Below are 56,471 nucleotides of genomic sequence, written 5' to 3'. Positions count from 1 at the left end.
GCCGGAGGTGTCCAGCACGACGGGCACGCCGTGCCGGGCGCCGAGATCGGCCACGGCGGTGAAGAAGTCGTCGTCCAGCCCGGCCGGCAGGCTGCCCGCGGCGACCACGGCGGTCGCGCCCGCGAGCTCGGACTCCACCGCCGCGAGCAGGGCGGCGACCTCGTCCGGGGCGAGCGCGGCGCCGGGGGCGTTGATCTTGGTGGTCGCCCCGCTCGACTCGGTCAGGGTGATGTTGGACCGGGTGTCCCCCGCCACGGGCACCGGCCGGGCGTCGACGCCCTGGGCCGCGAGCAGCGCCACGACCTGCGCGCCGTCGGCGCCGCCGGACGGCATGACCGCGCGGGACGCGACGCCGTGCGCCGCGAGCGCCCGGGACACGTTGATGCCCTTGCCGCCGGGGTGCAGGTGGGTGGCCGCGGCGCGGTTCACCTCGCCGACCGCCAGGCGCTCCAGGTGCAGGGCGCGGTCCAGGCTGGGGTTCGGGGTCAGGGTCACGACCCGGGGGGCGGTCACGCGCGCACCACCCGCGGGCCGGCGGCCTCGACCTCGTCCGCGAGCTCGGGCAGCACGCCCGAGTCGGTGACCAGCGTGTCCACCTGCTCGAGCGGGGCCACGTGGGCGAAGTCCGCGCGGCCGAGCTTGGTGTGGTCCGCGAGCACCACCGTGCGCCGGGCCGCCGTCACCAGCGCCCGCTTCACCGCGGCCTCCGCGAGGTCCGGGGTCGTGAGGCCGTGCTCGACGCTCAGGCCGTTGGTGCCCAGGAACGCCGTGTCGACGTGGATGTCCGCGAGCTCGCGCAGCGCCCAGGTGCCGACCGCGGCGAGCGTCCGGCCCCGGACCGTCCCGCCGACCAGGTGCAGCGTGATGCCGGGCCGGGTGGCGAGCACCGTGGCGACCGGGAGCGCGTGCGTGACCACGGTCAGCTCGCGGTCGGTGGGCAGCAGCTCCGCGAGCCGCACCGTCGTGGTGCCCGCGTCCAGGATGATCGCGCCGCCGGCCGGCAGCTCCTCCAGCGCGGCCTTGGCGATGCGGTCCTTCTCCCCCGACAGCAGGCCCTCGCGCTGCGCGAGCCCGGGCTCGAAGCCGAGCTGCTCGACCGGGATCGCGCCGCCGTGCACCCGGCGGACCAGGCCGTGCCGCTCCAGGACCGTGAGGTCGCGGCGCACCGTCTCCGGCGTGACGTCCAGGGTGGTCGCGAGCGAGGCGACGTCCACGCGCCCGTCCCGTCGCGCGGCGGCCAGGATCTGCTGCTGGCGCTCCGTTGCGTACACGTCGCCTCCGTCGGTTCCGGTCCTCGTCCCGCAGGGGGCCCGGGTGCCGGGAGGGCCCGGCGCTGGGCTTGCTGCGCGACCCAGCATGCCCCACTCGGACACCGAAACGCAAGCAATCAAACCGACTCGGACTCAAACACGAACCAAACGGGCATCCGGACCTGTCCGGGCCCCGGGACGCCAAGACAGGAGACGAGTGGAGCCCGGAGACGGCCGAGGGCCGCGACCCCCTCGGGGTCGCGGCCCTCGGCGCGCGCGGGTGCCGGCGTCAGCGCGGCTGGTACGGGGAGACCACGATCTCCACGCGCTGGAACTCCTTGAGGTCCGAGTACCCGGTGGTCGCCATCGCGCGGCGCAGGGCGCCGATGAGGTTGAGCGAGCCGTCGGCGGTGTGGCCCGGGCCGAACAGCACCTGGTCGAGCGTCCCGGCCTGGCCGACCTGCACCCGCTCGCCGCGCGGCAGGTGCGGGTGGTGCGCCTCCGGGCCCCAGTGCCAGCCCCGGCCGGGGGCGTCCGTGGCGCGGGCCAGCGCGGCGCCCAGCATGACGGCGTCCGCGCCGCAGGCGATCGCCTTGACCAGGTCCCCGGACCGGCCCACGCCGCCGTCGGCGATGACGTGCACGTACCGGCCGCCGGACTCGTCGAGGTAGTCCCGGCGCGCGGCCGCGACGTCCGCCACCGCGGTGGCCATCGGGGCGTGGATGCCGAGCGACACCCGGGTGGTGTGCGCCGCGCCGCCGCCGAAGCCGACCAGCACGCCCGCCGCGCCCGTGCGCATGAGGTGCAGCGCCGCGGTGTAGGTGGACGCGCCGCCGACGATCACCGGCACGTCGAGCTCGTAGATGAACCGCTTGAGGTTGAGCGGCTCCGCGCGGCCGGACACGTGCTCGGCCGACACGGTGGTGCCCCGGATGACGAACAGGTCGACGCCCGCGTCGACGACGTCCTTCCAGAACTCCTGGGTCCGCTGCGGCGACAGCGCGCCGGCGACCGTGACGCCCGCGTCGCGCACCTCGCCGACCCGGCGACGGATCAGCTCCGGCTGGATCGGGGCGGAGTAGATCTCCTGCATCCGGGCGGTGGCCTCGCCGGCCGGCAGCTGGGCGATCTGCGCCAGCAGGGGCTCCGGGTCCTCGTACCGGGTCCACAGGCCCTCGAGGTCGAGGACGCCGAGCCCGCCCGCGCGACCCAGCGCGACCGCGGTCGCGGGGCTCATCACGGAGTCCATCGGCGCCGCCAGCACCGGCAGGTCGAAGTGGTACGCGTCGATCTGCCAGCCGACGGACACCTCCTCGGGGTCCCGGGTGCGCCGGGAGGGCACCACGGCGACGTCGTCGAAGGAGAATGCGCGCCGTCCCCGCTTGCCGCGGCCGATCTCGATCTCGTTGCTCACCGGGACAGGCTACCGGCGCGGGCGCACGACGCGGGCCCCGCCGCGACGTGCGACGGGGCCCGCGTGGGTGGCGGCGCCGGGGCGCCGCGACGAGGAGGACCGGGCTCAGCCCGCGACCGCGTCGACCACCGCGGCGCTGAACGCCGGCAGGTCGTCGGGGTTCCGCGACGTGATGAGCGTGGACCCGCCCACCTGGGACACGACGACCTCCTGGTCCACCCAGGTGGCGCCCGCGTTGCGCAGGTCGGTGGCCAGGCTCGGGTAGGACGTGAGCGTGACGCCGTCCACCACGCCGGCCTCGATGAGCGTCCACGGCCCGTGGCAGATGGCCGCGACGGGCTTCCCCGCGCCGAGCACGGCCTTCACCAGCGCCTGCGCGTCCTCCTGGGTGCGGAGCGTGTCGGCGTTCACGGTGCCGCCCGGGATGACGAGCGCGTCGATCTCGTCCGCGGACACCTGGTCCAGCGTGCGGTCGACCGGGTACTCGCCGCCCGGGTCGAGGTCGTTGTTGACGGCGCGGACGGTGCCCGCCTCGGCGGACACGAGGACGGGGGTGCCGCCCTCGTCGGCGACGGCCTGCCAGGGCGTCGTGAGCTCGGGCTCCTCGATGCCCTTGTCACTGGTGAGGAACGCGACGGTACGGCCGGTCAGGCGAGCCATGACGACTCCTTCCGTGAGGGGTCCCCGCGGTCCGCGGGGTCTGCCTCCACCCTCACCCGGACGGCCGCCGCCCGCATCCGGGCCCCGCCACACGCCGCGCGGGGTCCCCGGGAGCGTCGGTGGCCGGTGCGATGCTGGCGGCGCAGGAAGGAGAGCGACGCGATGACCTGGACCGACGGGCCGCTGCTGGGGTTCGACACCGAGACCACCGGCGTGGACACCGACCACGACCGCATCGTGACGGCCGCGCTGGTCCGCCGGGACCGGGACGGGACGCACGTGCGCACCTGGCTGGTCGACCCCGGCGTCGAGATCCCCGAGGGCGCCAGCGCGATCCACGGCATCAGCACCGAGCACGCCCGCGCGCACGGCGTCGAGCCGCGCGGCGCCCTGGACGAGATCGCGGGCACCATCGCCGACGCGGTGCGCGAGGGGATCCCGGTCGTGGCCTACAACGCGTCCTTCGACCTGTGCCTGCTGGAGGCCGAGCTGCGCCGGCACGACCTGCCGACCGTGGAGGACCGCCTCGGCGGCGAGCTGCGCCCGGTCATCGACCCGCTCGTGCTGGACCGCGCCGAGGACCGGTACCGGTCCGGCAAGCGCAAGCTCGTCGACCTGTGCGGCGTCTACCAGGTGGTGGACACCGGCAGCCTGCACACCGCCGACGTGGACGTGGTCGCGACCCTCGACGTGCTCGAGCGGATCGTCGGGCGGTTCCCGCACCTGGGCGACCTCGACCTGGTCTCGCTGCACGACTACCAGGTGACCGCGCACCGGGCGTGGGCCGAGGCGTTCAACGCCTGGCGCACGGAGCGCGGGCACACCGGGCCGGGTGCCGAGTCGACCTGGCCGAGCCGGGCGGCGTCGCGGGCGGCAGCCGCCGCGGGGGCACCGGGGACCGGCACGCCGCTGGAGCCCCTGCCGGCGCCGCAGCCCGCCGCCGCGGCCGCGCCCGTCGCCGCCGCGCCCGCGCCGAACCTCGCCGCCCGGGTCACCGGACGGATCGCCACGCAGCCCGCGCTCCCCGTCCGCGTGACCCCGGAGCCCGTCGCGATCCGGCACGACCCGGCCCGCGACCGCCGGTTCGCCGGCCGGCCGATCCAGGACACCCTGATCGCCTGACCTGCGCCATCGGCGCGATCCGCAACACCGGTCATGAGGTCGGGATCAGCCGCACGGACAGCCGCGCACACGATCTCCCCATCCGGAGGGGTGCCGATATCTCATCCATGAGTTAGCGTCGTCGTCGTGACCATGACCAACCCGACGACCGGAGCCGTCCCGACGGTGACCTCGTCCCTCCCCGTCGTCACCCCGACCCTCCCCGAGCAGCTGGCCCACGTGGGCTCGCTCGTCCGGTCCGCGCGCCGCCACCGCGGCCTGACGCAGACCCAGCTCGCCGAGCTCCTCGGCACCAGCCAGTCCGCCGTGCACCGCATCGAGCAGGGCGCGCAGAACCTCAGCCTCGACATGCTGACCCGGATCGGCGCCGCGCTCGACTCCCCGATCGTCACCCTCGGCGGCCCGCAGCACACGCACCTGCGGGTGCGGGGCGGCGCCCAGCTGTCCGGGCGGCTCGACGTGAACACGTCCAAGAACGGCGCGGTCGCCCTGCTCTGCGCCTCGCTGCTCAACCGCGGCACCACGCGGCTCAAGAACGTCGCGCGGATCGTGGAGGTCGACCGGATCGTCGACGTGCTGCGGTCCGTCGGCGTGCGCGCCACCTGGTCCGCCGACGGCCGCGACCTCGAGATCGTCGTCCCGAAGGACCTCGACCTCGAGGCCATCGACGTCGACGCCGCCCGCCGCACCCGGTCGATCATCATGTTCTTCGGCCCGCTGCTCGGCCAGCACGACGAGTTCCGGCTGCCGTACGCCGGCGGCTGCGACCTCGGCTCCCGCACCGTCGAGCCGCACATGATCGCGCTGCGCCCGTTCGGCCTGTCCGTCACCGCCAGCGGCGGCCGCTACCTGGCCCGCGTGTCCGACCCCGGCACCGAGAACCTGTCGATCGTGCTCACCGAGCGCGGCGACACCGTGACCGAGAACGCGCTCATGGCCGCGGCCCGCCGCCCGGGCGTCACCACCATCCGCAACGCCAGCCCGAACTACATGGTCCAGGACCTGTGCTTCTACCTCGAGCTGCTGGGCGTCCGCGTCGAGGGCATCGGCACCACCACCCTGCGCGTGCACGGCAAGTCCGACATCGACGCCGACGTGGAGTACGCGGTGTCCGAGGACCCGGTCGAGGCGATGAGCCTGCTGACCGCCGGCATCGTCACCGGGTCGGAGATCACGGTCGGCCGGGTGCCGATCGAGTTCATGGAGATCGAGCTCGCGACCCTGTCGGAGATGGGCCAGCGCTACACGCTGTCCGAGGAGTACACCGCGCACAACGGCCGCACGCGGCTCGTCGACATCACGGTGCACCCGAGCGAGCTGCGCGCGCCGCTGGACAAGATCCACCCGATGCCGTTCCCCGGCCTCAACATCGACAACCTGCCGTTCTTCGCGGTGATCGCCGCGTGCGCGACCGGGTCGACGCTGGTGCACGACTGGGTCTACGAGGGCCGGGCGATCCACCTGACCGACCTCACCCGGCTCGGCGCCGACGTGCGGCTGCTCGACGCGCACCGGCTGCAGGTGTCCGGCCCGACCCGCTGGTCCGGCGCCGAGGTGTCCTGCCCGCCGGCCCTGCGCCCCGCGGTCGTCATCCTGCTCGCCATGCTGGCGGCGAAGGGCGAGAGCGTGCTGCGCAACGTCGACATCATCGCCCGCGGCTACGAGGGCCTGCAGGAGCGGCTCGTCGAGCTCGGCGCGCAGATCGAGACGTTCCGGGACTGACACCCGGACGCGGAAGGGGCCGGGTGCGATCCGCACCCGGCCCCTCCTGCGTGTCTCAGCGCACCGTGCGTCAGCGCACCGTGTAGTTCGGCGACTCCGAGATCATCTGCACGTCGTGCGGGTGCGACTCCTTGAGCCCCGCCGGCGTGATCCGGACGAACTTCCCCCGCTGCTGCAGCTGCGGGATCGTGCGCGCGCCGACGTAGAACATCGACTGGTGCAGGCCGCCGACCAGCTGGTGCGCCACCGCCGCGAGCGGGCCGCGGTACGGGACCTGGCCCTCGATGCCCTCGGTGATGATCTCGTCGTCGGTCAGGTCGCCCTGGAAGTACCGGTCCTTCGAGTACGACCGGCGGTCGCCGCGGCTCTGCATCGCGCCGAGCGACGCCATGCCGCGGTAGCGCTTGAACTGCTTGCCGTTGACGAACACCAGGTCGCCCGGCGACTCGTCGCAGCCGGCGATGAGCCCGCCGACCATGACGCTGTCCGCACCGGCCACGAGGGCCTTGGCGATGTCGCCCGAGTACTGCAGGCCGCCGTCGGCGATCACCGGGACGCCCGCGGGCTTCGCGGCCAGCGAGGCCTCGTAGACCGCGGTGACCTGCGGCACGCCGACGCCGGCGACGACGCGGGTGGTGCAGATCGAGCCCGGGCCCACGCCGACCTTGACCGCGTCCACGCCCGCGTCGACCAGCGCCTGCGCGCCCTCGCGGGTCGCGATGTTGCCGCCGATGACCTGGACGTGCCGCGTGCCCGGGTCGGACTTGATGCGGCGGACCATGTCGAGCATGAGCCGGGCGTGGCCGTTCGCGGTGTCGACGACGAGCGCGTCCACGCCGGCCTCGACGAGCGCGGACACGCGGTCCCAGGCGTCCCCGAAGAAGCCGACGGCCGCGGCGACGACCAGGCGGCCGCTCGCGTCCTTCGTGGCCATCGGGTACTGCTCGGACTTCACGAAGTCCTTGACGGTGATGAGGCCCTGCAGGCGGCCGTCCGCGTCGACCAGCGGCAGCTTCTCGACCTTGTGCTTGCCGAGCAGCGCCGCGGCGTCGTCGTTCGAGATGCCGACCGGGCCGGTGACCAGCGGCATCGACGTCATCGTGTCGCGCACCCGGCGGGTGGTGAACTCCGCCGGCGGCACGAACCGCAGGTCGCGGTTGGTGATGATGCCCAGCAGGCGGCGGTCGTCGTCCACGACCGGCAGGCCGGACACGCGGTACTTGGCGCAGAGCGCGTCGAGCTCGGCCAGCGTCGCGTCGGGGCCCACGGTCACCGGGTCGGAGACCATGCCGGACTCGGAGCGCTTCACCAGGTCGACCTGGTGGGCCTGCGCCTCGATCGACAGGTTGCGGTGCAGGACGCCGATGCCGCCCTGGCGCGCGAGGGCGATGGCCATGCGCGACTCGGTGACGGTGTCCATCGCGGCGGACACCAGCGGGATCGACAGGGAGATCTCACGCGTGAGCCGGGTCGTGGTGTCGACCTCGCTCGGGATGACGTCGGTCTCGCCCGGGAGGAGCAGGACGTCGTCGTAGGTGAGACCGATGAAGCCGAACGGGTCGGCAGGCGCGGCGGATCCAGGGGTACCCAGGTCGGTCATCCACCCATGATACGGCCGCCCCGCGCGCCTCCAGGCGCCCGCCGGGGTGACCTGCGCGACGCACCCGCGGGGGTGGCGCCGCGCCCGCAGTCAGCGGATGAGGCCCCGGCGCAGCCCGATCGCCACGGCCTGCGCGCGGTCGGCGGCGCCGAGCTTGCGGAACAGCCGGCGGGCGTGGGTCTTGATGGTGTCCTCGGACAGGAACAGCTCCTGGCCGATCTGCGCGTTCGACCGGCCGTTGCTCATGCCGACCAGCACCTCGACCTCGCGCTTGGTCAGCGAGACCTCGTCGCGGGCGGTGGCCTGCGCGGGCAGCTCGACCCGGGTGACGACCGGCGTCGGCGCGCTCGCCACGGCACCGTGGCCGTGCGCCGTGAGGCCGTCGTGCGGCACCGCGCCGGGCGCACCGGGGATGCCCGGGCTCGCGAGGATGTGCGCCGCCACCGCGGCGAGCTCCGCGCGGCCCACGTCGGGCGCCAGGTAGCCGCGGGCGCCGAGCGCGATGGCCCGGTCGAGCGCGATCTCGTCGCCGGGCACCGCCAGCATCACGACCGTGGACTGGGAGGGGACCGCGCGCAGCCGGCGGATCGCCTCCACGGGGCCCGGGGTGGGCAGGTGCGCGTCGAGCAGCACGATGGTCGGCGGGACGCGCCGGGCCAGCGTGATCAGCTCGTCCACGGACGCGGCCGCGCGCACCGGGGCCAGTGCGGGCACCCCGAGTGCCGTCAGGACGATGCGCTCCCGCACCGCCGTCGATCCGTGGCACACCACGACGCCCGCCATCGACCTCCGCCTTCCGCCTGTGCCAGGACCCTGGCGGATCCGGCTTCCTTCCTGTATCGGCCGGATCCGGCCCGACGTTAGCGTCCAGGAAGACCCAGGTGTCAGGCGCAGACGGCCAGCACCTCGTGCACCAGGCCCGGCACCGTGCGCACCCGGTGCACCTGGCGACCGAGCGGGACCTCCCCCGCGGCCTCGTCGGGGACCATCACGAACACCGGCAGCTCCGCGTGCGCCTCGGCCACCGCGTCGACGAGCCCCAGGTCGGGGGCCGTCTGCTCGCTCAGGAGCACCACCGCCGACGGCGACGTCATGGCCGCGATCTCGAGCAGCCGGTGCCGGCCCGTGGGGCCCGCGACCACGCGTGCGTCGACGCCGGCGTCGGCCAGCGCGCCCGCGAGGACGTGCAGCGACAGCGGCCGGGGTTCACCCGGTGCGGCGAGCAGCAGGACGATCCGGCGGCGCGACGGGTGCCGCGGGACGCGGCCGGAGCGGTCCCGGAGCACCGCGAGCGCCGCGGCGGCGACGAGCGCGTCGGGCTCGTCCCCGGGGCGGGCGAGCACCGTGCGGGACGCGATGCCGGCGCGGGCGGGCGCGACCAGGTCGGACCACCAGCGGACCAGGTCCCCGCCCACCGGGATCGCCAGCAGGCGGGCGACCTCGGCGGCGTCGGCGCGCAGCGCGGCGTCGATGACCGAGGTCGGGGTGGCGGGCCGGGGCGGGCGCGCCCCCCGGCCGCCCGGGGCGGCGGGCGCTGCGGCCCCCGGGGACGGGGCCCGGCGCGGGTCGGCGGCCGCCGCGTCCTCGCGGGCGCGCGCGTCGGGAACGGCGGCGAGGTGGCGGACCGCGCCGGCGGATGCGCGCGGGTCGTCCGTCGCGGCGGCGGTGCCGGTGGGCCCGGTGCCGTCCGCAGCGGCACCGGCATCGGGCGCGGCGCCCCCCGTGGCGTCGGCACCGGCACCGGCACCGGCACCGGCTCCGCCGACCCGGTCCGCCGATCCGCCGGTCGCGGCGTGGCCGGCACGCGAGCCGTCGTGCCCGTGCGGCACGTCCGGCTCGAGCAGCGGGACCGGGGCGCCCTCGCGTGCCAACCGGGCGGCGTCGGCGGGCGGCACGCCGTCCAGCGTCAGCGAGCGCATCGTCATCAGCCGCGCCAGGTCCGCCGTGCTGTACCGGCGGTGCGCGCCCGCCGTGTGCTCGGACGGGCCGAGTCCGTAGCGGCGGTCCCAGGTGCGCAGCGTGGCGGGGGCGACCCCGAGGCGCGCGGCGACGGCGGCGACGGTGAGGATCGGCCCGTCGAGCTCGACCGGCTCGGTGGCGCGGTCGCCGGGGCCCCGCCCGGCGTCGCCGGTCGGCTCCTCGTCCTCGCTGTGCTGCATCTCGTCCGTCTCGTCCTCGCCGTCGGTCCCGCGGCTCGCCCTCGATTGTGCCGGGGATCTGGCGCGGTTTCCAGCGCGCACCGGGCGGACCGCGCCAGCACCGCGGACCCGACGACGCCAACCGCGCCACGAACCGCGCCAGCGCTGGTGGGCGCCCTGAAGCGTTTGACGACGAACCGATTCGCGACACGGTCTTGAACAACTACTGGCGCGGTTGTACTGTCCTCATCAGTGCAGTTCAGCCGACGCACCAGGGACCTCGGTCCCAGAACGCTCGTCGGTCGGACCGCCCCCCGCACGTCATCAGAACGGCGCCACCGCGCCGAGTGGATGGAGGACCCCCATGGCCGAGATCTCCCGCCTCCCGGGACCCGTGATGGAGCTCTGGGAGTGGCAGTACGAGGGTGCCTGCCGCGACGCCGACCAGGACCTGTTCTTCCACCCCGAGGGCGAGCGGGGCGCAGCGCGTCGGCGCCGCGCCGAGGCGGCCAAGGCCATCTGCGCCACCTGCCCCGTCATCAACGAGTGCCGCGAGCAGTCGCTCGCGGTCCGGGAGCCGTACGGCGTCTGGGGCGGCCTGTCCGAGGACGAGCGCACCGCCGTCCTCGCCGAGCGCGCCGGCCGGACGACCCACCAGGCGATCTGAGCCACGAGGCGGCCGAGCCGCCCGGCGGCCTGGGCGCCGCCACCTGAAGCGTGGCGACCGAGCGCGGTGCGACACCGCGCGGTCGCCGTCCACGAGCGACGGGGCCCCTCCGCATGCGGAGGGGCCCCGTCGTGCTGTCCGGCCCGCCCGGCCCGCCCGGCCCCCGGCCGACCGGCCGCCCGCGGGTCGGCGCGGTCGACCGTCGCGGGGGGTACCCGACACGTCGAGCGGGTACCCGCCGACCACCCCCTCGGCGCGTCGACCACCCCCTCGGCGGAGCCCCTGCAGCACGGGCGGCGCCTCGGCGCCGGCTACCGCGTCGCGATCGGACCGCCCCCGCCGGGGACGACGAAGGCCCCCTCCGTCCGCGGAGGGGGCCTTCGTCGTCACGACCGCCGGCCCCACGGGCCGGCGGGGGGCGTCACTTGGTGACGACCGCCAGGATGTCGCGCGCGGAGAGGATGAGGTACTCCTCGCCGTCGTACTTGACCTCGGTGCCGCCGTACTTGCTGTAGATGACCTTGTCACCGACCGCCACGTCGAGCGGGACGCGGTTGCCGTTGTCGTCGATGCGACCCGGACCCACGGCCAGGACCTCGCCCTCCTGGGGCTTCTCCTTGGCGCTGTCCGGGATGACCAGACCGGAGGCGGTCGTCTGCTCCGCCTCGAGCGTCTTGACGACGATCCGGTCCTCGAGCGGCTTGATGGAGACCGACACAGCGGACCTCCCCTTCGCGTGTGAGTGCTGCCTGATGTCCGTTGTCGCCCCGTCGGTCCTGCCGTCGTCGCGGGTGCCGGCCGACCTGCGGTGCGCTGGCACTCCCACGAGGAGAGTGCCGATCAGCACTCTAGGAACCCGTTAGCACTCGGTCAAGGCGAGTGCCAACGTCCGGGGGGTCCGCGTCACATCCGTCCGCCCTCGTCGCGCTGGCGGACGCCGGGCCGTGGCGCCGTGCGAGGATCGCGGGATGGACGCGTCCGGCCTCGCCAAGCTGCTCAGCCCCGAGGGCTGGGCCCTGCTGTCCGCCCTCCCCCCGTACGACGAGCGGCACGCGATGGCCCTGTCCGAGCGGCTGCGCAAGGACGGCTTCGACGCCGACCTGGTCGCCGCCGCCCTGACCCAGTCGCGGCTGCGCGCGAAGGCGCACGACAAGCTCGGCGAGTTCGCCGACGGCATGCTGTTCACCCCCGCGGGCCTGGAGCAGGCGACCCGGCTGGTCGTCGCCGCCCGGCACGCCCGCCGGTACGCGGCCGCCGGCGTCACCCGGGTCGCCGACCTGACCTCCGGCCTCGGTGCCGACGCGATGGCGTTCGCGGGGGTCGGTCTGCGGGTGCTCGCGGTCGACGCCGACGAGACCACCGCCGCCCTGGCGACGATCAACCTGCGCGCGTTCCCCGAGGCCGAGGTCCGGCACGGCGACGGCCTGGCGGTCGACCTCGCCGCCGAGGGCGTGGACGGCGTGTACGCCGACCCCGCGCGCCGGACGTCGGGCGGCAGCCGGGTGTTCGACCCCGCGGCGTACGCCCCGCCGCTGGACGACGTCCTCGCCCTGCGCGAGCGCGTGCCCGCCCTGGGCCTCAAGCTCGGCCCGGGCGTGCCGCACAGCGCCCTGCCGGACGACGCCGAAGCGCAGTGGGTGTCGGTGGACGGCGACGTCGTGGAGCTCGGCCTGTGGTTCGGTCCGCTCGCCCCCGAGGGCCCGGGCCGGTCCGCCCTGCTGCTGGGTGCCGGCGGTGGGTCCGCCGTGCTGCGCGCCGCCGCCGAGCGCACCCGGGCCGAGGTCGGGCCCGTCGGCGCCTACCTCTACGAGCCCGACGGCGCCGTGATCCGCGCCGGGCTCGTCGCCGAGGTCGCCGCCGAGGTGCAGGGACGGCTCGTGGACAGCACGATCGCCTACGTGACCTCCGACGCGCTGCACGCGACCCCGTTCGCCACGGCCTACCGCGTGCTCGACACCCTGCCGTTCGGCCTCAAGCGGCTCCGGGCCTACCTGCGCGAGCGCGGGGTCGGGTCGCTGACGATCAAGAAGCGCGGCACCGCCGTCGTCCCCGAGCAGCTGCGCCGCCAGCTCGACCTCCGGGGCACCGCTGCCGCCACGATCGTGCTCACCCGCGTCGCCGGCCAGCAGCAGGTGCTGCTCGTCGAGCCCGTCGGCGCCGCCGCGTGACCACCCCGGCCCGGCTGCCGTTCGCGCGGTCCGAGCGGTCGACCGTCGGCATCGAGTGGGAGCTCGCGCTCGTCGACGCCGACTCCGGGGACCTGCGCCAGGTCGCCAGCACCGTCCTCGACGCCGTCCGCCCCGCGGGCGCGGCCGAGCACCCGGCGATCAAGCAGGAGCTGCTGCTCAACACCGTCGAGGTCGTGTCCGGCGTCTGCCGCACGGTCGGCGAGGCGGGGGCGGACCTGCAGCGGGCGATCGACGAGGTGCGGACCGTCACCGACCCGCTGCGCGTCGAGCTGATGAGCGCGGGCACGCACCCGTTCGCCCGCTGGGCCCAGCAGAAGGTCACGGACAAGCAGCGGTACGCCACCCTGATCGACCGGACGCAGTGGTGGGGCCGGCAGATGCTGATCTACGGCGTGCACGTGCACGTCGGCGTCGAGGACCGGGACAAGGTGCTGCCGATCTCCCGCGCCCTGCTGACCACGTTCGCGCACCTGCAGTCGCTCTCCGCGTCCAGCCCGTTCTGGGGCGGCAAGGACACCGGGTACGCGTCGAACCGCGCGCTCATGTTCCAGCAGCTGCCGACCGCCGGGCTGCCCTTCCCGTTCGAGCGCTGGGACCAGCTCGAGGTCTACGTCGGCGACATGCTGCACACCGGGGTCATCGACGCGTTCGACGAGGTGCGCTGGGACGTCCGCCCGTCGCCGCGGTTCGGCACCATCGAGGCCCGGATCTGCGACGGCTCCCCCAGCCTGCTCGAGGTGACGGCGCTCGCCGCCCTGACGCACTGCCTCGTCGAGCACTTCTCGACCCTGCTCGACCGCGGCCAGGAGCTGCCCACCATCCCGCCGTGGTTCGCGCAGGAGAACAAGTGGCGCTCCGCGCGCTACGGCATGGACGCCATCATCATCACGAACGCGGCCGGCGACGAGGAGCTCGTGACCGACGCCGTCGCGCGGCTGCTGGTCGACCTGGAGCCGGTCGCCGAGCGGCTGGGCTGCGCGGCCGAGCTCGACGCCGTCCGGGTCATCCTGCGCAAGGGCGCGTCCTACCAGCGGCAGCGCGCCGTGGCCCGGCGGAACGCGGGCGAGCTCGACGCCGTGGTCGCGTCGCTGGTCGCGGAGATGCGGGCGGGCCGGCCGCTCTGACGCCGTCGGGCGCGCGACTCAGACCGTGACGGTCTCCAGCGGCATCGTGGAGTCGACGCCGATCGCGAAGTCCGACGCCGGCAGCCCGCGACGCACGACCGCGGCGCCCAGCGCGGCGATCATCGCGCCGTTGTCCGTGCAGTACTTGATCGGCGGGATGCGCAGGTCGATCCCCGCCGCGGCGCACCGCTCGGCGGCCATGTCCCGCAGCTGGGAGTTCGCGGAGAACCCGCCGCCGACCACCAGGGTGTCGACGCCGTGCTCCCGGCAGGCCGCGATCGTCTTGGCCGTGAGCACGTCGGCCACCGACGCCGCGAACGACGCGGACACGTCCTCGAGCGGGATGGGCTCGCCGGCGTCCTCGCGCGCCTCGACCCAGCGGGCCACGGCGGTCTTCAGGCCGGAGAACGAGAAGTCGTACGCGTGCTCCGCCTGGTCCTTCGCCGCGGTGAGGCCGCGCGGGAACCGGATGGCCGTCGGGTCGCCCTCGCGCGCCAGCCGGTCGATGTGCGGGCCACCGGGGTAGGGCAGCCCGAGCAGCCGGCCGACCTTGTCGAACGCCTCCCCCGCCGCGTCGTCGAGCGTGGAGCCGAGCTCGCGCACCCCGGTCACGACGTCGTCGATCAGCAGCAGGCTGGAGTGCCCGCCGGACACGACGAGCGCCATGACCCGGTCGGGGAACAGGCCGTGCACCAGCTCGTCGACGGCGGCGTGGCCGATGACGTGGTTCACGCCGTACAGCGGCTTGCCGAGGCCGTACGCGAGCGCCTTCGCGGCGGCCGTGCCGACGGTGAGCGAGCCGACGAGGCCGGGCCCGGCGGTGACCGCGACCGCGTCGACGTCCGCGAGGGTGACCCCCGCCGTGCCGAGCGCGCGCTCGATCGTCGGGATCATCGCCTCGAGGTGGGCGCGGGAGGCGATCTCGGGGATGATCCCGCCGAACCGAGCGTGCTCGTCCATGGAGGACGCGACGGCGTCGACCAGGAGCTCGCTGCGGTCGGCGTGGGCGCGGACCAGGGCGACCCCGGTCTCGTCGCAGGACGTCTCGATCCCCAGGACGAGGGGCGCTTCAGGCATGCCCCCGAGTCTAGGCCGCGCGCCGCGGTCCCCTCGCGCGGGCGGCTCCCGTCGCGCGTGCGGACGGTGTGACACGGTTCACGCAGGCAACAGGGATGACCTCGTAGATGTTGCGCATTCAACGGATCATGAGCATCGACACCGCACCGTCGTCCGCCGCCGCCGACCTCCGCGTCCCGCAGGAGATCGTGGACCTGGTGTTCCGGGACGCCCGCACCGTCAACACGTTCACCGACGGCGAGGTCACCGACGAGCAGGTCCGCGCCGTCTGGGACGTCGTCCGCTGGGGCCCGACCGCGATGAACTCGCTGCCGCTGCGCCTGCTGCTCGTCCGCTCGGGCGAGGGCCGTGAGCGCCTCGTCGAGCACATGAACGAGGGCAACAAGGCCAAGACCCGGCGCGCCCCGCTCAGCATCGTCGTGGCCGCCGACGTCGACTTCCACGAGCAGCTGCCCCGCCTGGCGCCGCACATGGCCGGCGCCCGGGACAACTTCGCCGGCATGGAGGACGTCCGCGCCCGGATGTCCCGCGACAACGCCTTCCTGCAGGCGGGCTACCTGATCGTGGGCCTGCGGGCCGCCGGGCTGCACGTCGGGCCGATGACCGGCTTCGACGCGCCCGGCCTGGACGCCGACCTGCTGGCCGGCTCGGGCTGGCGCTCGATCATGGTGCTGAACGTGGGCAGCGCACCGCAGGACGTCGAGGGCTTCGGCATGCCGGCCTCGCACCCGCGCCAGGGCCGCCTCGACTTCGAGGACGTCGCCCGCACGGTCTGACGACGCGCGCCGCCCGCCGCACGCCGCCCGCCTCGCCGGGCGGCCGCGCACGAGGGCCCCGCACCGGTTCGTCCGGGCGGGGCCCTCGTCGCGTCGGGGACCCGGCAGCCCGCGCGCCGGGTGCGGCGCAGCGGGGCGGGAGCGGGCGACGCCGCGTCAGGCCTTGCGGCGCATCGTCCAGGCGTCGACGTTCTCGGGCTGGTAGTACCCCTTGCGCCGGCCGAACCGCTCGAAGCCCGCCCGCTCGTACAGCCGGAGCGCCGGCTCGTTGTCGACCCGCACCTCCAGCAGCACGTCGCCCGCGCCGAGCTCGCGCGCGTGGTCGAGCAGCGCGTCCAGCAGCATCCGGCCGACCCCGCGGCCCTGCGCGTCCGGGCGGGTGCCGACGGTCATCACCTGGCCGTCGTAGCCGTCGAACCACAGGCCCGCGTAGCCGACCAGCTCGCCCGACGCGCGGTCCTGCGCGCCGACGTACCAGCGGCCGGGGCCGGTGATCTCCTCGGCCAGCGACGCCCGGGACCAGGCGCCCCCGCCGAACAGCGCCTCCTCCATGTCCTCGAGCGCGTCGAGGTCGGCGTCGACCAGCGGCCGGAGCAGGACGTCGGCGGTGCGGCCGTCCGGGGCGGGGCGCCGCGCGGCGTCGTCCGGCGGGGCCGCACCCGGCTCGGCCGCGCCGCTCGCGACGGCGGCCGTCGCGTCCGCCGCCGCGTCGTCCCCGGGCGACGTCACGCCCGCGCCCGCTTCGCGGCGGCGGGCGGCACCGCGTCCGGGCGGCGCAGGTACAGCGGCTCGGTCGGCAGCACCAGGCCCTCGCCGCCGGCCGCGAGCCGGGCGAGCGCGACGCGCGCCAGGTCCGCCGCGTCGACCGCGTCGGGGGTGCCGGGCACCGGCGGCAGGAGCTCCGGGTACAGCGCGGTGCCGGGGCCCACCAGCAGCAGGCCGTCGAGGCCCTGCTCCGCCACGGCCGCCGGGGTCGCGACGCCCGGACCCTCGACCGCCTCGACGGACGGCTCCGTCCCGGTGCCGACCACGGCGCGGTACCGGGCCCAGTAGACCTCCTTGCGCCGGGCGTCGGCGACCACGAGCACGTCCCGGCCGTCGAGGTCGGGGCCGGCCCCCGACGCCGCGCGGGCGACCGTCGCCAGCGCCAGCGCGTCGAGCGACGACACCCCGTGGACGGGGACGCCGAGCGCCAGGCCGAGCGTGCGCGCCGTGACGAGGCCGACGCGCAGCCCGGTGAACGGCGCCGGCCCGGTGCCCGCGACGACCGCGGTCAGGTCCGTGCGGGCGACGCCCGCCTCGGCCAGCACCTCGTCGAGCAGCGGGGTCAGGGTCTCCGCGTGCCGGCGGGACTCGCCGGTCGACCGGGTGGCCAGGGTGCGGCCCGCGTCGTCGACGACGGCGGCGGACGCGGCGGCGGAGGTGTCGAGGGCGAGGACGGGCACCGGTGGGATTCCTTCGGGTCGGGGGTCAGCGGGTGGGCGTCCGGGCGCGCGGCCCGGGCGCGGGTCAGGCCGGCGGGGCGGGGGGCGCGGCGGGGGCGGCGGACGGCGCGGCAGGCGCGGCGGGCGCACCGGGCAGCGCGACGCCGCGCCACCGCTCGCCCCGGGCGCGGACGGTCACGGTCCGCACCCCCGCGGCGGCGTCCTCGGCGTGCTCCGCGTGCGGCGAGGCGCCGGCGGCGTCGGCGCCCCGGGGGCGGCGCAGGGCCACCTCCAGGCGGTCGTCGGCCAGCGACTCGACCAGGCCCTCGCCCCACTCGACGACGGTCACCGACTCGTCCAGCGAGGTGTCCAGGTCGAGCGCGTCGACCTCGTCCAGCGAGCCCAGCCGGTAGGCGTCGACGTGCACCAGGGTCGGCCCGGTCGCGCCGTCGGCGCGCGGGAGCGGCGGGTGCACCCGCGCGATGACGAACGTCGGCGACGCCACCGCGCCGCGCACGCCCAGCCCCGTGCCGATCCCCTGGGTCAGCGTGGTCTTGCCCGCGCCGAGGTCGCCGGTGAGTACCACCAGGTCGCCCGCCCGCAGCAGCCCCGCGAGCGCCTCGCCGTACGCGCGGGTCGCGTCCGCGTCCGCCAGGTCCACCGTCGTCTCGGCCACCGTCGCGGTCGCCCCGTCCTGCTCGCTCACGCCACTCCCTCCGCGACGCGCTCCACGTCGCTCGCCGGGGCCTCCCGGTCGCCGTCCACGTACACCCGCGGCACCCGGGCACCGAGCCGGGTCACGATCTCGTAGCTGATGGTGGCCGCCGCGTCCGCCCAGTCCTGGGCCGTCGGGCCGCCGTCCGCACCGGTGCCGAAGAGGACCACGCGGTCGCCCGCCTGCTCCGTCGCCCCCGGCCCGAGGTCCACCATCACCTGGTCCATGCAGACCCGCCCGGCGATCGCCAGGCGCCGCCCGCCCACGCCGAGGGGGGCGCCCGGGGCACCGTCCTGCCCGGAGGCGTGCCGCGGCACCCCGTCCGCGTAGCCGAGCGGCACGACCCCGACCACCGTGTCCCGCGGCGTCACGTAGTGGTGGCCGTAGGACACGCCGTGCCCCGCCGGCAGCCGCTTGACGTTCGCCAGCTCGGCCTCGACCGTCATCGCCGGCACCAGGCCGAACCGCTCCGGCCCGCCGAGCTGCGGGACGGGGGTCAGCCCGTACAGCGCGATGCCCGGGCGCACCAGGTCGAGGTGCAGCTCCGGGTCGGTCAGCGTGGACGCCGAGGCGGCGATGTGCCGGACCTCGAACCGGGCGCCGCGGGCCTCGGCGTCCGCGGCCGCGGCGCGCAGGACGTCGCCCTGCGCGTGCAGGCTCGGGTGCCCGGGCTCGTCGGCGAACGCCAGGTGCGACCAGATGCCGACCAGCCGGACCGCGCCCTCGACCTCGAGCCGCAGCGCCTCGTCGACGACCGCCGGCAGGTCCGCCGGCGTCAGGCCGTTGCGGCCGAGGCCGGTGTCGACCTTCACGTGGATCCGGGCCGTGCGGCCGGTGGCGCGCGCGGCGTCGGCGACCTCGCGCAGCGCCCAGGGGGCGGCGACCGACAGGTCGACGTCGGCGGCCACGGCCTCCGCCAGCGGGGCGCCGGGGGCGTACAGCCAGGTCAGCACCCGGGCGGTGACGCCGCCCGCGCGCAGGGCCAGCGCCTCGGACACCTGCGCCACGCCGAGCCAGGTCGCGCCGCCCGCCACCGCGGCCCGCGCGACGGGCAGCAGGCCGTGGCCGTACGCATCGGCCTTCACGACCGCCATGAGCTGCGCCGTCGGGGCGAGGTCGCCCAGGGCCCGCGCGTTGGCACGCACGGCCCCGAGGTCCACGACCGCCCGCGCGGGAAAGCTGCTCACGTCCCCAGTCTCCCACCGGCGCACGGGTGCCTCGCGCGCGGGCGCGCTGGCGGGTCCTCGTCCGGGTCCGGTTCCGCGTCCGGGTCCGGGTCCGCGCGAGGGCGTGCGCGTGCGGCGGGCCGTCCCGGGTCAGTCGACCGTCACCACCGCGTCGGCGCGGGCGCGGGTCGCCGCGACCAGGTCGGCGTTGCGCTGGTCCGGGCCGTGCGTCCAGGCGTACGCGGCGGCCGGCGGCTTGCCGAACAGCTCGTGCCGGGCGACCAGCCGCTCGGCCCGCACCTCCTCCGGCAGGTCGACGAACCAGCACGCGTCCAGGAGGTCGCGGACCGGCGCGAACCCGTGCTGGTCCAGCAGCAGGTAGTTGCCCTCGGTGATGACCAGCGGGACGTCGGCGGGCACCGGGATCGCCCCGGCCACACCGTTGCGCAGGTCGCGGCGGTACTCGGGCGCGTACACCGTCTCCCCCGGCACCGGCTCGCGCAGCCGGCGCAGCAGCGCCACGTAGCCCGCCGCGTCGAAGGTGTCCGGTGCGCCTTTGCGGTCGGCGCGGCCGAGCCGCTCGAGCTCGGTCTGCGCGAGGTGGAACCCGTCCATCGGCACCACCACGCAGCGGCCGGGGAACGCCGCGAGGACCTGCGCGCTCAGCGTCGACTTCCCCGCGCCGGGCGCGCCCGCGATGCCGAGCAGCCGGCGGGGCGGCGCGCCGGCCCCCGCGGGCGCGTCCAGCAGCGCGGCCACCCGCGCCCGCAGGTCGTCGCGGAGCGGGGCATCCGCCGCGGGGGTGCGGGGCCGCAGGCCGTCGGGGCCGGCGTCGTGCGGGCCGGGCGCGCCGGGGCGAGCGTGCGTGCCGGGGCGGTCGGGGGCGACGCGGCGGTCGGGCGTGCCGGGGCGGTCGGGGGCGACGGCGTCGTCGCGGGTGTCAGCCACGGAGCAACCCTGCCACGGTCGCCGGGACCGCGTGCGCGACGCCCAGCGCGGTGACCGGCCCACCCGGCACCGCGACGTCGGCGGCCCGCCCGTGCACCAGCGCCGCGGCGGCCGCGAGCGCCGCGGCCAGCGGCGGGTCGTCCAGCACGTCGGCGGCCCGGCCCGCGAGCAGCGCGCCCAGCACCCCGGCGAGCACGTCGCCCGACCCCGCGGTGGCGAGCCACCCGGGGGCGTCCGCCTGCGCGTACACGGCGTCCCCGGCCCCCACGACCACGGTCGTCGAGCCCTTGAGCAGCACCGTCGCCCCGGTGAGCTCGTGTGCCCGGCGCGCCCAGCGCAGCGGCTCCGCCTCCACCGCGGACCGCGGCACCTCCTCGCCGAACCGCCCGAGCAGCGCCGCGAGCTCGCCGGCGTGCGGGGTCAGCACGCACCACGGTGCGAGGTCCCGGGGCGCCAGGGCCAGCGCGCCCGCGTCGAGCACCGCCGGCAGACCCGCCGCGAGCGCCGCGTGCAGCGCGGCCGTCAGCCGGCGCGCCTGCTTGGCGTGCCCCGGGGTGACGCCCGGGCCGAGCAGCCAGGCCTGCACCCGGCCCTCTCCGGCCACGACCTCCGGCCGGACGGCGAGCACGGACCGCGCGACCGAGGACGGCCCCACGTACCGCACCATCCCGACGCCCGCGAGCGCCGCCGCGGACACCGTCAGCACCGCCGCACCCGGGTAGGCCGGTGTCCCCGCGACGACCCCGAGCACCCCGCGGCTGTACTTGTGGTCCTCCGGGCCCGGCACCGGCCACAGCGCGGCGACGTCCGCCGGCGCCAGGCGCGCGACGGACGGGCGCTCCGGCAGCGGCAGGCCGAGGTCGACGACCTCGACCCGGCCCGCCCGCCGCGACGCCGGGGGCAGCAGCAGCCCGGGCTTGGCCGCCCCGAACGTCACCGTCAGCCCGGCGGGCAGCACCGGGCCGTCCGGGAGCGCGCCGTCGTCCACGCCGACACCGCTCGGCAGGTCCACCGCGACCACCAGCGGGCCGCCGCCGGCCTCGGCCGCACCCCGGGGACCGCCGCCCGCCGCACCCGCGTCCTCGGCGTCGAGCAGGTCGGCGAGCAGCCCCGCCAGCAGCCCCGCCACCCCGCGGGGCGCGCCGCGGCCCCCGATGCCGAGCAGGGCGTCGAGGACCACGTCGGCGGCGTACGCCTCGGCGACGGCGTCGCCCAGCCACACGCCGGGCAGGGTCGTCGGCGCGGCTCCCGGGACCAGGTCGCCCGCGCCGCGCGACTCGTCCCCCGCCCCGGGGTCGACCGCCCGCACGGCGCGCCCGCCTGCCGCGAGCAGCGCCGCCAGGCCCTCCGCGTGCGGCGTGCCCGTCGCGCACACGGCGAGCACCCGCACCCCGCGCCGCGCGAGCGACGCCCCGGCGTGCAGCGCGTCACCGCCGTTGTTCCCCGACCCGACGAGCGCCACCACCGTCGCGCCGCTCACCTGCCCGCGCCGGTCGGCGAGCTCGGCGCCGACCCGCGACGCGAGCGCCGACGCAGCCCGCTGCATCAGCGGGACCCCCTGCGCGAGCAGCGGCTCCTCCGCCGCGCGGACCTCGGCCGCCGTGTACCCCAGGATCATGCGTCCATCCTGGCGGAGCCGGGCGGACCCCGCCCACCCGTGCGCCGGCAGCCCGTCCACCCGCGCACGGCGACCGGCGCTCCGCCGCGCGCGGGGATAGGTTGCGGCTCATGCGCTTCGGACTCTTCATCCCCCAGGGCTGGCGGCAGGACCTCACGGGCATCGACGCCCGCGACCACTGGTCCGTCATGAGCGGCCTCGCGACCCACGCCGACCAGGGCGACGCCTTCGACTCGATCTGGGTCTACGACCACTTCCACGCGGTGCCCGAGCCGAACGGCGAGGCCACCCACGAGGCCTGGAGCCTCATGAACGCCTACGCGGCGACCACGAGCCGCGTCACGCTCGGCCAGATGTGCACCTGCATGGCGTACCGGAACCCGGCCTACCTCGCGAAGGTCGCGGCGACGGCCGACATCATCTCCGGCGGCCGCGTCCAGATGGGCATCGGCGCCGGCTGGTACGAGCACGAGTGGCGCGCCTACGGCTACGGCTTCCCGAAGCCGGGCGAGCGGATCGCCATGCTCGACGAGGGCGTGCAGATCATGAAGCAGCTCTGGACCAACGGCGTCGCGACGCTCGACGGGCGGCACTACCAGGTCGACGGCGCGCAGCTCGCCCCGCTCCCCCTGCAGGTCGACGGCCCTCCGCTGTGGATCGCCGGTGGCGGCGAGCGCAAGACCCTGCGCGTCGCGGCCGAGCACGCGGCGTACACGAACTTCGACGGCACCCCCGCCGGTTTCGCGCACAAGAGCCGGGTCCTGCAGGAGCACTGCGCCGCGATCGGCCGGAACTACGACGAGATCACGCGCTCGGCCAACTACAACGTCGTCATCGGCGCGACGGAGGCGGAGGTGGACGACCGCATCGCCTGGATCGAGGAGCACTACGCCCGCACCGTCCCGGACCAGGCCCCCGAGGTCGCCGAGGAGTTCCGCCGCGGCCCCCTCGTCGGCACCCCGGAGCAGATCGTCGAGAAGCTCACCGAGCTCCGCGCCCTGGGCATGACGTACGCGATCACGTACTTCGCGGAGGCCGCCTACGACCGCTCCGGCATCGAGCTCTTCGAGCGCGAGGTCGTGCCGGCCCTGCGCTGAGCACGCCGCACGCCGCACGCCGCACGCCGAGTCTGCGCAACCGGATGCGACGGGACGACGTCCCGCAGTCCGCTGCCGCAGACTCGGCGAGCGCGCGGGTGCGCGTGCGGCGAGCGCGCGAGCGCGCGTGCGCGCGTGCGGCGAGCGCGCGGGTGCGTGCGCGGGTCAGTCGGTCTCCGCGACGACCATCGCCGACGCGATGCCGGCGTCGTGGCTCAGGGAGAGGTGGAAGCGGGTGACGCCGCGGGCCGCCGCGGCCGCCGCGACGGTGCCCGTCACCTCGACCACCGGCTGCTCGCCCCGCACCCGGCGCACGGTCGCGTCCTGCCAGGACATGCCCGCCGGGGCGCCGAGCGACTTCGCGATCGCCTCCTTGGCGGCGAACCGCGCGGCCAGCGACGCCGGCGGCAGCGCCCGCTCCTCCGGGGTGAACAGGCGCTCGCGCAGGGCGGGCACCCGCTCGACCGTCGCGAGGAACCGGGCGACGTCCACGACGTCGATCCCGACGCCGACGATCACGCGGGCACCCGGCCGGTCAGGGCGGCGGCCGGTGCCGCAGCCGCGGTCACTCGACCGTGACCGACTTCGCCAGGTTCCGCGGCTGGTCCACGTCCAGGCCGCGGGCCGTGGCGAGCTCGCACGCGAAGATCTGCAGCGGCACGACCGACAGCAGCGGCGCGAGCAGCGTCGGGCTCTGCGGGACGTAGAACACCTCGTCGGCGTACGCGCGCACCGCCTCGTCGCCGTCCTCCGCGATCACCAGCGTGCGGGCGCCGCGCGCGCGGATCTCCTGGATGTTGGAGACGACCTTCGAGTGCAGCGAGTCGCGGCCGCGCGGGCTCGGCACGATGACGAACACCGGCTGGCCGGGCTCGATCAGCGCGATCGGGCCGTGCTTCAGCTCGCCCGCCGCGAAGCCCTCGGCGTGGATGTACGCGATCTCCTTGAGCTTGAGCGCGCCCTCCAGGGCCACCGGGAAGCCGACGTGCCGGCCGAGGAACAGCACCGACGACGTGTCCGCCATCCACCGGGCGATCTCCCGCACCCGGCCCGAGCGGTCCAGCACGTCCTGGATCTTCTCCGGCATGGCGCGCAGGTCGTCGAGGATCTCGGCGATCTCGTCCGCGAACTTGTTGCCCCGCAGCTGGGCCAGGTAGAGGCCGAGCAGGTAGGCCGCGGTGATCTGGGCGAGGAACGCCTTGGTCGACGCGACAGCGACCTCCGGGCCCGCGTGCGTGTAGAGCACCGCGTCGGACTCGCGCGGGATGGTGGACCCGTGGGTGTTGCAGATCGCCAGCACCTTGGCACCCTGCTCGCGGGCGTGCCGGACGGCCATCAGCGTGTCCATGGTCTCGCCGGACTGCGAGATCGCCACGACGAGCGTCCGCTCGGTCAGGATCGGGTCCCGGTACCGGAACTCGTGCGCCAGCTCGACCTCGACGGGGATGCGGCACCAGTGCTCGATGGCGTACTTGGCGACGTGGCCGGAGTAGGCGGCCGTGCCGCAGGCGATCACGATGATCTTGTCGACCGACCGCAGCACCGACTCGGAGATCTTGAGGTCGTCGAGCACCAGGCGCCCGTGGGTGTCCGTGCGGCCCAGCAGGGTGTCCTGCACGGCCTGCGGCTGGTCCGCGATCTCCTTCTCCATGAAGGAGCGGAAGCCGCCCTTCTCCGCCGCGGCGGCGTCCCAGTCGATCGTGTACTCGCGCCCCTCGGCGGGGTTGCCGTCGAAGTCCGTGACGGTGACCGAGCGCGGCGTGATGACCACGACCTGGTCCTGCGCCAGCTCCAGCGCGCGGCGGGTCTCCGCGATGAACGCGGCCACGTCCGAGCCGAGGTAGTTCGCACCGTCGCCGAGCCCCACGACCAGCGGGGAGTCGTGCCGCGCGCCGACCACGGTGTCCGGGTGGTCCTCGTGCACCGCGAGCAGCGTGAACGTGCCGTGCAGCCGGCGGACCACCTGGCGCATGGCGTCGCCCAGGTCCTTCACCTCGGCGTACGCGCGGGACAGCAGGTGCGCGACGACCTCGGTGTCCGTCTCGGAGAGCAGCTCGGCGCCGTCGGCCAGCAGCTCCTCCTTGAGCACGGCGAAGTTCTCGACGATGCCGTTGTGGATCAGCGCGAGGCCGCCCGCGACGTGCGGGTGCGCGTTGACGTCGGTCGGGCCGCCGTGGGTCGCCCACCGGGTGTGGCCGATGCCCGCGGTCGCGCCCGGCAGCGGACGCTCCTCCAGGAGCCCCGTCAGGTTGACGAGCTTGCCGGCCTTCTTGGCCGTGGCCAGGCCCTCCGGGGTGACGAGGGCGACGCCCGCCGAGTCGTACCCGCGGTACTCGAGGCGACGCAGGCCCTCCAGGACGACCCCGAGCGGTCGGCCGTCCGGCCCATGGTCACCGACATACCCGACGATTCCACACATGGGCGGGAGTCTAGCCGCGGCCGGGACGGCACCGCCGCGGCGCAGGTCACGTCGCCGCCGCGCCCCGCCCGAGCGGGCGGGAGCCGCCGGATCGTGCAGAATCGTCGGGTGCGCGCCACCGACGTCCCCGGGCAGACCTCCCCGTACGTGGAGCTCGACCGGGACTCCTGGGTCCGCCTCTCCGAGTCCACGCCGCTGCCGCTGACCGACGACGACGTGACCCGGCTCCGCGGGCTCGGCGACCCGATCGACCTGGCCGAGGTGGACGCGATCTACCGGCCGCTGTCCCGGCTGCTCGACCTGTACGTGACCGCGACCCGCCGCCTGCACGCCGCGTCGTCGACGTTCCTGCGGGAGGACACCCCGCGCACCCCGTTCGTCATCGGCGTGGCGGGGTCGGTCGCCGTCGGCAAGTCCACCACCGCCCGGCTGCTGCGCGAGCTGATGGCCCGCTGGCCCGCGACCCCGAACGTCGCGCTGATGACGACCGACGGGTTCCTCCACCCGAACGCCGAGCTCGAGCGCCGCGGCCTGATGGACCGCAAGGGCTTCCCGGAGTCGTACGACCGCCGGGCGCTGCTGCAGTTCGTGTCGAAGGTGAAGGCCGGCCACGACGAGGTCCGAGCCCCGGTGTACGACCACGTCACCTACGACATCGTCCCCGGCGCCGAGGTGGTCGTGCGCCGGCCCGACGTGCTGATCGTCGAGGGCCTGAACGTGCTGCAGCCCGCGCCCTCCGCTGCCGGCACGTCCAGCACGTCGAACCTCGCGGTGAGCGACTTCTTCGACTTCTCCATCTACGTGGACGCGCGGACCTCCGACGTGCGGCAGTGGTACGTCGAGCGGTTCCTGTCCCTGCGGTCGACCGCGTTCGCCCGGCCGGAGTCGTACTTCCACCGGTACGCGGGCCTCAGCGACGAGGAGGCCGTCGCCCGCGCCGAGGGCATCTGGGACGCGATCAACGCCCCGAACCTGGTGCGGAACATCCTGCCCACCCGCAGCCGGGCGACGCTCGTGCTGACCAAGGGCGGCGACCACTCGGTCCGCCGGGTGCGGCTCCGCAAGCTCTGACCCCACCGGGGTCGCGGGTCAGCTCCCGGTCGGGGACCCGGTCGCCCGCGGGCCGACCAGCTCGACCGGGTAGTGCTCGACGTCGACGGGGTCCAGCACCTCCAGACCCTCCGACACCGAGATCGGCAGGGCCCCGCAGCCTCCGGACGGCAGGGCCACCCGGACCGCGGCACCCAGCGCGTCCACGAGCCACAGGTCGGCCCGCTCGGTGCCCGCCGCGCAGGGGGTGGGCGTCGTCCCCGCGGCCGGCACGGTCGCCGAGGCCGTCAGCGCGGTGAGCAGCGGCCGGACGTCGCCCTCGAGCCGGGTCGCGGTCACCGCCGCCCACCGGCCCGCGGCGTCGGTCAGCGTCTCCCCCGTCGTGCACAGGACGGCGGACACCGCGGAGAACCCGTCCGGGACCGGGCCGGCGTCGGGCACGTCCGGGTGCGCCGTGCTGCTCGCGCCGCCGCCGGCGAACCCGAGCGCGTCGAGGACCTGCGGCGCCAGGCAGTCCGCCCCGGCGGACACCGCGGCACCCGCTGAGGACCGCTGGGCGGCGTCCGCCGCGGACGACGCCCCGTCCCCGCCCGCGCACGACGCCAGGCCGACCGCGAGGGCGAGGGCGACGAGGCCGCCCGGGACGGCGCGGCGGGGCCGGCGGCGGGGTGCGCGAGGACGCGATGCCGCCATGTCGCCACCCTCCGTCGCCCGTGCCCCTGCCCAGGGCGAAGGCGCGGGCGTCTGCCCGGCCTCCGCCGTCGGGGGCGACGCCGTTGTGGCCCGGACCGAGCGTAGGCGCGGCCGACGTCGCCGCCGGGCGACGATGCCGGATCGTTAGCGGGCGGGGCCGGATCGTTGCCGGGACGTGACCCGGACGTCGGGAGCACCCGGGGCGCACGCCGCCGCGACGGCGGCGGGCCGGACCGGCGCCGCCGGCGCGACGGGCCGGGCGACGGCAGCGGGGGTCGTCGGCGGGGCGGTGGCGGCGGGAGCGGCAGCGGCTGCGGCGCGGGCGGGGGCGGCGGTGGCGGCCGCGCTGGGCCCGGCGGCGGGCGCGGCGGCCGCGGCGGAGGCGGCCGCGGCGGCGGTGGCCACGACCACCGGCGTGCGGTCGATCCCGGTCCAGCGGCGCAGCACCCAGTCGATCCCGACGCCCACGAGCGTGCCGACGACGACCCCCGCGACGACTGCGATCAGGGGGTGGTCCTCCAGCCACAGCCCGGCGCCCGCACCGACCGCCGAGCCGTACACGGCCCACGTCACCGCCGCGAGCCCCGTCAGCCCCACGAACCGCTTGCGGGGGTAGCCGAGCGCCCCGGCCGTCATGTTCACCGCCACCCGGCCGATCGGGATGTACCGCGCCGCGAGGATGAACGACGAGCCGCGGTGCGCCAGCGCGTGCTCCGCCCAGGCCAGCGCCTTGCGCCCGCGGGCGGTGCGGAACACCCGCAGCCGGTGCACGTCGACCCTCGAGCCGATCGCGTACGCGATCTGGTCGCCGGCGAACGCGCCGAGCGCGGCGGCCAGGACCACGAGCACGATGTTCGGCGCGCCCTGGGACACCGACAGCGACGCCAGGGCGATCACGACCGACTCGCTCGGGATCGGCGGGAAGAAGCCGTCGATCGTCGCGAAGAGGAACAGCGCCGGGAACACCCAGAGGGAGTCGGCCAGCATCGGCACCCAGCCCTCGATGGCGCTGATCCAGTCCTGCAGCACGGTCATCAGCTCCTGCGTCGTTCGGCGGCTGGCCACGGCGGCCGACGTCCACGCTAGGTGCGTGCCGCGGGCCGCGACATGGGGGACTCCCCCGACTCCCCCCTGGTCCTCCCCCCATCCTGACCGGCGCTCTCGCACGCGGCATCGGCCCCCGGGACGACGTCCGGCCGCCCGGGGTCCGCCTCCCGGCGGAGCGGTGCCGACCGGACGGACGACCCCGGCGGGCCGGCCGCACCCCGGTGCGCCACCCCGTGCGCCGCCCGTGCGTCCCCTGCCGTGCCAGTGCACCACGCGGGTGCGACACGGGTCACGGTCATTCGGTGACGACCCGGTGAACGCTGCGCCGCGGGTGCCCGGCCTCAGGGCTCGAGCGGGAAGCCGAGGGTGCGTGCCGCCTCGGTGGGGCGGGGCTCCGTCGCCCAGTGCGCGCCGAGCTCGTCGGTCGCGGACAGCGAGCGGGGGTGCGCCCGGTCCAGGTAGAGCGTCCCGTTCAGGTGGTCCGTCTCGTGCTGCACGATCCGGGCCGGCCAGCCCTGCACGACCTCGTCGAGCGCGGCGCCCGTCTCGTCCTGCCCGGTGAGCCGCAGCCGCCGCAGCCGCGGGACCACGGCCTGGTAACCGACGACGCTCAGGCAGCCCTCGTAGAACGACACCCGCTCGGGCTGCTCGCCCGGCACCGGCTCGTACACCGGGTTCACGAGCACCCGGAACGGCAGCGCCGGGCGCTCCCGCACCCGGCCCGTCTCCGTCTCGCCCGCACCCGGGTCGGCCAGCACGGCGAGCGCGAGCGGCAGTCCGATCTGCGGCGCGGCGAGCCCGACGCCGGGGGCGGCGTGCATCGTCCGGCGCATCAGCGCCACCAGCGCGGTGAGCTCGTCGTCGCCGACCTGCCCGTCGAACGGCACCGCGCGCATCCGCAGCGCCGGGTGGCCCGCCTGCACGATCGGCACGGTGCCCGACGGGTCGGCCGCGCCGGCGTCGAGCAGCCGCAGCACGTGCTCGCGGACCACCGCGGCCGGCCAGGTCGCCTGCGGGGGGCCGCCGGCGGCCGGCGCCGCGCCGGCCCCGTCCGTGGTCGTCATCGCCGAGTGCCGCTCAGAGAGCGAGGCGGTCGCGCACGACGTCCGCCAGCTGCCCGGCGACCCGGTCGGCGTCGTCCTGCGTCGCGGCCTCGACCATGACGCGGACCAGCGGCTCCGTCCCGGACGGGCGGAGCAGCACCCGCCCCGTCGAGCCGAGCGAGCTCTGCGCGGCACCGACGGCCGCGGCGACGTGCTCGTCCGTACCCGCGCGGTCCTTGTCCACCCCCGGCACGTTGACCAGCGTCTGCGGCAGCCGCCGCACGACGGCCGCGAGCTCGCTGAGCTTCTGGCCGGTCGCGGCGACGCGGGACGCGAGCTGGAGCGCGGTGAGCGTCCCGTCGCCGGTCGTGGCGTGGTCCGCGAGGATCACGTGGCCCGACTGCTCGCCGCCCAGGTTGTACCCGTGCGCGCGCATCGCCTCCAGCACGTAGCGGTCGCCCACGCCCGTCTCCACGGTGCGGACGCCCGCGGCCTGCATCGCGAGGCGCAGGCCGAGGTTGCTCATCACCGTGACGACCAGCGTGTCGTGGGCCAGGACCCCGCGCTCCCGCAGGTCGAGGGCGAGCACGCCCATGATCTGGTCGCCGTCCACCAGCGCGCCGGTGTGGTCGACCGCGAGGCAGCGGTCCGCGTCGCCGTCGAAGGCCACGCCGAGGTCCGCGCCCGAGGCCACGACCGCCGCCTGCAGCTGCTCGGGGTGCGTCGAGCCGCACGCCTCGTTGATGTTCCGGCCGTCGGGCGACGCGTTGATCACGACCACGTCGGCGCCGGCCTCGCGGAGCGCCGCGGGACCCACCTCGGACGCCGCGCCGTTCGCGCAGTCCACCGCGACCCGCAGACCGGCGAGGTCGTGGCCGAGCGTCGAGACCAGGTGCTCGACGTACTGCTCGCCCGCGCGCCCGGTGTCCGACCGGATCCGGCCGACGGCCGCGCCCACGGGGCGCTCCCAGTCCGCGCGCAGGCGCTGCTCGATGGCGTCCTCGAGCTCGTCGTCGAGCTTGTGGCCGCCGCGCGCCAGGAACTTGATGCCGTTGTCCGGCATGGGGTTGTGCGACGCCGACAGCACGACGCCGAGGTCGACGTCCAGCGCGCCCGTCAGGTGCGCGATGGCGGGCGTCGGCAGCACGCCGACGTTCAGCACGTCCACGCCCGCGCTCGCCAGGCCGGCGGCCACGGCGGCGGAGAGGAACTCGCCCGACGCGCGCGGGTCGCGGCCGACCACGGCGCGCGGCCGGTGGCCGGCGAACTCGCCGCGCTGGCCGAGCACGTGCGCGGCCGCCACGGACAGGTCCAGCGCCAGCTCCGCGGTCACGTCCCGGTTCGCCAGGCCGCGCACCCCGTCGGTGCCGAACAGTCGTCCCATCGAGGGCCCCCTCGTCGTCGGGCCGCCGCTGCGGCCTCCAGCATCGTGCCAGGGCGGACGCGTCAGCGCGCGCAACCCGGGCACCGGAACGGCCGACGGCCCCGAGGGCGGACCCTCGGGGCCATCGGCCGCGGTCGCTGATCCGTGGATCAGCGCTTGGAGTACTGCGGGGCCTTGCGGGCCTTCTTGAGACCGGCCTTCTTGCGCTCGACGACGCGGGCGTCGCGGGTCAGGAAGCCGGCCTTCTTCAGCGCCGGACGGTTGTGCTCGGCGTCGATCTCGTTGAGCGCGCGGGCGATGCCCAGGCGCAGCGCGCCGGCCTGGCCGGTGACGCCGCCGCCGCTGATGCGGGCGATGACGTCGAAGCGGCCCTCGACCTCCACCAGCTTCAGCGGGGAGTTCACGAGCTGCTGGTGCACCTTGTTCGGGAAGTACTCCTCGAGGGTGCGGCCGTTGATCTTCCACTGGCCGGTGCCGGGCACCAGGCGCACGCGGGCGATCGCCTCCTTGCGGCGACCCAGGGCCTGGCCGGGAGCCGTGAGGCTCTGGCCCCGGCCCGCGGGGGCCGCGGTCTCGGAGGTGTAGCTGCTGGGCGTCTCGCCGCCCTCGAGGTCGATGTCGACCGTGGTCTCGGCCATGTGTTTCGCGTCCTGTTCCGGTGTGCTCGAGGGCGTCAGCCCTGCGCGACCTGGGTGATCTCGAAGGGCTTCGGCTGCTGGGCGGCGTGCGGGTGCTCGGCACCGCGGTAGACCTTCAGCTTCGAGAGCTGCTGGCGGGCCAGCGAGGTCTTCGGGAGCATGCCACGCACGGCCTTCTCGACGGCACGCTCGGGGTGCTTGTCGAGCAGGTCGGTGTACGTGGTCGCCCGCAGACCACCCGGGAAGCCCGAGTGGCGGTAGGCGAGCTTGGTCTCGCGCTTGTTGCCGGTCAGCGCGACCTTGTCCGCGTTGATGACGATGACGAAGTCGCCGCCGTCCACGTGCGGGGCGAAGGTCGCCTTGTGCTTGCCGCGCAGCAGCGTGGCGACGTGGGTGGCGAGGCGGCCCAGGACGACATCGGTCGCGTCGATGACGTACCAGTTCCGCTGGACGTCGCCGGGCTTCGGGGTGTACGTGCGCACGGTCGTTGCCTTCTCTATGTCTCTGACTGTGTCCACGGCAATCCCGTAGAAGCCGGGGTCAGCCGATGAGTACCGTCGGTGCGTCGTCCGTGGACCGGTGAGTGGGAACGCACCTGGGTCGACACCGACGGACGCACAACGACTCACCAGGGTAGCCGCCGGGCGGGGGGGCGGTCAAAGCGACGTCGGTCACCGGCCCCCGCCCCTGCTCACCGGGCCCGCGCCACCCGGCCCGCGTCCCACACGGGCTCCGGAGTCTCGACGACCGCCCCGTCCTCCCCGAACACGAGGAACCGGTCGAAACCGCGCGCGAACCACCGGTCGTGCGTCACCGCCAGCACCGTGCCCTCGAACGCCGCGAGCCCCGCCTCCAGCGCCTCCGCCGAGTGCAGGTCGAGGTTGTCCGTCGGCTCGTCGAGCAGCAGCAGCGTCGCCCCGCCGAGCTCCAGCAGCAGGATGTGGAACCGCGCCTGCTGACCGCCCGAGAGCGTCTCGTACCGCTGCTCCGCCGACGCGACCAGCTCGTACCGGTCCAGCGCCTTGCTCGCCGGCTCCCGGCCCATGCCCGGCCGGCGCCCCTCTCCGCGGTGCAGGATCTCCAGGAGGGTCCGGCCCGCGAACGCGGCGTCCTGCGCGTGCTGCCGGTTCTGCGCGAAGAACCCGGGCACCACGCGCGAGCCCAGCCGGGCGACTCCGGTGTGCGTCACCGGGTCGATCGGCAGCTCGCCCTCGGCGGGGGCCTGCTCGGGTTGCGGGTCGCTGCCGCCCGCGGCGAGCAGCCGCAGGAAGTGCGACTTGCCCGACCCGTTCGACCCCAGCACGGCCACGCGCTCGCCGAACCACACCTCGAGGTCGAAGGGCCGCATCAGCCCCGTCAGCTCCAGCCGCTCCGCGACGACCGCGCGCTTGGCCGTGCGCCCGCCGCGCAGCCGGACCCGCACGTGCTGGTCGTGGGAGACGACCTCGGGCGGCCCCGCCTCCTCGAACTTGCGCAGCCGGGTCTGGGCCGCGGAGTACCGCGACGCCAGGCCGTCGTTGAACGCCGCCTTGGTCTTCAGGGTGTTCACCAGGGTGATGAGCTTGACGTGCTCCTCGTCCCACCGGCGTGCCAGCTCGGCCAGCCGCTCGCGGCGTGCCTCGCGGGCCTCCGTGTACGTGGTGAACGTCCCGCCGTGCACCCAGACCGTCGCGCCGGCCCGCGCGGGCTCCAGCGTCGCGACGTGCGTCGGCACCCGGGACAGCAGCTCGCGGTCGTGGCTCACCAGCAGCACCGTCTTCGGGCTGTCGAGCAGCCGCCGCTCCAGCCAGCGCTTCGTCGGCACGTCCAGCGCGTTGTCCGGCTCGTCGAGCAGCAGCACCTCCTGGGGACCGCGCAGCAGCGCCTCCAGCACCAGCCGCTTCTGCTCGCCGCCCGACAGCGTCCGCACGCCGCGGTGCTGCGCCCGGTCGAACGGGACCGAGAGCACCGCGTCCGTCACCCGGTCCCAGTCCGCCTCGACCTCGTAGCCGCCGACGTCCGCCCAGTCCGCGAGCGCCTGCGCGTACCGCATCTGCGACGGCTCGTCGTCGACCTCCATCATGTGCAGCTCCGACGCCGTCAGCTCCGCCGCAGCCGCGCCGATCGCGCCCGTCGCGAGCGAGGCCAGCAGGTCGCGCACCGAGCGGTCGTCGGCGATCCGCCCGACGTCCTGCCGCATCACCCCGAGCCCGCCCGTGCGGACCACCGCGCCGTCGTGCGGCTGCTCGTCGCCCGCGACGATCCGCAGCAGCGTCGACTTCCCCGCACCGTTCGGGCCGACCAGCGCCGTGCGCTGCCCCTCGCCGACCCGCAGGTCGACACCCCCGAGCAGGGGGCGGCCGTCGGGGAGCACGTAGCGCACGTCGTGCACCTCGAGATGACCCATGGACCGATCGTCCCAGGTCTGCGGCGCCGGTCCCAACCGGTTATCCGTGCGGTGGCAGCGCGGCAGGTGCGGTGCCAGGCTCGTCGCATGAGCGAGAACACCCCTGCCACGAGCACGGACGCCGCCACCGGCGCCGAGGGCGACGCGGACCAGCTGCCCGCCGAGGACACCCTGGTCGGACGCGGCGTCGACGACCTGCTGGACGAGGGCTACAGCCCGCCCGAGCGCCCCCGCCCCGCGTCCAGCCACTTCGGCGAGACCCCGTGGGAGGAGTCGCGCGGCGAGACGCTCGACCAGCGCGTGGCCCAGGAGGAGCCCGAGGTCTGGGAGGACCCCGACCGCGCGCCCGACCCGTCCCGTGAGCCCGGCCGCGCCGGCCGCCTGCTCGAGGACGACGACGCGGTGGAGGCGGGCGGCAACGACCAGTTCGCGCTGGACGCGGGCGTCGACGGCGGCGCGGCGAGCGCCGAGGAGGCCGCGGTTCACATCGTCGACGAGGAGGACTGACTCCACGCCTCCTCGCGGCGAGCGAGGGCGGGCGGCGGGCACGGGTGCGGGGGCACCGGCGTCCGCCGCCCGCGTCAGTCCTCCGCGGGATCCACCGGACCAGTCGCGGGGGCGCCGGCCCGGGTGGCCGGGGCGGCGTGCACGTCGTCCGCCGAGCGCATCGCCCGCGTCCGGAGCTGGCGCACGGCCAGCTCGGCGTCCGGCGGGTACACGACCTCCTCCAGCGTCAGGCCGTGCGCGGCGACCACCGCGCTCCCCGGGTCGCGCCGCCCCCCGACCAGCAGCTCCGCCGGCCAGTCGACCGGCCGCCGGCCCTCTCCCACCGCCAGGCTCGCCCCCACGAGCGCCCGCACCATCGAGTGGCAGAACGCGTCCGCGCGCACCGTCGCCACCACCAGCCCGGCGTCCGGCCCCTCCGCGGGCCGCTCCCAGGTCAGCTCGTCGAGCGTACGGATCGTCGTCGCTCCGGGCCGGGGCTTGCAGTACGCCGCGAAGTCGTGCCGGCCCAGCACCCGCCCTGCCGCCTCGTGCATCGCGTCGACGTCGAGCGGCCGCCGGGTCCACAGCACGTGCGCGCGGCGCAGCGGGTCGCGCAGCGCGGGGTCGTCGCAGACGCGGTAGACGTACCTCCGGGCGACGGCCGAGAACCGCGCGTCGAACCCCTCGGGGGCGACCCGGACCGCCGTGGCGACCACGTCCGGCGGCAGCACCCCGCCGAGCCGGGTGAGCAGGGACTCCTCCGGCGTGCGGTCCGACCGGCCGGGCACCGCGGTCCACGCGCCCGCAGGGACGTCCACGTGCAGCACCTGGCCCCGCGCGTGCACGCCCGCGTCCGTGCGCCCGGCGACCGTCACCCGCGGCGGCGCGTCCCCCCGGTGCTCCGAGCGCAGCACGAGCGCCAGGGCGTCCTCGACCACGCCCTGCACCGTGCGCAGGCCGGGCTGACGGGCCCAGCCGGCGAAGTCCGTGCCGTCGTAGGCGAGGTCGACGCGGACGCGGACGGGCGCGTCGGGTGCGTCGGGCGCGACGGGGGCGATCGGGCTGGAGCCTGGGCCGGTCACGGGACCACCACCGCGTCCGGGGCCTCGTCGACGGGGAGCTGCACCACGATCCCGCCGAACCGCGCCTCCGCCGCGCGCAGCCGACGACCGTCGATCCGCACCTCGCCCGCGAGCACCTCCGGCGAGGCGGTCGTGCCGTCCTCGTACTGCGCGGTGTACCCGCCGGTGAACGACTCGTTGTACAGACCCACCGGCCGACCCGAGGCGTCCGTCACCCACCCGGCGCACCAGGCGCACACGTGGTCCGCATACCGCTCGAAGAACGGCTCGCGCGTCCCGCACAGCGGGCAGACCTGGTCCCCTGACGTCCCCGGCACCCCGGGTCCGCCCTGCGCCGTCGCCCTGCCGAGCGCGCCCAGGCGCCGCCCCGCGAGCCCGGGCCAGCCGTGCACCGCACGCGCCCACACCCTCGGCACCGCACCGTCGCCGTACCGCGCCCCCAGCAGCGCCCCGGCGATCGCGGCGACCGTGTCCGTGTCGCCGCCGATCCGCACCGCCGCGGCCAGCGCCAGCGGCAGGTGCACGCTCCCGGGCGCCTCGACCCCCTCGGGCAGGGGCGGGACCGAGCGGGCGATCGCGTGCCACGCCGCCTGGAGCGCGGTCACGGTGAACCCGTTCGAGCGCAGGTCCGCCGCCGGGCGCGGCGACGCCGCGTCGTCCAGCCAGCCGCGCCACGCGTCGCGGCGCTCCGGCGGCAGCAGGTCCAGCCCGGCGTGCACGTCCAGGCGCCGCTCCGTGACCGCGAGCCGCACCGCCTCCGACCACAGCACGCACGAGTCGCCCGCCAGCGGGTCGGGGTGGGTCAGCTCGGCGACCGCGCGCGCCGCCGCGGCCGTCGCGGCGCGGTCGTCCAGCGCCACCAGGCCCACCACGCCCGTCCGCATCAGCGCCCCGTTGCCCGCCGTGCGCCCCGTCGCCGCGTGCAGCTCCGCGGCCGCCGCCCGCAGCCGCGCGGCCGGCCGGCCCGTACGCCGGCCCGCACCCGCGAGCACCGCCGCGGTCTGCGTCCCGACGTCGCTCGCGCCACCCGTCCGCCAGGCCTCGAACCCCGCGGCGACCTCGTCCAGCTCCTCCTCCGTGCGCAGCCCGCCTCCGCGCGCCGCCACCCGGGCCACCACGACCGACATCTGCGTGTCGTCGCTCCACTCCCCCGGCGCGTACGGGCCGAGCCCGCCGCCCCGCATCTCCGGCAGGTCCCCCGGCGCCGGAGGCTCCGCGAACTCGTACGGCACCCCGAGCGCGTCACCCGCCGCCTGGGCGAGCAGCACGCCGGAGGCGCGGTCGAGCACACCGCGGTCGAGGAGACGAGCACCGGAACCCGTCGAAGGCCCGGACTCGTCGGCGGTCGGGCGGAGAGGCTGGTCGCGCACGCCCCCGAGGGTACGGGGCCGGGGCCTGCTCTACCGTGGTCCGGTGCCCACGCCCGACCCCGCCCCGTACACGCTCGCCGTCGACTGCGGGGGCGGCGGCATCAAGGCCTCCGTGCTCGACTCCTCGGGCACCCTGCACGCCCCGGCCGTCCGCGTGCCGACGCCCTACCCCCTGCCGCCGACGCGGCTCGTCGACACCATCGCCGACATCGCCGACCGGCTCCCGCCCTTCCAGCGGGCCACCGTGGGCATGCCGGGGATGATCCGGCACGGGGTCGTCGTGGCCACCCCGCACTACGTCACCCGGTCCGGGCCGCACACCCGCGTCGACCCCGAGCTCGTCGAGGCCTGGTCCGGCTGCGACATCCGCGCCGCCGTGCAGCAGCGGCTCGGCGTCCCCGCCCTCGTCCTGAACGACGCCGAGGTCCACGGGGCCGGCGTCGTGTCCGGGACCGGCGTCGAGCTCGTCCTGACCCTGGGCACCGGGCTCGGCTCCGCCCTGTTCGACGGTGGCCGGCTCGCCCCGCACCTCGAGTGGTCCCACGCCCCCGTGCGCCGCCTCACCACGTACGACGAGTACATCGGCCAGATCCAGCGCGCCCGGCTCGGCGACGGCCTGTGGTCCCGGCGCGTCCGGCAGGTCGTCGAGGGCCTGCGACCCGTCGTGCTGTGGGACCGGCTGTACCTCGGCGGCGGCAACGCCCGCCAGATCACCCCGCAGGTGCTCGCCCGGCTCGGCGACGACGTGGTCGTCGTGCCGAACCAGGCGGGCATCGTCGGGGGCGTGCGCGCCTGGCAGCTGAGCGGCGACGCGTGACGGTCGGGACTCGGGCCTAGCCCGCGTACGGCGTCGCGACGTCCAGCACCCACGTGATGCCGAACGGATCGCGCACCATCCCGTACAGCGGCGCCCACGGCGACGGTGCGAGCGGCACCAGGACCGTGGCGCCCGGGGCAGCCGCGAGGCGCGCCCAGCGCGACGAGATCTCCTCAGTCGACGCGCCGCGCACCGACACGTAGAACGCGTCCGTGCCCGCGTCCCACGGCCGAGCCGCCGGGACGTCGAACGCCATGACGTGGAAGCCGTCGTCCGAGAGGACCTGCCCCCAGAGCACCTGGTCGGCCTCGGCCGGGTCCTGGACCGCGCCGGCGTCGCCGTGCGTGACGATCGTCAGCTCGCCGCCGAACGCGTCGCGGTAGTGCTCGAGGGCCGCCCGGGCGTCGCCGCGGAAGTTCAGGTGGGTGGTGGTCGTGATGGTCATGGTGCCTCCTCGGTGCGATGGTGCGCGGGCCTGTCGACCGACGCCGGCACCACCTTGGCGTCCCTTCCGGACAGGTGATGTCCTGATAGGGAGGCAGGATGGGCGACGTGCCCACGACCGCGCCCCGGCTGCTCGCCCTGCTCTCGCTCCTGCAGACGCGGCGCGACTGGCCCGCGGCGGTGCTCGCGGAGCGCCTCGACGTCACGGACCGGACCGTGCGCCGGGACGTGGACCGGCTGCGGGAGCTCGGGTACCCGGTCACCAGCACCCGCGGACGCGAGGGCGGGTACCGGCTCGAGCCCGGGTCGCAGCTGCCGCCCCTGCTGTTCGACGACGAGCAGGCTGTCGCCCTCACGGTCGCCCTGCGCACCGCCGCGGCGTCGGGCGCCGGCGTCGAGGAGGGCGCCGAGCGCGCGCTCCGCACCGTGCGCCAGGTCCTCCCCGCGCGGCTCGCCCACCGCGTGGACGCGGTGCCGGTCACCGTCATGACGGCCGCGGGCGCGCCGACCGTCGACCCGGCGGTCCTCACGGCGATCGGCGCGGCCGTGCGGGCACGGGAGGTGCTGCGGTTCGGCTACGTCCGGGGTGCGGGCGACGCCGCAGCCGACGACGACTCCCCGACCCGTCGCGTCGAGCCGCACCACCTGGTCGCAAGGACCGGCCGCTGGTACCTCGTCGGGTGGGACCTCGACCGCGACGACTGGCGGGTGTTCCGCGCCGACCGTGTCCGACCTCGCGTGCCCGGAGGGCCTCGGTTCGGCCCGCGGGAGGTCCCGGGCGGGGACGTCGAGGCGTTCGTCGCCGCCCGGTTCCGCGGGGCGGCCACGACGGACGGCGCCTGGCCGTGCCGCGGGACGATCGTGCTCGACGCCGACGCCCGGCACGTCGCGCCGTTCGTGACGGACGGAGCCGTCGAGAGCCTGGACGCAGGCCGGTGCCGCGTCACGCTGGGCTCCTGGTCCTGGGTCGCACTGGCGGCAGCGGCGGCGCGGTTCGACGCCGCGATCCTGCACGTCGAGCCGCGAGAGCTGGCCGACGCCTGCGCCGTGCTGGGGGACCGGTTCGCGCGCGCCGCCGCGTCGACGGGCCGGCCGCGCTCGCCCGCCTGACGCGCGCACGCTCGCCTCGCTCGGGCGAGCCGATCACCCTCCGCCGGCCGACACCGGCCCGGCCGCACGCCAGTCGACTCGGCGGTCGCGCCCCGAGATCCGCGGCGGCCGCGTCAGAACGGCGGTCCTGCCGCGGGTGGCGGCGGTCCGGTCAGGTGCAGCGTGGGTTCCTCGGTGCCGGGCCTGACTCGGAAGGCGTGGCCGGTGGCGGTGTGCCAGACGAACTCCCCGGCGGTGGGTTGGCGCACGCGCAGGACGCCGGCGGTCTTGAGCCGGTGGTGGGTGCGGCACAGCGGGCCGAGGTTGTGGGCGCAGGTGGTCCCCAGCGGTCGGGGCGGTGACCCGTCGGCCGGCGGGTCGTACTCGATGGTGTGGTCGAGGTCGCAGCGCGCGGCGGGCACGGGGCAGCCCGGGGCGGTGCAGTACTTGTCGCGGTGCCGGACGTGGTCGGCCAGGGCGGCCGGCGGCCGGTAGGTGGTGCGCCCGACGTCCAGGACGGTCCCGGACAGGGGGTCGGTGACGAGGCGCTGCCAGGTCGACCCGAGGTCCAGGGCCATCGCCCGTGCCTGCTGGGCGTCGACCGGGCCGTACCCGGCGAGGTCGCCGGGTACGTCGTCGGCGCCCAGCAGCGTCGACAGCGGCACGGTGACGTGCACGACGGTCCGCGGTCCGGTCGGGCTCGCGTGCGGGGGGCGTTCGGTGGCGTCGTCAGCAGGGGGCGCGGTCCCGGCGGGAGCGGCCGTGGGCCGGCCGGCGGGGTCGAGGTCCTCGTGGGCACCGTCCCGCCGGGACGGCAGCACGGTGCCGTCGGGCGCGACCTGGTGCGTCCCGCGGCCGAGGACGCGGTCCACGAGCTCGTCCGCGCGCAGCTGGTCCAGGGTCCGGGGATCGCCGGCCTCGCGCGACCGTCGGGCGAGGGCGTCGAGCACGCTGTCGAGCCGGACGGCCTCGGTCGCCGGGAGCACGGCCCACAGCCCGGCCATGCCGTCCTGCAGGACCCGGGGCCGGGACACCGTCCGGCAGGACCGGGCGGTGCGGTGCCGGTCGGCGGCCCCCTCGGGGTCGACCCGGTTCAGCGCCCGCGCGACGTCCGTGCGGACCTGAGCGACGGACCGGCCCGACATCCGCGGCAGCACCTCCGCCTCCACGGCGGCCGCGACGTCGGCGGGCTCGTCCCCGGCGCCCTGCACGATCGCGCGGGCCTTGGCCGGTTCGATCCGCCCGTCGGCCAGGGCGGCCCCGGTCCCGGCCAGGGCGCCGGCGTACGCGCGCCCCTCCCGGATGAGCATCTTCGCCTCACCCGGCGGCACCAGCAGGCGCGCGGACAGGTCGGCCGCGGCGACGTCGGCGTGCACGAACGCGGTGCCCTCGGGCAGCGACCGGCACACCGCGGCGATGTCGGGGTGGCGCAGGTCGGGATGCCGCGCCAGGACGGCCGCCGCCGCGGTCTCGATGGCGTGCGCGTGCGCCGCGATGCGCCGCGCCTGCACCACGACCTCCGGCAGCTCGTAGGACGGCAGTGCGCCCAGGTCCAGGGCCTCCAGCTCGGCCAGGAGGCGTGACCCGGCCGGCATGGCGTCCAACCGCTCCCCGAGGCCGTCGCCCACGTCCGGCGCGCCGGACGCCGCGGCCCGACGGCCGCCGTCGGTGTCGGCAGCGGGGCGGTCCTGCAGGTCGTCTGGCATACGAGCACGCTAGGAGCCACCGCCGCCCCACCGTCCCGCCGCCCGACGGGGCCTGGGGACGACGCACGACGTCACGCCTGTGGAGGACTCGCCGCCCGCTCCTGCCGGGCCTGCACCGCGTCGACCGCGCTCAGCACCGCCCGCGTGAACCCGACGGGCGCGGTGAGGGACACCAGGTGTGTCGCGCCCGGCACGACGACGAGCCGCCCGTCGCGGCACGCGCGCAGGAACCGCCGCTCCTCGCCCCGGAAGTGGTCGTACCGCCCGTTCACGAGCCACACGGGCGCCTCGACCCGTGCGAGGTCCTCGACGGGCGTGGCGGCCCGCATGGCCCGCAGGACGTCGTCCATGACGTCGAGCGCGAACCCGCCCGCGGCCACGTCCGCCGCCGCGGACGGCGAGAGCACGCGGTCGACCATCCCCTGGTTCAGACCGGCGCCGGCGTCGGGGAGCCGAGCGATCCCCCGCGCGAGCAGCGCCCACCCGTCGACGAGCGCTACGAGGGGGCGGGTGGAGCACGCAGCCGCCACGAGCCCCGCGACCTGGTCGGGCCGGCGCGCGGCGTGGGTGATCCCGACGTAACCCCCGAGCGACAGCCCGACGACGAGCGCGCGCCCGCCCGCGGCGTCGACGCCGTCCGCGACGGCCTGCACCGCCCCGTCGAGCGTGAACCGCTCGCCGCGTCGCTCGCCGTGCCCCGGCAGGTCCACGGCCACCGCCTGGACACCGTAGGCCCGGAGCGCCTCGACCTGGGCGCGCCACATCGTCCGCGAGGTACGGAGCCCGTGCACGAGCACCACGGGGACGGTCATGCCCGCGACGCTACCGGCTGCGGGGCGGCGCGCGCCGCCCCGCACGTGCAGAAGGGCCCGGGCCCCGCGAGCGTCTGCTCGCCGGACCCGGGCCCTCCCGGTGCTGACCTCGGGTCAGGCCTTGTCGGCCTCGTCCTTGGTGTCGGCGGCCTCGGCCTCGGGGGCGTCGGTCGCGGTCTCCTCGACCGTGGTCTCCTCGGCGGGGGTCTCCTCCGCCGGGGTCTCCTCGGCCTTCGGCGCGGCCTTCTGCGCGGCCTTGGTGGCCTCGCGGACGACGGCCTGCTTCGGCGAGACGGGCTCGAGGACGAGCTCGATCACGGCCATCGGCGCGTTGTCGCCCTTGCGGGGGCCGATCTTCGTGATGCGGGTGTAGCCACCCTGGCGCTCGGCCATCTGCGGGGCGATCTCCACGAACAGCTCGTGGACGACCGACTTGTCGCGGACGACGGTGAGGACGCGGCGGCGGGCGTGCAGGTCACCGCGCTTGGCGAACGTCACCAGGCGCTCGGCGAGCGGGCGCAGGCGCTTGGCCTTGGCCTCGGTCGTCGTGATGCGCTTGTGCTCGAACAGCGCCGTGGCCAGGTTGGCCAGGATCAGCCGCTCGTGCGCCGGGCCGCCACCGAGCCGGGGACCCTTGGTGGGCGTAGGCATGTCGTTACTCCTTGGTTCCAGTGATGGGCCGGCGGCGCACGTCAGCCGTGCGCCGCCTCCCCGGCGTCAGTACTGCTCGTCCTCGGTGAAGTCGCCCTCGTCGCCGTCGTAGTACGCGGCGGCGGTGGGGTCGAAGTCGAGCGGGCTGTCCTTGAGGGACAGGTTCAGCTCGGCCAGCTTCTCCTTGACCTCGGTGATCGACTTCGCACCGAAGTTGCGGATGTCGAGCAGGTCGGCCTCGGAACGCGCCACGAGCTCCCCCACCGAGTGGATGCCCTCGCGCTTGAGGCAGTTGTACGACCGGATGGTCAGCTGCAGGTCCTCGATCGGCAGCGCCAGGTCGGCGGCCAGGGCGGCGTCGGTCGGCGACGGGCCGATCTCGATGCCCTCGGCCTCGACGTTCAGCTCGCGGGCGAGGCCGAACAGCTCGACGAGGGTCTTGCCGGCGGACGCCAGGGCGTCGCGCGGGCTGATCGCCGGCTTGGTCTCGACGTCGACGACGAGCTTGTCGAAGTCGGTGCGCTGCTCGACGCGGGTCGCCTCGACCTTGTACGTCACCTTGAGCACCGGCGAGTAGATCGAGTCGACCGGGATGCGGCCGATCTCGGCCTCGAACGACTTGTTCTGGTTGGCCGACACGTAGCCACGGCCGCGCTCGACGGTCAGCTCGATCTCGAGCTTGCCCTTCTCGTTCAGCGTGGCGAGGTGCAGGTCCGTGTTGTGGACCTCCACGCCGGCCGGCGGCACGATGTCCGCCGCGGTCACGTCACCCGCACCCTGCTTGCGCAGGTACATCACGACCGGCTCGTCGTTCTCCGAGGAGACGACGAGGTTCTTGATGTTGAGGATGATCTCGGTGACGTCCTCCTTGACGCCCGGCACCGTGCTGAACTCGTGCAGCACGCCGTCGATCCGGATGCTCGTCACGGCCGCGCCCGGGATGGACGACAGCAGGGTCCGGCGCAGGGAGTTGCCGAGCGTGTAGCCGAAGCCGGGCTCGAGCGGCTCGATGGAGAACCGCGAGCGGTACTCCGAGATGACCTCTTCGGTCAGGGTGGGGCGCTGTGCGATGAGCACTTCGGGGTTCCTCTCAGCGTGCGTCCGCCATATGACGCAGCGCAGGTACTCGCTGGGCGGCGCGGGTCTCGGTCTACCCGCGCGACCGGCCGGCACCGCCACGGGCGGGGGATCGCTCCCCCGCCCGTGGCGGCCCGGCTACGGGTCAGACGCGGCGGCGCTTCGGCGGACGGCAGCCGTTGTGGGCCTGCGGCGTCACGTCCTGGATCGAGCCGACCTCGAGGCCGGCCGCGGTCAGGGAGCGGATCGCGGTCTCGCGACCGGAGCCCGGGCCCTTGACGAAGACGTCGACCTTCTTCATGCCGTGCTCGGCGGCCTTGCGCGCGGCGGCCTCGGCGGCCATGCCCGCGGCGTAGGGGGTCGACTTGCGCGAGCCCTTGAAGCCCACGTCGCCGCCCGACGCCCAGGAGATCACGGCGCCGCTGGGGTCCGTGATCGAGATGATCGTGTTGTTGAAGGTGCTCTTGATGTGCGCCTGGCCGTGGGAGACGTTCTTCTTCTCCTTGCGGCGCGGCTTGCGCACGGAACTGCGGGTCTTCGGAGGCATCTGCTCGTTCTCTCTCGCTGCTGGTCGTGAGGTCGGTGCCCCGTCGCGGCGCGGGCGGCTGTCCGAGGACAGGCCCGGCGGGCCGCGGGCGGGTTACTTCCGGCCGGCCTTCTTCTTGCCGGCGACGGTGCGCTTCGGGCCCTTGCGGGTGCGCGCGTTGGTCTTGGTGCGCTGACCGCGCACCGGGAGGCCGCGGCGGTGACGCAGGCCCTCGTAGCTGCCGATCTCGACCTTGCGGCGGATGTCCGCGGCGACCTCACGGCGGAGGTCACCCTCGAGCTTGAAGTTGCCCTCGAGGTAGTCACGGAGGGTGACGAGCTGGGAGTCGTCCAGGTCCTTGACGCGGGTGTCCGGGCTGATGCCGGTCGCGGCCAGGGTCTGCTGGGCGCGGGTACGGCCGACGCCGTAGATGTAGGTGAGCGCGATCTCGAGCCGCTTCTCGCGGGGGAGGTCGACGCCGACAAGACGTGCCATGTGCCTTTCGGCTCCTTGGACTTCGATCGGAGGTCTGCCGCACCGTCCTCCCGCGGGTTCTGCGGGCCCCGGCCTCCGAGCCGGGGGTTCACCGGTGGCGACCCGCCGTGGCGGGTGCGCTGCCGGTTCGGCGATGCGCTGGTGCCGGTCCGTCAGGATCCGGCGGCGGTGCTGCTCAGGTGCGTCCCGAGCGGCAGGGCGTTCAGCCCTGGCGCTGCTTGTGGCGCAGGTTCTCGCAGATCACCTGGACGCGACCGTGCCGGCGGATCACCTTGCACTTGTCGCAGATCTTCTTGACGCTGGGCTTGACCTTCATGGCCTGTTCCTCCGCCGCCGATGCGCCGTGGTCCCTCGCGGGACGCAGGCCGACGGCGATGCTCGTTCGGTCGGTTACTTGTAGCGGTAGACGATGCGCCCGCGGGACAGGTCGTACGGGCTCAGCTCGACCACCACCCGGTCCTCCGGGAGGATCCGGATGTAGTGCTGGCGCATCTTGCCCGAGATGTGGGCGAGCACCTTGTGACCGTTGGTCAGCTCCACGCGGAACATCGCGTTGGGGAGAGCCTCGATCACGCTGCCCTCGATCTCGATGACACCGTCCTTCTTCGCCATGTCCTCCGCTAACTCTTGTCCTGAACTGCCTGTCCACGCCGTCGTCTCCCCCCGGCGGTGCCGGTGGGTCCGGTGCGGACGTGGTGGACGTGCCCTGGTCCTGACGTCCGGCGACCGGCCCGCACGCGCGCGACCGCGGTGCGGTCGGCTCGGGCGGGACGTGCGACAGCGCGAGGGCGCACACCCAACGGACGATCATACGCCATCGGGCGCTCTCGGGGAAACGCGGTGCGGCTCCGTCAAGCGGACGCGCCGGTGCCGGGCACGACGGGTCAACGCCCCCGCCACGCGGCTTCTTCCCGCGCACGCCAGCACCCGCACCCACCCGTCCCCCACCGCGGCCCGCCGAGCGCGGCAGCCCCCGCCGAGCGCGGCAGCCGGAGCCACCGCGCTGGCTGGCATCCGCCGCGCTCGGCGGTCCGCCCCGCCGCCGCCGTCACGCCCGGTGCCGGCTCCCCGCTGCCCGCACGCGACGCACGGGGCGCCGCGAGGCGATCGCCAGCAGGGCCGCGCCGAGCGCGAGCAGGGCGCCCGCCGCCACGAGCGGCCACGCCGCGTCGGACCCGGTGGTCGCCAGGCCGCCGCCGGGCGCGGTGACGGTCACGCCGTCGGTGCGCTCGACGGGCTCGCTCCACGCCACGTCCTCGGCGGCCAGCACCTCGAACAGGTAGCCGCGTCCCTCGACGGAGACGGTCGCCGTGTTGGTGACGTCGGCGCCGGCCGCGGTCAGGCCGGTGACGATGCGCACGGTGGCGGACTCCCCCGCCGGCAGCGAGCCGTCGTGGTCGCAGGTGACGACGCGATCGACCGCGGCGCAGGCGAACCCGGTGCCGGAGGCCGACCGGAAGGTCAGCGCGCCGGGCAGGGCGTCGACCACGGTGAAGCCCGCGTAGGCGTCCTGGGTGCCGGTGGACATGACGGTGACGTCCCAGGTGATGCTGTCCGCCGTCCGGGCGACCGGGACCTTGCGCAGCGCGAGCTGCACGTCGTCCGCGAGCACCACGCCGAAGTCCAGCGTCAGGTCGGACTCGCCGCCCACGAGGACCAGGGAGGCCGCGGACCAGGTGGCGGAGTCGAGCCCGCGGTCCCCGCCGGCGCCCGCGAGGGTCGGCGCGTAGCCGGCCAGCACCGCGGCGGACGCGAGGCGGTCGATGCGCACGACGTACTCCCCGGGCAGCAGCCCGGGGAAGGCGTACGCGCCGCCGGCGTCGGTCGTGGCAGGGCCGACGGGCGCGCCGGCCGCGTCGACCACGGGACGCCCGTCCGGCGTCCGCAGCTCCACGACGACGCCGGGCAGGCCCCGCTCCCCCGCGTCCTGCACGCCGTCGCCGTCCGCGTCGAACCAGACGAGGTCGCCCACCGTCACGGGCCGCTCGACGAGACCCGCGTCCCAGGTGTCGTCGACGTACGCGGCGGTCAGCCCGTCCGCGGCCGTGGCGGCGCGCACCCCGGGGGTGTCCGGGCCGACGGTGATCGCCGGGGTCCGGGCGACGCCGGGGGCGGTCTCCTCGACGTCGGAGTCGGCGTCGGCGCGCGGGGCCGCGGCCGAGCGCGCCGTCGTCCAGGCGTACCGGGCGGCGTCCGCCGCGGGCAGCGCGAGCTCGACGCGGTAGCTGCCGGGCTCGAGGAGGTCGAACAGCCAGCGGCCGCCGGCGTCGGTCACGGTGCTGGCGACCTCGGTGTCGGACGCGTCGAGCAGCCGCACGGTCACGCCCGGGAACGACGGCTCGCCGGCGTCCTGCACGCCGTCGCGGTCGGCGTCGAGCCACACGCGGTCGCCCAGCGCCCACAGCGGCCGGAAGCCGAAGTCGAGCGTGTCGTCGGCCTCGCCGCCCACCAGCGGGACGGCCGTGGTGGCCGAGCCCGCGGACGAGTCGGTCGCGGCGTCGCCGGACCCGGTGACGGTCGGGCGGTACGGCGCGAGGGCGGCCGCGGAGGCGATCTCGTCGACCGTGACGGTGTACCCGCCGGGCAGCAGGCCGGTGAAGGCGTACGCGCCGTCGGCGTCCGTGGTGACCGGCCCGACGGCCGCGCCGGCCGCATCGGTGACCGGGTTCCCGGCGCCGTCGGTGAGGGTGAGGACGACGCCGGCCAGGCCGGGCTCGCCGGCGTCCTGCACGCCGTCGGCGTCGAGGTCGACCCACACCCGGTCGCCGACCCGCACGGGCCGCTCGGCCAGGCCCGCGTCGCGCGTCGGGTCGGCGTAGTCGGCGTCGGCACCGGACCAGACCGGGTCACCGGCGAGGTCGGAGACGACGGCCAGCCCGGGTGCGCCGGGCGCCAGCGTGAACGGCGCGGTGCGGCCGAGGCGGGGCGCGACGGCGAGCACGTCGGAGTCGCCGGCGGTGTCCCCGACCAGCGCGGAGGTGAAGGTCCACCGCTGCGCGAGGGCTGCGGGCAGCTCGATCTCCACCCGGTAGGTCCCGGGGTCGAGCCCGTCGACGACGTACCCGCCGTCCGCGCCGGTGACGGTGGTCGCGAGCACGGCGTCGTCGGCCCCGAGCAGGCGCACGGTCGCGCCCTCGACGGGCAGCTCGGCCGCACCCTGGCGTCCGTCGCGGTCGGCGTCGAACCAGACCCGGTCGCCGACGGCCAGCGGCCGCCACTGCAGACCGGCGTCGTGCGACACGTCCACCTGGGTGGCGGCCAGGCCGGGGTGCGCGTCCTGCCACGCCTGCGGCATGGACCCGACCGCGGTCGTCTCGGCGCCGCCGGCGCCGAGCACCACGCCCGCGTCCACGGCGGAGGCGGGCGCGCCCGGGTCGACGACGGCGTCGGAGTCGACGGTGTCGTCGGTGCCCGCGCCGGCCGCGGTGTACCGGTACTGCGCGGCGAGCGCGGCGGGCAGCGTGTACCCGATGTCGTAGGTCCCGGCGGGCAGGCCGTCGACGAGCCAGTCCCCCGCGGCGTCGGTGACGGCCGAGGCGACATACGTCGTCGTGCCGCCGGAGACGGCGAACACGTCGACCGCCACGCCGGCGACCCCGGGCTCGGCAGACGTGTCGGCGGACTGCCGGCCGTCCCGGTCGGTGTCCAGCCACACGCGGTCGCCGACGGCCACGAGCGGGTCGGCGCCCGCGGCGGCCAGGGCGTACCGCGCTCCGGCCTTCAGCGGCACGGAGGTGACGTCCGCAGGCCGGCCGGCGGCGTCGTCGGACGGCACGCGGAACGCGAACGAGCTCCAGGTGTCGGCGGCGACGGGCGCACCGGACAGCGGCGTGCGCATGGCCCACTGGACGCGGACGGACTCACCGGAGGAGAACCGGTCGGCCGGGGCGAAGGCGACGACGAACTTCAGGCCCGTCACCCGCGCGGCCTGCGCGGCGGGCACCTGCTGGCCCGGGGTCAGCGCGGTGGCGCTCCAGGTGCCGGGCACCGGGTCGAACGCCGGGCTGGGCGCGAGGCCGCCCTGCCGGTAGTCCGCCGTGGTGGTGTACACCGCGACGGTGGCCCCCGCCGGGAGGCCCGCAGCGCCGACGAGGGTCGGCACGACGCCGTCCCACACCGGACGCCACCGGCTGCCGCGGGCGCCGCTCGCGCTGCCGTCCATCGCCGGGTAGTCGCCGGTGGTCGGGAGCATGGAGATCATCTCGAGCCGGTCGGTGGAGATCGTGGCGCGGCTGGTCACCTGCACCTGCCACTGCGTCGTCGAGCCGGCGGTGGTCACGACGGAGCACGGGAAGCGGTACCAGTCGCGGTCGGTGGCGCCGGTGCCCCGCGGGGCGCAGTCGGCGGACTGGCCGGCGCGCGCCGGGGTGGTGCGGACGGCGCCCTGGGTGCCGGCGGCGTCGCGGACCCACTCCTCGGAGACGTAGACGTTGGCGCCGCCGATGGTGACGGCCCCGGCGCGGGCGAGGCAGGACGCGGTGGCCGCGTCGTAGCTGCCGGGCGCGCAGGCGGTGCCGCCGTCGTTGCCGGTGGGCGCGGCCTGCACCGGGCGGGTCGCGGACGCGGCGGTGGCCGTGTTGACGATGGACGTCGTCGACAGGTCGGTCGCGATGCGCAGCCAGACCAGGACCTCGACGCCCGCGCCGGGGGCGAGCCGGCTGTCGGCCGGGAACGTCACGGTCAGCAGACCGTCGCGCTCGACGACCTCGGGGTCGCCGAGCGGGTTGGCGCCGCCGCCGGCGGCCTGGACGACCACCGGGGTCTGGCCCTCGGGCGCGGTGCCGTAGCCGAGCGAGCCGTCCTCGGGCAGCCGGTCGGTGACGACCAGGCCGGTGAGGTCGGCGGCGTTCGTGCCGCTGGCGGTGTTGGTGACCGCGATCCGGTACCGGACGTAGTCGCCGGGAGCGCGGGACGCGGCGTCGAGCTCGGCCTTCTGCACGCGGATCGTGGCGGCGCCCGCGTGCACGGTGGTGCCGACGGGGCCGGCGGTCTGCGCCTGCGAGCCGAGGTCGGCGCGCAGGGCCTGGGCGGTGACGGAGTTGCTGATCGCGCCCCGCGCGCTCTCGCCCGGGTTCGCGGTCAGCTCGGCCCGGCCCTGGTACTGCCAGCCGTCCGCGCCGACGGCGCTGGGCAGGCCCCCGGTGCGGAGCTCCTCGCGGAGCGTGCCGTCGAGCACGACGCGGCCGTAGCCCTGGCCGGGCGCGGGGATGGTCGAGCCGTCGGTGTCGAGGAACCGCACCCGGACGCCGATGACGTCCGCCGCCTGGACGCCGTGCTGCGACGCGAGGGCGGCGAGGTCGAACGTCCCCGTCGGCACCACGGCGTCCCAGCCCTGCCAGTTCTGCGTGCCGGCGTAGCTGCCGTCGGCGGCGACGTCGAGGTCGGCGCCGGCGACGAGGACCTCGAGCTCGGCGCGCTCGACGCCGGACGGCACGGACTGCACGGCCACCGTCTGGAGGCCGACCGCGTTGAAGAACCGCGGGTCCGCGTCGGTGAGCAGCAGCTGGTCGGCCGGGGTGAGGCCGAAGTTCTGCACGGACAGCGTGCTGGTGACCGCGGGCGCGGCCGCGTCGCGCTGCACGTCGACGGGCGAGACCGTCACCGTCGGGAACGCCTCGAGCTGGGCGCCCCGCAGGCGGACGGCGTCGCGGGCGGTGCCGTCGGCGGTGCCCGGCGCGCAGGTGGGGGTGCGGGACATCCCGCGGGTCTCGTCCGCGCAGACGCGCGCGTCGGTGACGCGGGCCTCGGCGACGTTGGCGACCTCGGCCACGTCGTCGCCCACGCCGGCCTCGGGGGCGTCGCCGGTCACGCGGTTGTGCGCCAGCAGGCGGGTGCCGAGCACGAGGCGGGCCTGGTTCGTCCAGGCGATGCGGCCGGTGTACCGGACCTGCACGCCCACGACGTCGGCCAGCGCGGCCTCGTCGGCGTCGAGCAGCTCGGCGCGCGGGACGGTCCGGTGGCTGACGCCGCCGTCGGCGGCCCGCTCGTAGACGACGACCTCGACCGCGGAGGCGCCCGGCAGGCCGGACGCGTCGGTGAGCTCGCGGACGTCGGTGACCGCGAAGGCCGCGAACGGCGCGTCGGCGTCGATCGAGGTGGCGGTGTCGATGCCGCGCGGCTCGGTCAGGACGAGCTGGTCGACGCGGGTCCCGGAGGCGCTGGCGGCGGTCGCGGTCAGGGTGGCGGTGGGCCACGCGGAGGCGGGTGCGGTGGACGGGTCGACGGGCAGCGCGAGGTCGTGCAGGTTGCTGCTGCCGGTCAGCGGGCTGCCGTTGGCGTCCCGGAGCCAGGTCTTCGTGGCGGTGGCGCCGAGCGACGCGGGCTGGACCGTCACGGTGCGCTCGCCCACCGGGTTCACCGGGCCGCCGAGGTCCACGGCCGAGCCGTCGGACGCCGCGGTCCCGGTCACGGCGCCGGAGTTCTCGACCGCGCCGGGCGCGGAGCCGGTGTAGGTGTAGGCGTCGTTGACCGGCTCTCCCGTCGCGCGGGAGGTGTCCCGCAGCGCGAAGGTGAGCGCGACCTTGCGCGCCGGGGCGTCGGTCGTCGCGACCGCGCCGGTGGTCAGCGTGCCGAGCAGGCCGCGGCGCCAGTCGGAGGCGGCGAGCGCCTGGCGCTCGGAGTCCGGGCGCGCGGCGTACACGAGCTGCACGCCGCCGATGCGGGCCCGCAGGCTCGCCGACTGCACGGCCACGCCCGGGAACGCGCCGGCGTACGGGAACGCGCCCTGTGTGGCGGCCCCGCCGAACGCGACGTCCGACCGGGCCGCGGCCGGGTTCGTCCGGTCGGCCCAGGCCGAGCCGGTCCAGACGCGGGTCGCGAGCGACTCCCAGCGGCCGTCCACGACGTCGAACACCCGCACGTCGGTGACCCGGTCGAACACGAGGTACGGGTCGTAGACGCCCGAGGCGGCCGCGCCCGAGGTGATCGGCTGGACGCCGGACAGGTCGAACGTGTCGTAGAAGCTGCCTGCCGGACCCGTCGTCGGGTCCTGCTGCGCCCCCGTGACGCCGTTCGCGTCGGTGACCGTCACGCTCGACAGGTCCTCGCCGCCGGTGCCCCAGGTGAGCGTCGCGGTGGTGGCGTCGCCGTTGCCCTCGGTCCGGTCGCGGTTGTCCATCGTCTTGACCAGGGCCGGGTAGCCGCCCGTGCCGGTGCCGCCGAGCATCTGCACCGTGTCGGAGACGCGGCGGACCGCGCTGGTGACGACGAAGCCCTCGATGGCCGCGGACGAGGTGATCTGGGCGACGTTGGTGCGGTCGGTGCCGTCCGCCCAGGCGCCGGCGGTGACACCGGACCGGAGTGCGAAGGTGACGCGGACGCGCGCGCGGTCGCCGTTGGCGAACGTCCCGCCCCCGGGACGCGTGACGACGACCCGGACGCCCCGCCACGCCGAGGTGTCCCCGAGCGCGGCGGTGGAGCCGGTGTAGTCGACCCACTCGCCGTCCACGGTGGCGTACTGCAGCTGCGCGGACCCGCCCGCGGGCACGGTGGCGTCGACGGAGGTGGGCGCGAACGCGGTCCACCACGCGACGCCGGAGGTGCCGCCGCCCGCGACGGTGCGCGACGCGGCGCTGTCCTCGAGGGTCAGCGTGTCGGGCAGGTGGCCGCTCCCGCCGCTGAGCGGCCGGGCGGTCGCCTCCAGCACGGCGTTGACCGTCGCGCCCGCGGTGCGGGTCACGTATGGCTCGGCGACGTACTTGGCGCCCGCGACGTCGACGGTCGGGACGGCGACGGAGACGGTCGCCGCGGTGACGGGACGGTTGCCGCTCGCCTGGGTGCGCGGCGCGACGGCGGAGGTGTCGGTGCCGAGGCGGGTGGTGGCGACGGTGTGCACGGCGTACGTCGCGGCGGTGCTCGACGTCGCGGTGCGCGCGAGGTACGGCAGGGTGACCGAGGCGCCCATCGGCACCGCCGAGCCGGCGCCGTGCACCGTCGCGCGGAACCCGGTGACCTCGGACCAGGACGCGAGGCCGAACGCCGCCGGGTCGGTCGGGACCGCGGGCGCGGTCGCGTCGAGGTCGACGGTGTGCTCGGTCCCGCCGGCGAGCACGGTCAGCTCGAGACGCGCGGGGCCGGTGAGGCCCTGCACTGCGACGCCGGAGCCGTCCGCGCTGTCGGTGCGGCCGGGGGCGGTGCCGCGCGCGGCACCGAAGCCGGCGAAGGCGAGGCCGGCCCCGAGCGGGTTGGCCAGGGCCGGGAGGTCCGGGTCGAGGGCCGCGTTCGTGGCGGAGACCTGCGCGGCGGTGGCCGGGACCTCGACGACGAGGGCGTCCACGGCGCGGCGCGACCAGTTGGTGCCGGCCGCGGTGCCGCGCACGAAGCCGCCGCCGTACACCGGCGTGCTCAGGCCGACGAGCGCGGTCGCGGAGCCCGCGTAGGCGCGCGGGTCGTAGATCCGGAAGCCGCGGGTGTCGGTGGTGGTCGCGGAGGTGGTGGCGCCGCGCACGGCCCGCGTGGTGGCGGTGCCCGTCACGGTGAGGGTGTTCATGTCGGAGGCGACGGAGAAGGTCGCGGCGCCCGCGGTGACGTAGTCGGCCGTGGCCCCCGTCCGCGCGACGGGCGTCGCGTCCTGGCTCAGGTGCTCGCGCACGTCGACCCGCAGCGTGGCGGGCGAGCCGGAGGCGACGAGGCCTCCGGTCGCCGCCGCGAACACGACCTGCAGGCCGGTCAGGCGGGACCGCGTGGTCGCGTCGAGCCCGGCGAGGAGGTCCGCGGCGGCGTCCGCCCCCGTCGCGGTGCCGATCGTGACCCGCACGGGGTTGCCCGAACCCGTCCAGGTCCACCCGGTGACGGCGGCGGTCGCGGCGCCGGCCGGCCAGGTCGTGATCGCGAGGCCGGTCAGGTCGGTGAGCATCCCGACGGTGCCGGCGGCGGGAGCGGTCGCGGGGTTGCTGCCGCCCCAGGTGAGCGTGAGGCTCTCCGCCGGGTCGCCGGTGAGCGTGCCGGTGACGGCTGCGGAGTTCGTCGGGGTGTCGGCGCCGTCCTCCACGCCGGAGAGCCAGCCCTCGCGGGACCACGCGACCTGCGTGCTGGTGGCCAGGTTCACCGGGAAGTCGCCGGTGATCCGCACCCGGCCCTTGGTGCCGACGCCGCCCGTGGCCGTCGGCGTGGCGGTGATCGTCCCGGTCTGCGTGCCGCCCCCGTTCGGGGTGACCAGGCGGGTCGACAGGCGCAGGTCCCCGCTGACGCCCGACTGCAGGCCGGTGAGCCCGTCCGAGGTGGTGCTGGTGAACCGCACGGAGAACGCGGCCGCGGCCGCGTAGTCGGCGGTCGCGGTGCCGCCGACGGCGTCGGCCCAGTACTGCACCGTCGCGCCCAGGCCGGAGACGTCGAGCGCCTGGGTCAGCCGGAGCGCGTCGAGCGCCACGTCCATCGTCGCGTGCTCGCAGGACGACTCGTCGCCCGCGCACCGGTAGCCCAGGGTGCTGCTCACCGTCCCGGCCGCGGGGCTCGCGGTGTACGCCGCGTCGAACCCGTACCCGGGGTCGGCGGGCGGGGCCGCCTGCGCGGTGGCCCCGGAGGTCACCGAGAAGCCGGTGACGGTGAGCACCGGGTCGGCGGCGGCGACGGCCGCGGGTGCGCCGGTCGCCACCAGGAGGGGCGCGAGCAGCGCGCCGACGACCGCGAGCACGGCGGGACGACGGAGGCGGAGGCGGAGGCGGGACGATGCGGGCATGCGGGTTTCCCGGGGGCTGGCACGGGCGCACGGCGGCAGGCGCCGCGCGGCGGGGGGACGCCATACCTTCGGCGGTCCCCTGACCCGTCATGAGTCCGCTATGGGGTGAAAGCACCCCTCTGACCTGGTCTGTCCGCTTTGAGGTGAGGTGCTAGCACCCGCCGGGGGGACGGGATTCACCCGCACGGGTCGCCCGGCGCCCCGGCCGGGTGACGGGCCCGGCGCCGTCGGCCGTCGCACGCCCCGCGTACGACGAGACCCACCGTCCCCGCGGCGGGGAGGTGGGTCTCGGGAGGGCGGGCGGGCGCGCGCCCGCGCCCGGGCGTCAGCCCAGCGGGGCGACCGTCACGCCGCGCGCGGCGAGCTCCGCCGCGCCGCCGTCGACGGCCGTGAGCACCCAGATGCCGCCCTCGTGCAGCGCGACCGAGTGCTCCCAGTGCGCGGCGCGCGAGCCGTCGGCGGTGACGACCGTCCAGTCGTCGTCGAGCACCTCGGTGGCGTGGCCGCCGCGGGTGATCATCGGCTCGACCGCCAGGCACATGCCGGGGCGCAGCTTCGGCCCGCGGTCACGGGAGCGGTAGTTCAGCACGTCCGGCGGCTGGTGCATCGCGGAGCCGATGCCGTGCCCGACGTAGTCCTGCACGATGCCGAACGGCACGCCGCCGTTCACCGAGGCGTCCGCCGCCGCGACGGCGTCCTCGACCGCGTCGCCCACGACCGCGAGCCGGTCGGCGATCCCGCCGCCCTCGCCGGCGAGCGCGGCGATGCCGTCCCACATGCAGCGCTCGGTCAGGTCCGCCAGCGCCTGGTCGGCGGGGTCGGCCTCCGGCAGCACCAGGGTCAGGGCCGAGTCGCCGTGCCAGCCCTCGACGATCGCGCCGCAGTCGATCGACACGACGTCGCCCGGCTGCAGCTCGCGACCGGACGGGATGCCGTGCACGACCTCGTCGTTCACCGACACGCAGATGGTCGCCGGGTAGTCGTAGTACCCGAGGAACGACGGCAGCGCGCCGGCGTCCGCGATCACCGCCGCGGCGACGGCGTCCAGGTCGGCCGTCGTCGCGCCCGGCACCGCGGCCGCGCGCGCGGCCGCCAGGGCGTCGGCGACCACGAGCCCGGCGCGCCGCATGAGCAGCACCTGGTCGGGCGTCTTGAGCTCGATCTTCTCGCGTCCGAACACGACTCCCCCGCCGGTCAGCCGACCTGCGAGGCGAGGGCCGCCAGCAGACGGTCGGTGACCTCGTCGACCTCGCCGATGCCGTCCACGCGCACCAGGAGGTCGCGCTCGGCGTACAGCCCCGACACCGGGGCGGTCTGCTCGGCGTACACGTCCAGGCGCCGGCGGATCACCGGCTCGGTGTCGTCCGCGCGGCCCTCGATCTCGGCGCGCTTGAGCAGCCGGTCGACGACGACGTCCGCGTCCGCGGTGATCTCGAGCGCGGCGTCCAGAGCGCGGCCGTCGGCCCCGAGGATCGCGTCGAGCTCGCCGACCTGGGCGGTGTTCCGCGGGTAGCCGTCGAGCAGGAAGCCGCGGGCGGCGTCCGGCTGCGCGAGCCGGTCGCGCACCATGGCGTTCGTGACCTCGTCGGGGACGAGCTCGCCGCGCGCGGTGTACTCCTGGGCGGTGCGGCCGAGCTCGGTGCCGCCCTTGATGTTCGCGCGGAAGATGTCGCCGGTCGAGATGGCCGGGACGCCGAGCCGCTCGGCCAGGCGCGCGGCCTGGGTGCCCTTGCCGGCCCCGGGGGGGCCGAGCAGGACGAGACGGGCGGTGGAGCCGGGGTCGTGGCTCATCGGAGGAACCCTTCGTAGTGGCGCTGCTCGAGCTGCGACTGGATCTGCTTCACCGTCTCCAGGCCGACGCCCACGACGATGAGGATCGACGAGCCGCCGAACGGGATGTTCGTGCCGACGCCGAGCGCGATGAACGCGATGGTCGGGATGAGCGCGACCAGCGCGAGGTAGATGGACCCGGGCGCGGTGATGCGGGTGATCACGTAGTCCAGGTACTCGGCCGTGGGGCGGCCGGCGCGGATGCCGGGGATGAACCCGCCGTACCGCTTCATGTTGTCCGCGACCTCGTCCGGGTTGAACGTGATCGCCGTGTAGAAGTAGCAGAAGAAGACGATCAGCAGGACGTACAGCGCGATGTGCAGCGGCGCGCCCGGGTCGGCGACGTTCGCCGCGACCCACTGCTTCCAGCCGGCGGTCTGGTCGCCGAAGCCGGCGAGCAGCGCGGGGACCTGCAGCAGGGACGACGCGAAGATCACCGGGATGACGCCGGCCATGTTGATCTTGATCGGGATGTAGGTCGAGGACCCGCCGTAGGTGCGGCGCCCCACCATGCGCTTGGCGTACTGCACCGGGATGCGGCGCTGGGACTGCTCGACGAAGACGACCAGCGCGATGACCAGGACGATGATCGCCATGATGATCAGGAACGCGCCGATGCCGCCGGAGCCGCCCGCGATCGACCACATCGCGCCCGGGAAGGACGCCGCGATCGAGGTGAAGATGAGCAGGGACATGCCGTTGCCGACGCCGCGCTCGGTGATGAGCTCGCCCAGCCACATGATGAGGCCGGTGCCGGCGGTCATCGTGATGATCATGAGCAGCGTGGTCTGGATGCTGCCGTCCGGGATCACGTCCACGGAGCAGCCGGCGAACAGCTGGCCGTTGCGGGCGGTGATGATGACCGTCGTCGACTGCAGGACCGCGAGGCCGATCGTCAGGTACCGCGTGTACTGCGTGAGCTTCGCGGTGCCCGACTGGCCCTCCTTGTGCAGGGCCTCGAACCGCGGGATGACCACGCGCAGCAGCTGGATGATGATGCTCGCGGTGATGTACGGCATGATCCCGAGCGCGAACACCGACAG

Annotated in this window: 50 protein-coding genes (2 of these 50 cut by a window edge); 11 read left to right on the top strand and 39 right to left on the bottom strand. The window is 75.9% G+C overall.

What is annotated here, in order from left to right:
• From pfkB to FS882_RS15120, 4 genes are all read right to left on the bottom strand, one after another.
• A protein-coding gene (pfkB, locus tag FS882_RS15135) for a 1-phosphofructokinase (RefSeq protein ID WP_158374123.1) crosses the window boundary here: on the bottom strand, positions 1-513 show its 5' portion. The gene continues 444 nt to the left of window position 1, outside the view; 513 of the gene's 957 nt are visible here — the first part of the coding sequence; its start codon is at positions 511-513; its stop codon lies beyond the left edge, outside the window.
• On the bottom strand, positions 510-1,271 hold the full coding sequence (locus FS882_RS15130) for a DeoR/GlpR family DNA-binding transcription regulator (protein WP_158374121.1): 762 nt from the start codon (positions 1,269-1,271) through the stop codon (positions 510-512). The genes pfkB and FS882_RS15130 overlap by 4 nt, the downstream gene beginning before the upstream one ends.
• Before the next feature lie 268 nt (positions 1,272-1,539).
• Positions 1,540-2,664 (bottom strand): GuaB3 family IMP dehydrogenase-related protein, encoded by a 1,125-nt coding sequence (locus FS882_RS15125; protein WP_158374119.1) that lies wholly within the window; start codon positions 2,662-2,664, stop codon positions 1,540-1,542.
• 105 nt (positions 2,665-2,769) lie between these two features.
• Positions 2,770-3,324 (bottom strand): type 1 glutamine amidotransferase domain-containing protein, encoded by a 555-nt coding sequence (locus FS882_RS15120; RefSeq protein ID WP_158374117.1) that lies wholly within the window; start codon positions 3,322-3,324, stop codon positions 2,770-2,772.
• 162 nt (positions 3,325-3,486) lie between these two features.
• Here FS882_RS15120 and FS882_RS15115 point away from each other — a divergent pair, with 162 nt between their 5' ends.
• Both FS882_RS15115 and FS882_RS15110 read left to right on the top strand, forming a co-directional pair.
• The gene (locus tag FS882_RS15115) at positions 3,487-4,446 is read left to right on the top strand and encodes an exonuclease domain-containing protein (RefSeq protein WP_158374115.1); all 960 of its coding nucleotides are present in this window, start codon (positions 3,487-3,489) and stop codon (positions 4,444-4,446) included.
• A 132-nt stretch (positions 4,447-4,578) separates the two neighbouring features.
• On the top strand, positions 4,579-6,168 hold the full coding sequence (locus tag FS882_RS15110) for a helix-turn-helix domain-containing protein (protein WP_158374202.1): 1,590 nt from the start codon (positions 4,579-4,581) through the stop codon (positions 6,166-6,168).
• A gap of 70 nt (positions 6,169-6,238) precedes the next feature.
• On the opposite strand, the gene guaB is transcribed toward FS882_RS15110, so the two are convergent.
• From guaB to FS882_RS21410, 3 genes are all read right to left on the bottom strand, one after another.
• Positions 6,239-7,768: an IMP dehydrogenase gene (gene guaB, locus FS882_RS15105; RefSeq protein ID WP_158374113.1), complete on the bottom strand. Its 1,530-nt coding sequence runs from the start codon at positions 7,766-7,768 to the stop codon at positions 6,239-6,241.
• A 90-nt stretch (positions 7,769-7,858) separates the two neighbouring features.
• Positions 7,859-8,551, bottom strand: a complete 693-nt coding sequence (locus tag FS882_RS15100; RefSeq protein WP_158374111.1) for a response regulator transcription factor — start codon at positions 8,549-8,551, stop codon at positions 7,859-7,861.
• 101 nt (positions 8,552-8,652) lie between these two features.
• A complete protein-coding gene (locus FS882_RS21410; RefSeq protein WP_158374109.1) occupies positions 8,653-9,927 on the bottom strand; it encodes a MerR family transcriptional regulator in 1,275 nt (424 codons plus the stop codon).
• Between the two features lie 343 nt (positions 9,928-10,270).
• Between FS882_RS21410 and FS882_RS15090 the strand changes: the two genes are divergently transcribed.
• Entirely contained in the window at positions 10,271-10,573 is a 303-nt protein-coding gene (locus tag FS882_RS15090) for a WhiB family transcriptional regulator (RefSeq protein ID WP_147794312.1), read from the top strand.
• A gap of 421 nt (positions 10,574-10,994) precedes the next feature.
• Here the strand turns inward: FS882_RS15090 and groES are convergent, their stop codons facing one another.
• Positions 10,995-11,291 carry a co-chaperone GroES gene (groES, locus tag FS882_RS15085; RefSeq protein ID WP_122149810.1) on the bottom strand — a complete coding sequence of 99 codons (297 nt, stop codon included), beginning with the start codon at positions 11,289-11,291 and terminating at the stop codon, positions 10,995-10,997.
• Between the two features lie 250 nt (positions 11,292-11,541).
• Here groES and FS882_RS15080 point away from each other — a divergent pair, with 250 nt between their 5' ends.
• Both FS882_RS15080 and FS882_RS15075 read left to right on the top strand, forming a co-directional pair.
• Entirely contained in the window at positions 11,542-12,741 is a 1,200-nt protein-coding gene (locus tag FS882_RS15080) for a class I SAM-dependent methyltransferase (RefSeq protein ID WP_158374107.1), read from the top strand.
• The gene (locus tag FS882_RS15075) at positions 12,738-13,886 is read left to right on the top strand and encodes a glutamate--cysteine ligase (RefSeq protein ID WP_158374105.1); all 1,149 of its coding nucleotides are present in this window, start codon (positions 12,738-12,740) and stop codon (positions 13,884-13,886) included. Before FS882_RS15080 ends, FS882_RS15075 begins: the two co-directional genes overlap by 4 nt.
• Before the next feature lie 18 nt (positions 13,887-13,904).
• Here the strand turns inward: FS882_RS15075 and tsaD are convergent, their stop codons facing one another.
• A complete protein-coding gene (gene tsaD / locus FS882_RS15070) occupies positions 13,905-14,963 on the bottom strand; it encodes a tRNA (adenosine(37)-N6)-threonylcarbamoyltransferase complex transferase subunit TsaD (RefSeq protein ID WP_158374103.1) in 1,059 nt (352 codons plus the stop codon).
• A 128-nt stretch (positions 14,964-15,091) separates the two neighbouring features.
• On the opposite strand from tsaD, the gene FS882_RS15065 reads away from it, so the two are divergent.
• Positions 15,092-15,739: a malonic semialdehyde reductase gene (locus FS882_RS15065; RefSeq protein WP_158374101.1), complete on the top strand. Its 648-nt coding sequence runs from the start codon at positions 15,092-15,094 to the stop codon at positions 15,737-15,739.
• A 156-nt stretch (positions 15,740-15,895) separates the two neighbouring features.
• Here FS882_RS15065 and rimI read toward each other — a convergent pair whose 3' ends face one another.
• The 6 genes from rimI to FS882_RS15035 all read right to left on the bottom strand — a co-directional run bounded on the left by rimI (position 15,896) and on the right by FS882_RS15035 (position 21,610).
• A complete protein-coding gene (gene rimI / locus FS882_RS15060) occupies positions 15,896-16,468 on the bottom strand; it encodes a ribosomal protein S18-alanine N-acetyltransferase (RefSeq protein ID WP_262348327.1) in 573 nt (190 codons plus the stop codon).
• A complete protein-coding gene (gene tsaB / locus FS882_RS15055) occupies positions 16,465-17,184 on the bottom strand; it encodes a tRNA (adenosine(37)-N6)-threonylcarbamoyltransferase complex dimerization subunit type 1 TsaB (protein ID WP_158374099.1) in 720 nt (239 codons plus the stop codon). Before tsaB ends, rimI begins: the two co-directional genes overlap by 4 nt.
• Before the next feature lie 64 nt (positions 17,185-17,248).
• On the bottom strand, positions 17,249-17,869 hold the full coding sequence (gene tsaE, locus FS882_RS15050; protein WP_262348326.1) for a tRNA (adenosine(37)-N6)-threonylcarbamoyltransferase complex ATPase subunit type 1 TsaE: 621 nt from the start codon (positions 17,867-17,869) through the stop codon (positions 17,249-17,251).
• Positions 17,866-19,065 (bottom strand): alanine racemase, encoded by a 1,200-nt coding sequence (gene alr / locus FS882_RS15045; RefSeq protein WP_158374097.1) that lies wholly within the window; start codon positions 19,063-19,065, stop codon positions 17,866-17,868. The genes tsaE and alr overlap by 4 nt, the downstream gene beginning before the upstream one ends.
• 129 nt (positions 19,066-19,194) lie before the next feature.
• A complete protein-coding gene (locus FS882_RS15040; RefSeq protein ID WP_158374196.1) occupies positions 19,195-19,815 on the bottom strand; it encodes a nucleoside/nucleotide kinase family protein in 621 nt (206 codons plus the stop codon).
• A 169-nt stretch (positions 19,816-19,984) separates the two neighbouring features.
• Complete coding sequence (locus tag FS882_RS15035; protein WP_158374095.1) at positions 19,985-21,610, bottom strand: bifunctional ADP-dependent NAD(P)H-hydrate dehydratase/NAD(P)H-hydrate epimerase; 1,626 nt, start codon at positions 21,608-21,610, stop codon at positions 19,985-19,987.
• 110 nt (positions 21,611-21,720) lie between these two features.
• Between FS882_RS15035 and FS882_RS15030 the strand changes: the two genes are divergently transcribed.
• Complete coding sequence (locus tag FS882_RS15030) at positions 21,721-22,707, top strand: LLM class F420-dependent oxidoreductase (RefSeq protein WP_158374093.1); 987 nt, start codon at positions 21,721-21,723, stop codon at positions 22,705-22,707.
• Positions 22,708-22,872: 165 nt separating this feature from the next.
• Here FS882_RS15030 and FS882_RS15025 read toward each other — a convergent pair whose 3' ends face one another.
• Both FS882_RS15025 and glmS read right to left on the bottom strand, forming a co-directional pair.
• Positions 22,873-23,226: a holo-ACP synthase gene (locus FS882_RS15025; protein WP_154729343.1), complete on the bottom strand. Its 354-nt coding sequence runs from the start codon at positions 23,224-23,226 to the stop codon at positions 22,873-22,875.
• A 46-nt stretch (positions 23,227-23,272) separates the two neighbouring features.
• On the bottom strand, positions 23,273-25,126 hold the full coding sequence (gene glmS, locus FS882_RS15020) for a glutamine--fructose-6-phosphate transaminase (isomerizing) (RefSeq protein WP_158374092.1): 1,854 nt from the start codon (positions 25,124-25,126) through the stop codon (positions 23,273-23,275).
• 108 nt (positions 25,127-25,234) lie between these two features.
• Here glmS and coaA point away from each other — a divergent pair, with 108 nt between their 5' ends.
• Positions 25,235-26,197, top strand: a complete 963-nt coding sequence (gene coaA / locus FS882_RS15015) for a type I pantothenate kinase (protein WP_316043647.1) — start codon at positions 25,235-25,237, stop codon at positions 26,195-26,197.
• 18 nt (positions 26,198-26,215) lie between these two features.
• Here the strand turns inward: coaA and FS882_RS15010 are convergent, their stop codons facing one another.
• The 7 genes from FS882_RS15010 to FS882_RS14980 form a co-directional block, all read right to left on the bottom strand.
• Positions 26,216-26,869 (bottom strand): hypothetical protein, encoded by a 654-nt coding sequence (locus FS882_RS15010; RefSeq protein WP_158374088.1) that lies wholly within the window; start codon positions 26,867-26,869, stop codon positions 26,216-26,218.
• Between the two features lie 144 nt (positions 26,870-27,013).
• Positions 27,014-27,904 (bottom strand): DedA family protein, encoded by an 891-nt coding sequence (locus FS882_RS15005; RefSeq protein ID WP_262348324.1) that lies wholly within the window; start codon positions 27,902-27,904, stop codon positions 27,014-27,016.
• Between the two features lie 353 nt (positions 27,905-28,257).
• Positions 28,258-28,980 carry a peptide deformylase gene (locus tag FS882_RS15000; protein ID WP_158374086.1) on the bottom strand — a complete coding sequence of 241 codons (723 nt, stop codon included), beginning with the start codon at positions 28,978-28,980 and terminating at the stop codon, positions 28,258-28,260.
• Between the two features lie 13 nt (positions 28,981-28,993).
• On the bottom strand, positions 28,994-30,343 hold the full coding sequence (gene glmM / locus FS882_RS14995) for a phosphoglucosamine mutase (protein ID WP_158374084.1): 1,350 nt from the start codon (positions 30,341-30,343) through the stop codon (positions 28,994-28,996).
• Positions 30,344-30,492: 149 nt separating this feature from the next.
• Complete coding sequence (rpsI, locus tag FS882_RS14990) at positions 30,493-30,981, bottom strand: 30S ribosomal protein S9 (RefSeq protein WP_158374082.1); 489 nt, start codon at positions 30,979-30,981, stop codon at positions 30,493-30,495.
• 35 nt (positions 30,982-31,016) lie between these two features.
• Positions 31,017-31,463, bottom strand: coding sequence for a 50S ribosomal protein L13 (rplM, locus tag FS882_RS14985; RefSeq protein WP_147794330.1), 447 nt, complete (start codon positions 31,461-31,463; stop codon positions 31,017-31,019).
• A 209-nt stretch (positions 31,464-31,672) separates the two neighbouring features.
• On the bottom strand, positions 31,673-33,367 hold the full coding sequence (locus tag FS882_RS14980) for an ATP-binding cassette domain-containing protein (protein ID WP_158374080.1): 1,695 nt from the start codon (positions 33,365-33,367) through the stop codon (positions 31,673-31,675).
• Positions 33,368-33,454: 87 nt separating this feature from the next.
• Between FS882_RS14980 and FS882_RS14975 the strand changes: the two genes are divergently transcribed.
• Positions 33,455-33,874 (top strand): DUF5709 domain-containing protein, encoded by a 420-nt coding sequence (locus FS882_RS14975; protein ID WP_158374078.1) that lies wholly within the window; start codon positions 33,455-33,457, stop codon positions 33,872-33,874.
• A gap of 74 nt (positions 33,875-33,948) precedes the next feature.
• Here the strand turns inward: FS882_RS14975 and truA are convergent, their stop codons facing one another.
• Together truA and FS882_RS14965 are read right to left on the bottom strand one after the other, a co-directional pair.
• Positions 33,949-34,935 carry a tRNA pseudouridine(38-40) synthase TruA gene (truA, locus tag FS882_RS14970; protein WP_262348322.1) on the bottom strand — a complete coding sequence of 329 codons (987 nt, stop codon included), beginning with the start codon at positions 34,933-34,935 and terminating at the stop codon, positions 33,949-33,951.
• Positions 34,932-36,305, bottom strand: coding sequence for an ADP-ribosylglycohydrolase family protein (locus FS882_RS14965; protein ID WP_222848234.1), 1,374 nt, complete (start codon positions 36,303-36,305; stop codon positions 34,932-34,934). The genes truA and FS882_RS14965 overlap by 4 nt, the downstream gene beginning before the upstream one ends.
• 43 nt (positions 36,306-36,348) lie before the next feature.
• Between FS882_RS14965 and FS882_RS14960 the strand changes: the two genes are divergently transcribed.
• Positions 36,349-37,122, top strand: a complete 774-nt coding sequence (locus FS882_RS14960; protein ID WP_158374076.1) for an ROK family protein — start codon at positions 36,349-36,351, stop codon at positions 37,120-37,122.
• A 16-nt stretch (positions 37,123-37,138) separates the two neighbouring features.
• Here the strand turns inward: FS882_RS14960 and FS882_RS14955 are convergent, their stop codons facing one another.
• Complete coding sequence (locus FS882_RS14955; protein ID WP_158374074.1) at positions 37,139-37,567, bottom strand: VOC family protein; 429 nt, start codon at positions 37,565-37,567, stop codon at positions 37,139-37,141.
• A 98-nt stretch (positions 37,568-37,665) separates the two neighbouring features.
• On the opposite strand from FS882_RS14955, the gene FS882_RS14950 reads away from it, so the two are divergent.
• A complete protein-coding gene (locus FS882_RS14950; RefSeq protein ID WP_158374072.1) occupies positions 37,666-38,676 on the top strand; it encodes a helix-turn-helix transcriptional regulator in 1,011 nt (336 codons plus the stop codon).
• Between the two features lie 113 nt (positions 38,677-38,789).
• Here FS882_RS14950 and FS882_RS14945 read toward each other — a convergent pair whose 3' ends face one another.
• From FS882_RS14945 to secY, 12 genes are all read right to left on the bottom strand, one after another.
• Entirely contained in the window at positions 38,790-40,361 is a 1,572-nt protein-coding gene (locus FS882_RS14945; protein WP_158374070.1) for an HNH endonuclease signature motif containing protein, read from the bottom strand.
• Positions 40,362-40,432: 71 nt separating this feature from the next.
• Entirely contained in the window at positions 40,433-41,173 is a 741-nt protein-coding gene (locus FS882_RS14940; RefSeq protein WP_158374068.1) for an alpha/beta fold hydrolase, read from the bottom strand.
• 114 nt (positions 41,174-41,287) lie between these two features.
• Positions 41,288-41,824, bottom strand: a complete 537-nt coding sequence (gene rplQ / locus FS882_RS14935) for a 50S ribosomal protein L17 (RefSeq protein ID WP_158374067.1) — start codon at positions 41,822-41,824, stop codon at positions 41,288-41,290.
• Positions 41,825-41,890: 66 nt separating this feature from the next.
• On the bottom strand, positions 41,891-42,901 hold the full coding sequence (locus FS882_RS14930) for a DNA-directed RNA polymerase subunit alpha (RefSeq protein ID WP_154729327.1): 1,011 nt from the start codon (positions 42,899-42,901) through the stop codon (positions 41,891-41,893).
• A 145-nt stretch (positions 42,902-43,046) separates the two neighbouring features.
• Entirely contained in the window at positions 43,047-43,448 is a 402-nt protein-coding gene (rpsK, locus tag FS882_RS14925; protein ID WP_147794341.1) for a 30S ribosomal protein S11, read from the bottom strand.
• Positions 43,449-43,541: 93 nt separating this feature from the next.
• Positions 43,542-43,922, bottom strand: a complete 381-nt coding sequence (gene rpsM / locus FS882_RS14920; RefSeq protein WP_147794342.1) for a 30S ribosomal protein S13 — start codon at positions 43,920-43,922, stop codon at positions 43,542-43,544.
• Between the two features lie 202 nt (positions 43,923-44,124).
• Entirely contained in the window at positions 44,125-44,238 is a 114-nt protein-coding gene (gene rpmJ / locus FS882_RS14915; RefSeq protein WP_013117849.1) for a 50S ribosomal protein L36, read from the bottom strand.
• A gap of 74 nt (positions 44,239-44,312) precedes the next feature.
• Positions 44,313-44,534, bottom strand: coding sequence for a translation initiation factor IF-1 (gene infA, locus FS882_RS14910; RefSeq protein ID WP_146838576.1), 222 nt, complete (start codon positions 44,532-44,534; stop codon positions 44,313-44,315).
• Between the two features lie 436 nt (positions 44,535-44,970).
• Positions 44,971-53,598 carry an SdrD B-like domain-containing protein gene (locus tag FS882_RS14905; protein WP_158374065.1) on the bottom strand — a complete coding sequence of 2,876 codons (8,628 nt, stop codon included), beginning with the start codon at positions 53,596-53,598 and terminating at the stop codon, positions 44,971-44,973.
• A 325-nt stretch (positions 53,599-53,923) separates the two neighbouring features.
• On the bottom strand, positions 53,924-54,778 hold the full coding sequence (map, locus tag FS882_RS14900; RefSeq protein ID WP_158374063.1) for a type I methionyl aminopeptidase: 855 nt from the start codon (positions 54,776-54,778) through the stop codon (positions 53,924-53,926).
• 14 nt (positions 54,779-54,792) lie between these two features.
• Positions 54,793-55,389 carry an adenylate kinase gene (locus FS882_RS14895; protein WP_158374061.1) on the bottom strand — a complete coding sequence of 199 codons (597 nt, stop codon included), beginning with the start codon at positions 55,387-55,389 and terminating at the stop codon, positions 54,793-54,795.
• On the bottom strand, positions 55,386-56,471 hold the 3' portion of the coding sequence (gene secY, locus FS882_RS14890) for a preprotein translocase subunit SecY (RefSeq protein WP_158374059.1). The gene runs 210 nt beyond the window's last position; only the last 1,086 of its 1,296 coding nucleotides appear in the window; the start codon falls outside the window, past its right edge — the gene reads right to left on this strand; it ends in the stop codon at positions 55,386-55,388. Before secY ends, FS882_RS14895 begins: the two co-directional genes overlap by 4 nt.

The organism is Cellulosimicrobium cellulans (genome assembly GCF_007679345.1).
Lineage (GTDB): Bacteria > Actinomycetota > Actinomycetes > Actinomycetales > Cellulomonadaceae > Cellulomonas > Cellulomonas cellulans_A.
Note: the sequence above shows the minus strand (reverse complement) of the source record. Positions and strands in the feature narration are given on the sequence as shown.

What these genes read in the sequence shown, in the direction of transcription:
- FS882_RS14905 (WP_158374065.1), bottom strand. Translation starts at nt 53,598, where the DNA reads ATGCCCGCATCGTCCCGCCTCCGCCTCCGCCTCCGTCGTCCCGCCGTG.
- FS882_RS14955 (WP_158374074.1), bottom strand. Translation starts at nt 37,567, where the DNA reads ATGACCATCACGACCACCACCCACCTGAACTTCCGCGGCGACGCCCGG.
- FS882_RS15120 (WP_158374117.1), bottom strand. Translation starts at nt 3,324, where the DNA reads ATGGCTCGCCTGACCGGCCGTACCGTCGCGTTCCTCACCAGTGACAAG.
- FS882_RS15035 (WP_158374095.1), bottom strand. Translation starts at nt 21,610, where the DNA reads ATGATCCTGGGGTACACGGCGGCCGAGGTCCGCGCGGCGGAGGAGCCG.
- FS882_RS14950 (WP_158374072.1), top strand. Translation starts at nt 37,666, where the DNA reads ATGGGCGACGTGCCCACGACCGCGCCCCGGCTGCTCGCCCTGCTCTCG.
- FS882_RS14940 (WP_158374068.1), bottom strand. Translation starts at nt 41,173, where the DNA reads ATGACCGTCCCCGTGGTGCTCGTGCACGGGCTCCGTACCTCGCGGACG.
- FS882_RS15030 (WP_158374093.1), top strand. Translation starts at nt 21,721, where the DNA reads ATGCGCTTCGGACTCTTCATCCCCCAGGGCTGGCGGCAGGACCTCACG.
- FS882_RS15100 (WP_158374111.1), bottom strand. Translation starts at nt 8,551, where the DNA reads ATGGCGGGCGTCGTGGTGTGCCACGGATCGACGGCGGTGCGGGAGCGC.
- rplQ (WP_158374067.1), bottom strand. Translation starts at nt 41,824, where the DNA reads ATGCCTACGCCCACCAAGGGTCCCCGGCTCGGTGGCGGCCCGGCGCAC.
- FS882_RS14975 (WP_158374078.1), top strand. Translation starts at nt 33,455, where the DNA reads ATGAGCGAGAACACCCCTGCCACGAGCACGGACGCCGCCACCGGCGCC.
- FS882_RS21410 (WP_158374109.1), bottom strand. Translation starts at nt 9,927, where the DNA reads ATGCAGCACAGCGAGGACGAGGAGCCGACCGGCGACGCCGGGCGGGGC.
- FS882_RS15110 (WP_158374202.1), top strand. Translation starts at nt 4,579, where the DNA reads ATGACCAACCCGACGACCGGAGCCGTCCCGACGGTGACCTCGTCCCTC.
- glmM (WP_158374084.1), bottom strand. Translation starts at nt 30,343, where the DNA reads ATGGGACGACTGTTCGGCACCGACGGGGTGCGCGGCCTGGCGAACCGG.
- rpsI (WP_158374082.1), bottom strand. Translation starts at nt 30,981, where the DNA reads ATGGCCGAGACCACGGTCGACATCGACCTCGAGGGCGGCGAGACGCCC.
- infA (WP_146838576.1), bottom strand. Translation starts at nt 44,534, where the DNA reads ATGGCGAAGAAGGACGGTGTCATCGAGATCGAGGGCAGCGTGATCGAG.
- FS882_RS15005 (WP_262348324.1), bottom strand. Translation starts at nt 27,904, where the DNA reads ATGACCGTGCTGCAGGACTGGATCAGCGCCATCGAGGGCTGGGTGCCG.
- glmS (WP_158374092.1), bottom strand. Translation starts at nt 25,126, where the DNA reads ATGTGTGGAATCGTCGGGTATGTCGGTGACCATGGGCCGGACGGCCGA.
- rpmJ (WP_013117849.1), bottom strand. Translation starts at nt 44,238, where the DNA reads ATGAAGGTCAAGCCCAGCGTCAAGAAGATCTGCGACAAGTGCAAGGTG.
- tsaD (WP_158374103.1), bottom strand. Translation starts at nt 14,963, where the DNA reads ATGCCTGAAGCGCCCCTCGTCCTGGGGATCGAGACGTCCTGCGACGAG.
- guaB (WP_158374113.1), bottom strand. Translation starts at nt 7,768, where the DNA reads ATGACCGACCTGGGTACCCCTGGATCCGCCGCGCCTGCCGACCCGTTC.
- FS882_RS15090 (WP_147794312.1), top strand. Translation starts at nt 10,271, where the DNA reads ATGGCCGAGATCTCCCGCCTCCCGGGACCCGTGATGGAGCTCTGGGAG.
- rpsK (WP_147794341.1), bottom strand. Translation starts at nt 43,448, where the DNA reads ATGCCTCCGAAGACCCGCAGTTCCGTGCGCAAGCCGCGCCGCAAGGAG.
- FS882_RS14980 (WP_158374080.1), bottom strand. Translation starts at nt 33,367, where the DNA reads ATGGGTCATCTCGAGGTGCACGACGTGCGCTACGTGCTCCCCGACGGC.
- FS882_RS15080 (WP_158374107.1), top strand. Translation starts at nt 11,542, where the DNA reads ATGGACGCGTCCGGCCTCGCCAAGCTGCTCAGCCCCGAGGGCTGGGCC.
- FS882_RS15000 (WP_158374086.1), bottom strand. Translation starts at nt 28,980, where the DNA reads ATGACGACCACGGACGGGGCCGGCGCGGCGCCGGCCGCCGGCGGCCCC.
- FS882_RS15115 (WP_158374115.1), top strand. Translation starts at nt 3,487, where the DNA reads ATGACCTGGACCGACGGGCCGCTGCTGGGGTTCGACACCGAGACCACC.
- FS882_RS15010 (WP_158374088.1), bottom strand. Translation starts at nt 26,869, where the DNA reads ATGGCGGCATCGCGTCCTCGCGCACCCCGCCGCCGGCCCCGCCGCGCC.
- FS882_RS15065 (WP_158374101.1), top strand. Translation starts at nt 15,092, where the DNA reads ATGAGCATCGACACCGCACCGTCGTCCGCCGCCGCCGACCTCCGCGTC.
- FS882_RS14945 (WP_158374070.1), bottom strand. Translation starts at nt 40,361, where the DNA reads ATGCCAGACGACCTGCAGGACCGCCCCGCTGCCGACACCGACGGCGGC.
- rpsM (WP_147794342.1), bottom strand. Translation starts at nt 43,922, where the DNA reads ATGGCACGTCTTGTCGGCGTCGACCTCCCCCGCGAGAAGCGGCTCGAG.
- FS882_RS14895 (WP_158374061.1), bottom strand. Translation starts at nt 55,389, where the DNA reads ATGAGCCACGACCCCGGCTCCACCGCCCGTCTCGTCCTGCTCGGCCCC.